This window comes from Protaetiibacter intestinalis (assembly GCF_003627075.1).
In the GTDB taxonomy this organism is placed as follows: domain Bacteria; phylum Actinomycetota; class Actinomycetes; order Actinomycetales; family Microbacteriaceae; genus Homoserinibacter; species Homoserinibacter intestinalis.
This window is the reverse complement of the sequence record NZ_CP032630.1, coordinates 1,527,486-1,583,351: the sequence shown is the minus strand read 5'-3', so window position 1 is coordinate 1,583,351 and position 55,866 is coordinate 1,527,486. Positions and strand designations below refer to the sequence as shown.

Below are 55,866 nucleotides of genomic sequence, written 5' to 3'. Positions count from 1 at the left end.
ATCGAGACGCCGTACCAGCGCAAGAAGAACCACCGGCGGGGGCTGCACTGGAAGGACTACTGGGTGCGGTTCGAGGGCCCCGTGGTGGCGGGCATCGACGCGATCTTCGTGACCGACTGGTACTCGGAGACCGACGAGCTGCTCGTGCGCGAGGCGGCACCGATCCGCGCGGGCGACGGACACCTCGACTGCCAGGTGGTGCCGAGCGGCCCGGGCTTCTCGGTCGAGAACAACCTGCGGCTGTTCAACTCGCTCGTCTACAACGCGCAGAAGCGCATCATCCTGGTGAGCCCGTACTTCGTGCCCGACGACTCGATGCTGTACGCCGTGACGACGGCCGCGCAGTCGGGGCTGCACGTGGAGCTCTTCGTCTCCGAGATGGGCGACCAGTTCATGGTGTACCACGCGCAGCGCAGCTACTACGAGGCGCTGCTCAAGGCGGGCGTCAAGATCTACCTGTTCCCGAAGCCCACCATCCTGCACGCCAAGCACATGACCTTCGACGACGAGGTCGCCATCATCGGCTCCTCCAACATGGACATGCGCAGCTTCACGCTCGACCTGGAGATCTCGGTGATGATCCACGGCGAGCCGTTCCTCACCCAGCTGCGCGAGGTGGAGGACAGCTACCGGGCGGTCAGCCGCGAGCTCACGCTCGAGGAGTGGCGGCAACGCTCCTTCGGCATCCAGACCGTCGACAACCTCATGCGCCTGACGGCGGGGCTGCAGTAGTTCAGGAGCCCGAGACGACGCCGTCGCCGACGACCGTCAGCCGCAGCGATGCCCACCGCTCGGAGGACCGCTCGGAGAGCAGCGTCACGACCTCCTCGCTCACCTCCTCGCCCCCGAGTCCCTGCACGGTGAGGGTCGCCTCCGTCGCCGAGACGGCAGCGCCGGAGAGCGGGTACTGCTCGCCCAGCGCGACGAGGTCGGTCGCGAGCGCGGCGATCTCGTCGCCCGACGCGGACGCGAAGGTGACGTCGTCGCCGCCGACCGCGAACTCACCCGGGAACGCGGTGGCGCCGACGGCGAGCGCGCGGAGCACGTCCATCGCGTCCGTGTCGTCGAAGCGGAGCCGGCCGTCGTCGTGCAGCGTCGCGTCGACGGATCCCACGGCGACGCCGGCGATGTCCCGCGCGGCGACGTCGATCGCGGCGAGTTCGGCGACGTCGGGGCACGAGCCCTCGATGTCGAGCTGCGCCACCCGCACCGTGTCGGAGACCGCGTAGAGGCTCAACTGCACATCGGGCGTCGCGGGGAAACCGCAGGCCGTCTCGACGAGCTGCGCGAGCACCCCGTCGTCCGGGGTGAAGGTCACGTCGACGCTCGCGTGCACGAGGGCGGGAAGCGGCGTCGAGATGGCCACCTCGACCCCCTGCACGCCGTCGACCGCGCGGAGCCCCTCGGCGTAGCGCTCGATCCCGTCACGGCCCACCGACGAGCAGGCCGTCAGCGAGACCGCCGCGAGCGCCGCGACGAGCGACGCGGACAGGGCGGCCACGACAGGAGAGCGAGGGATCGTCACCTCCACATCCTGGCATAGCCGGATGCCACGATCAGTCGCGCGAGATGCGCACCATCTCGTCGCGCGGCACGACCTTGATGCGGGCGCGGCCCTCCGGCTCGCCGAGCGCGATCTCGTGCTCGTCGAGGCGGTGCCAGCCGTCGAGGTCGGTCCACGCGACCTCGCGCTCCGCGAGCAGCGCCGTCACCGCGTCCTCCTCGGGTGCGGTCGGGTTCCACCAGCTCGCCTGGTCCTTGACGAGGTGCGAGATGGTCTCCATGGCATCCGACTTGGTGTGCCCGATGAGCCCCACCGGCCCGCGCTTGATCCAGCCGGTCGCGTAGACGCCCGGGACCAGCTCGTTGTGGTGGTCGAGCACCTGGCCCTCGTGGTTGGGGATCACGCCGCGCTCGGCGTCGAAGGGGATGCCGGGCAGCGGCGAACCGAAGTAGCCGACCGCGCGGTAGATCGCCTGGATCGGCACCTCGCGGATCTCGCCCGTACCGCGCACACCGCCCCCGCCGTCCGGCTCGGTGCGCTCGTAGCGGAAGGCGGTGACGCCGTCCTCGTCGCCGACGACCTCGAGCGGCTTGGCGTAGAAGTGCAGGTGCAGTCGGCGCGACGCCTGACCGACCTCGCGCTGCCGCCACTGGTTCAGCACCTTGTCGATGACGAAGACCTGCTTGTTCGACTCGATGGCGCGCTTGCTGGCCTCGTCGTAGTCGAAGTCCTCGTCGTAGACGATCATGTCGACGTCGCGCAGCTCGCCGAGCTCACGCAGCTCGAGGGGCGTGAACTTCACCTGCATCGGCCCGCGGCGGCCGAAGACGTGCACGTCGGTGACGGGCGAGGCCACGAGCCCCTCGTAGACGTTCGCGGGGATCTCGGTGGGCAGCAGGTCCTCGGGGTGCTTCGCGAGGATGCGCGCCACATCCAGCGCCACGTTGCCGACGCCGACGACCGCCACCGACTCCGCCTCGAGCGGCCAGGTGCGCGGGTAGTCGGGGTGCCCGTCGTACCAGCTGACGAAGTCGGCGGCGCCGTAGCTGCCGGGCAGGTCGATGCCGGGGATGGCGAGCTCGGCGTCGTGGACCGCGCCCGTCGCGAAGATGACCGCGTGGTAGTGCTTCTTGAGGTCGTCGAGGGTGATGTCGCGGCCGTAGAGCACGTTGCCGAAGATGCGGATGTCGCCGCGGTCGAGCACCTCGCGCAGGGCCGTGATGATGCCCTTGATGCGCGGGTGATCGGGGGCCACGCCGTAGCGCACGAGACCGTAGGGGGCGGGCAGCTGCTCGAACAGGTCGATCGACACGTCGAAGGAGCGCTCGTACTTGAGCAGGATGTCGGCGGCGTAGATGCCGGCGGGACCTGCGCCCACGATGGCGAGGCGGAGCTTCATGCGGGGGTTCCTTCCTGTGCGCCGGAGGCGCGGGGGTGCACGGGGTTCGGGGATGCGGCGGGCGGTCAGCCGGACCGCTCGACGATCGCCTGGGCGAACCGGGTGAGCGACATCTTGACGGGCCCCTCGGGCAGCACGTCGAGCGCGGCGACCGCCTCGCCCGACCAGCGGTGCGCCTCGGCGAGCGTCGCCCGGGTGACCTCGTGGTCGCGCAGCTCGGCGACGGCGGCGGCGAACGCGGCCGGGTCGGCATCCGGGGCGGCGCCCGCCTCGAGCCGGGCCACGAGCGCGGCGGATGCCGCATCCGTCTCCGCCTCGCGGCGCAGGTACAGCAGGGGCAGGGTCGGCACGCCCGCACGCAGGTCGGTGCCGGCCGCCTTGCCGGTCTGCTCGATCGCGGAGGACAGGTCGATGACGTCGTCGATGAGCTGGAAGGCGACGCCGATCTTCTCGCCGAACTCCTCCACCGCGGGCCGGTAGGCCTCGTCGGCGTTCGAGAACACGACGCCGACGACGGCCGCGCAGGCGATGAGCGAGCCGGTCTTGTCGGACAGCACCTGCAGGTAGTGCTCGATGGGGTCGTCGCCCGCCTTCGGCCCGACCGTCTCGTGCAACTGGCCGAGGCACAGCCGCTCGAAGACGTCGGCCTGCAGGGTGAGGGCGCGCTCGCCGAGGCTCGCGATGAGCTTCGACGCGCGCGCGAAGAGCAGGTCGCCGGTGAGGATCGCGACCGAGTTGCCCCACACGGTCTGCGCGCTCGGCACCCCGCGACGCACCTTCGCGTCGTCCATGACGTCGTCGTGGTACAGCGAGGCGACGTGGGTGATCTCGACCGCCTGGGCGCCGCGGATGACGTCGTCGTTGATGCCCTCGCCGAGCTGGGCGGTGAGCAGCGCGAGCACGGGCCGCACCCGCTTGCCGCCCGCATCCAGCAGGTAGCGGCTCGTGGCGTCCGCGATGTCGTCGGCGAAGGCGAGCTGGGCCTCGAGCCCCTCCTCGACCTTCTCGAGGCCCGCCTCGATGGCGCGGGCGAAGCTGCGCTCCTCGCTCGAGGCGAAGAGGGCGTCGCCGAGCCCGAGCGAGGCGCCGAGGGTGCGCCGACGGCGGCGGGCGAGCGAAGAGGTCGGGGTCACGAGGTGGCCGTTCTGTGGGACGTCAGGTGGTGGTCTTCCGCGGGGCGCGGCGGCGGGCGGCGGAGGCGCGCACCGCCTCGTCGACGGGCTTGCGCCCGCGGTGCAGGGCGACGACGCCCCCCGTGAGGTTGCGGTGGGCGACGCGCGTGAACCCGACCCCGCGGATGCGGTGGCTGAGCGCCTGCTGGTCGGGCCACTGCTGGATCGACTCCACGAGGTAGCTGTACGCGTCGGGGTTGGTGCTCGAGAGCTTCGCGACGAGCGGCAGCGCGAGCTTGAGGTAGGTCTCGTAGCCGAGCCGCATGACCGGGTTGGTGGGGTGCGAGAACTCGCACACCACGAGCCGGCCGCCGGGCTTCAGCACCCGGTACATCTCGCCGAGGGCGACGATCGGGTCGGCGATGTTGCGCAGCCCGAAGCTGATGGTGACGGCGTCGAACTCCTCGTCGCCGAACGGCAGGCGCATGGCATCCGCCTCGACGAACTCGATGCTCGGCTGGCGACGGCGGCCCTCGGCGATCATGCCGGGCGAGAAGTCGACCGCGACGACGGTCGCGCCCGACCTGGCGATCGCGGCGGAGGAGGTGCCGGTGCCGGCCGCGACGTCGAGGATGCGCTCGCCCGGCTGCGGGTCGATGGCCTTCACGGTGGCGATGCGCCACAGGATCGCGTTGCCGACGGAGAGCAGATCGTTGGTGCGGTCGTAGCCGCGGGCGACATCGCTGAACATGCCGGACACCTCGTCCGGCCGCTTCTCCATGTCCGCCCTGTTCACCATCGGCCATCCTAGCCAGGCCGTATGCCGGGCGTCTGGGCCCTTCGTCCCCGCCGGTGCCGCACGGGCGTCCTAGGGTGGAGGGGTGAGCGAACCCGACGGCCCGGTGCCGCACCTCACGGCCCGCACCCGGGCCGTCGACCCGGTGACCTCACTGCTCCCGCTGCTGGACGCCCGGTCGCCGCTGCTGTTCATGCGCCGCGGAGAGGGCGTCGCGGGACTCGGCGAGGCGCTGCGGCTGAGCTTCACGGGACCGGACCGCATCGCCCGGGCCGCCGAGACGTGGCGCCGGATCGCGGCCGCGGCGCGCGTGGACGACCCGGTGCGCACCTCGGGCTCCGGGCTCATCGCCTTCGGCGCGTTCACCTTCGCCGACGACTCCGCCTTCGAGAACGTGCTCATCGTGCCGCGCACGATCATCGGCCGCCGCGACGGCGTCAGCTGGGTCACCGAGGTCTCGGTCGACGGCGACGAGACGCCCGCACCCGAGCTCGCGGCGACGCCGCTCGGCTCCGAGTTCCGGCTGTCGCTGCAGCCGGGCGCCGTGAGCCCCGAGCGCTACCTCGAGCTCGTCGCGGATGCCGTCTCCCGCATCCGCTCGGGCGGGCTGCGCAAGGTGGTCCTGGCCCGCGACCTCGTGGGGCATCTGCCGGAGGGCGGCGACCTGCGGCGCGTGCTCGTCGACCTCGCCCTCGGCTACCCGGACACCTGGACCTTCGCGATCGACGGCCACATCGGCTCGAGCCCCGAGACGCTCGTGCGCGTGAACCACGGCAAGGTGACCGCCCGGGTGCTCGCCGGCTCGATCGCGCGCGGCGCCGACGCGGAGGCCGACCACGCGGCGGCGCTGCGGCTCGCCACCTCCACGAAGGACCTCGACGAGCACCGCTACGCCGTGCAGAGCGTGCTCGACGCGCTCGGGCCGCACGCGCGCTCCGGCATCTCGGCGAGCGAGATCCCCTTCGCGCTCAAACTGCCGAACCTGTGGCACCTCGCCACCAACATCGAGGGCGCGCTCTCCGACGGCTCCTCGGCGCTCGACCTGGCCGCGGCGCTGCACCCGACGGCGGCCGTCGCGGGAACGCCGACCGCGAAGGCGCTCGAGGTGATCCGCGAGCTGGAACCGCTCGACCGCGGCCGCTACGGCGGGCCGGTCGGCTGGGTGGACGCGGCGGGCGACGGCAAGTGGGCGGTGTCGCTGCGCTCGGCCGAGATCGACGCGACCGGCGGCATCCGCGCCTTCGCGGGCGGCGGCATCCTCGCAGCCTCCGAGCCGGAGGTCGAGCTCGCCGAGACGAAGCTCAAGTTCCGCCCGATCGTGGAGGCCTTCGGCTAGACGCCGAGCGCCTGTTTTTGCTCCTCGACGTCGAAGTCGGCGGGCGGCCAGTCCTGCCCGAGCGAGCGCAGCGCATCCGTGAGCAGCTGGGCGACGCTGAGCCGGGCGAACCACTTGTGGTTCGCCGGGACCACGTGCCACGGGGCGATCTCGGTGTCGGTGCGCTCGAAGACGAGCTGGTAGGCGTCCTGGTACTGGTCCCACAGGGCGCGCTCGGCGAGGTCGCCCGGGTTGAACTTCCAGTACTTGTCGGGGCGCTCGAGCCGCTCGGCCAGCCGGTCGCGCTGCTCGTCGGCCGAGATGTGCAGCATGACCTTCACGATGACGGTGCCGGATGCGGCCACGCGCTCTTCGAACTCGTTGATGGCGCCGTAGCGGCGCTCGATCTCGGCGGCATCCGCGAGCTGACGCACGCGGCCGATCAGCACGTCCTCGTAGTGCGAGCGGTCGAAGACGCCGATCCGGCCGGGGCCGGGCAGCTCGCGCTCGACCCGCCACAGGAAGTCGTGGGCGAGCTCCTCGGGGGTCGGCTTCTTGAAGGCGTGGATGTGCACGCCCTGCGGGTCGACGGACCCCACGACGTGCCGCACGATGCCGCCCTTGCCGGCCGTGTCCATCGCCTGCAGCACGAGCAGCACGCTCCGCGGGTCGTGCTCGGTGTTGGCGAACAGCAGCTCCTGCAGGCCGCCGAGCGCCGCGGCACCCTTCGCGAGCGCCTTCTCGCCGTCGTCGCGGTCGCCGGAGAAGCCGGGCGTCGAGTCCGGGTCCACCTCCGCCAGACGGAATCCGGCACCCACCCGCAGCTCGTCGACGAAGCTCATGCGCACACGTTACCGATTCGTTCGGGAGGACGACACGCCGGATGCGGGGCTCGGGGCTGGGCGGGCACGGCGCGTCGTCCTCCCGAACGGAATCAGCGGGCGAGGGCGACCTCGACGAGCACGCGGCCGGCGGAGGGGGTGAGGGCGCCGTCGAGCTGGCCGCGCTCGGTCACGAGGCGGTGCTCCCAGCCGTAGGCGGATGCCAGGGCCGCGAGGTCGACGTGCTGGGGCGTGAGCAGCACGCGGTCGGCGAGCGCGGGATCCGCGGAGCGCGCCACCTCGAGGCCGTCGAAGATGGTGCCGCCGTGGTCGTTGCCGACGATGACCTGCAGGCGCGGCCAGGCCTCCCCCGCGCCGCCGAGCAGCGAGCCGACGTCGTGCAGCAGGGCGAGGTCGCCGAGCAGCACGCGCGCGACGCCGGGGCGGGTCTCGTCGCGCTGGGCGGCGAGCGCCACACCGGTCGCGGTCGCGATCGTGCCGTCGATGCCCGCGAGGCCGCGGTTGGCGTGCACGCGGATGCGCTTGCCGGGGGCCACCCGGTCGAGCTCGCGGATGAGGCGCGAGGCCCCCACGACGAGCCGGTCGTGCGGCCAGGTGGCGTTCCACACGGCGAGCGCGAGCTCGCGGCGGGTGACGGGCGCCCGCATCCGGCCGAGCTGCTCGCGCGCGAACGCCGCGCGCTCCGCGTAGTCGGTGCCGATCGAGGCGACCGAGCCCTCGTCCTCCTCGAGCAGGCCGCGGGAGGCGTGCACCCAGCGCCGCGCCCACGCGGGGTCGGGCTCGACCGCGGTCTCGACGACGACCCGGTCGACGATGCGCGCCGCACGTCGGCCCGGGTTGTAGGCGTCGAGGCCCGCGCCGCGCACGACGATCGTCTCGACCCCGCGGCGCTCGATGAGGGCCGGCACCTCGCGGCTGAGCGTCGGGTGCCCGAACACCACGACCCGCTCGACGCGGTCGCCGAAGCCCGCGGCACCCAGCAACTCGCGGTAGGCGGCGACGAGGTTCGGGCCGAAGCGGGCGCCGCTCGACACCTCGGCGAGCAGCGGGGCGCCGAGCTCGCGCGCGACCCGCTCGGCGTCCTCGCCGGCATCCGCCCCCGCGACGACGACCGTTCCCGGGCGCGGGGCGAGCGTCAGCGTCTCGCCCTCGGGTCGCGCGGTCGGCGTCCAGTCGCCCGGCTCCAGCTCGGGCAGCCGCACGGCCGACGACAGCGGCTCGCGGAACGCGAGGTTCACGTGGCGGGGGCCGCGGATGCCGTCGAGCACCTCCGCGGCGAGCGCATCCGCCGCCTGCTCCTCGCCCGGGTCGCCGGCGGGCGCCGGCACGTCCCAGGAGTGCGGGGCGACGTCGCCGAAGATGCCCGCCTGCCGCGTGGTCTGGTTGGCGCCCACCCCGCGCAGCTCCTCCGGCCGGTCGGCGCTCACCACGAGCAGCGGCACGCCCGCGTGGGCGGCCTCGAGCACCGCGGGGTGCAGGTTGCCGACCGCCGTGCCCGAGGTGGTCACGACGACCGCGGGAACGCCCGACTCGACCGCGAGGCCGAGCGCGAGGAAGCCGGCCGAGCGCTCGTCGATGCGCACGTGCAGGTGCACGAGCCCTGCCTGCTCGAACCGCGCGGCCGCGAGCGCGAGCGCCTGCGAGCGCGAGCCCGGGCACACCACGACATCGCTCACCCCGCGCCGCACGAGTCCCGCGAGCAGGGCGGTGGCGTAGACGCTCGCCGGCGCCTCGGCCGCGGGCGGCGTCACCGCTGCGACTTCGGGGTGTCGTCGTCGGGCGTCTCGTGGTCGAGGTCCGACAGCCGCTGCTCGAGGTCGCGGATGCGCTGCTCCTGCTCCTTCTCGCGGGCGATGCGCCGCAGGAACTCGGGGTCGTCGTCGGGGGCCACCGGCTCGCGGTAGCGACCGTGGTTGCGCGGCTCGAGGCGCTCCCGGCCGAGCGCGAACCACAGGATCGGCCCGATGATGATGATCGCGATGATGATGACCGCCCACAGCCCCTTGGGCAGCGAGCGCACCCGCGAGGGGTCGATGCGGATCAGGTCGACGATCGCCGCCACCAGCAGCACCACCGTGAGGATGAGCGGCAGGTAGCGCAGCAGAGCGGCCATGCCCCGATTCTAGGCCGCCGCGGCCGGGTGCGGCCCGGGGGCGACCCGGCGGGGGCCCAGCCGCGCGCGCCTATGATGGCCGGGTGCCCGCCTGGATCCCGTACACGCTGCTGCGCATCGCCCTCTTCGGGGGCACCTTCGCACTGCTGTACCTGCTGAACGTCTGGTACTGGCTCGCCGCGATCGTGGCGGCCGTCGTCGGCCTCACGGTGTCGTACATCTTCTTCCCGACGCTGCGCACCCGCGTCGCGACGGAGCTCGCCGAGAGCCGCGCCCGGCGCGCCGAGGCGTCCCCGGCATCCGCCGACGACCGCGGGGTCGACGAGCGCGCCGAAGACGCCGACTGAGCCCGCGATCCGGGCAGCCCGCCGTCCGCGTCAGCTGACGAGCCCGGCGCCCGCGTCGACCCAGAAGGCGAGCGCCGCGGCGAGACCCACGCAGAAGGCGAGCGAGGTGAGCAGCGTGACCTTGAGGGCCGTGACGTACTCGGCCGCGCGGCGTGCCGTCGCCACGATGAGCACCGCGGGCACGGCCGCGAGCAGCGCGAAGTACACGTAGACGGCGAGGTCGTAGAAGATCACGTAGAAGGCGAGGATGCCGAAGGGCGCGAGCACGAACACCCCGAAGAGGATGCGCGAGCCGACGTCGCCGATGCGCACGGCGAGGGTGCGCTTGCCCACCAGGCGGTCCTGCTCGCGGTCGCGCAGGTTGTTGACGTGCAGCACCGCCATCGCGAAGAGGCCCGCGCACACGCCGCCGAGCCACGACTCGATGTTGACGGTGCCGATCTGCACGAAGGTGGTGCCGGCCGTCGCGACGACGCCGAAGAACACGAAGACGGCCAGCTCGCCGAGGCCCGCGTAGCCGTAGGGGCGCCTGCCGCCCGTGTAGAACCAGGCCGCCGCGATCGCGACGACGCCGACGGCGAGCAGCCACCAGTGCTGGGTGAGGATGACGAGCGCGAGGCCCGCGACCGCCGCGAGTCCGAAGAACACGAGGGCGGCGATGAGCACGTGGCGCGGCTTCGCACGGCCCGAGCCGACGAGGCGCGCCGGGCCCACGCGGTGGGCGTCGGTGCCGCGCACGCCGTCCGAGTAGTCGTTGGCGTAGTTGACGCCGAGCTGCAGCAGCCCCGCGACCGCGAGGCACAGCAGGGCGCGCACCCAGTGGTCGTACCAGACGTTCATGACGAGCGCGGCGGCGCCCGTGCCGAGGGCGACGGGGCCGATCGCGAGGGCGAGCGTCGCGGGACGCGCGGCGGCGATCCAGGTGCCGAGGGTGGCGGGGCGTGCCTCGGCCGGCGGCCGACCGCCCGGGCGACCGCTCCTGCCCTGCACCTTCTTGCCCTTGCCCCCGGGCTTCGCACCCGCGCCGCGGGCGGTGCCGGGAGCCGTGCCCTTGGCACGCTCGAGGGCCTTCGGATCGAACCGTTGCTGCTTCGCCACGAAGGGAAGCCTAGTCAGCGGCGGATGCGAGGATGCGCAGGGCGACGCGGTCGGGCTTGCCGCTCGGCAGCACGGGCAGCGCGGCGACGCGGACGACCCGCTCGGGTCGGGCGGCGGGCCCGAGTCCGGCGGCCACCGCGGCGAGCGCCGCCGCGTCGTCCGCCTCCGCCCCCGCGGCAACCGCGACCGGCCGCTCGCCCCAGCGCGCATCAGGCACCGCCACGACCACCACCTGCGCGAACCCGGGATGCGCGCGCAGCGCCTCCTCGATGCGCCCGAGCGCCACCTTCACGCCTCCCGAGACGATCACGTCGTCGCGGCGTCCGAGCACGCGCAGCGTCGCGCCGTCCCACTCCCCCGCATCCGCGGTGCGGAACCAGCGCACACCTTCCGCGACCACGAAGCGCTCCGCGGTGAGCGCCGCGTCGTCCAGGTAGCCGTCGGCGAGCGAGGGGCCGGCGAGCTGCACCTCGCCGTCCTCCACCCGCACGCGCGTCGCCCCGATCGGGCGGCCGTCGTAGACGCAGCCGCCGCTCGTCTCGCTCGAGCCGTAGCTGCGCACCACGCGGATGCTGCCCTCCGCCGCGCGCTCGAGGAGCGTCGCCGGGGTGGCCTGGCCGCCCACGAGCACCGCCTGGAAGCCGCGCAGCACGGCGCGCGCCTCGGCGTCGTCGAGCAGGGTCGCCAACTGGGCGGGCACGAGCGCCGTCGCGTGCGGCAGCTCGGGCGCGAGGCGGGCCGCCGCCGCGCGGAAGCCCGCCGCCGTGAAGGGGCCCGCGTCGACCGCCACCGGCGCCGTCTCGGCGCACAGCGAACGCGCCAGCACGTTGAGTCCCGCGATGTAGTGCACGGGCAGCGCGAGCACCCACTGCGCGGGGCCGCCGAGCGCCGACTCGCTCGCCGCGGCCGAGGCGAGCACGGCATCCGCGGGCAGCACGACGCGCTTGGGGCGGCCCGTCGTGCCGCTCGTCTCCACGACGAGACCCACGTGCCGGGCCACCTCCGCGGGCGGCGGGGCGGCGTCCGCACCCGGCGCGCCGGAGGAGACGAAGAGCGCCGGTCCGCCCGCGAACGCGGCGCGCAGCGCCTCGAGCACGGCGCCGGGCCCCGCGGCCGCGGGAAGCTGCGCGAGCGGCCTCATCGGCTCAGAAGTGCCAGGGGTAGGGGCCCCAGTCGGGGTCGCGCTTCTCGAGGAACGCGTCGCGCCCCTCGGCCGCCTCGTCGGTGCCGTAGGCGAGCCGGGTGGCCTCGCCTGCGAACACCTGCTGACCCACCATCCCGTCGTCGACCGCGTTCATGGCGAACTTGAGCATGCGGATCGCGGTGGGGCTCTTGCCGAGGATCGTCTCGGCCCACGCGAGCCCGGTCGTCTCGAGCTCCGCGTGCGGCACGACGGCGTTCACCGCGCCCATCTCGTGCGCACGCCGGGCGTCGTACTCCTCGGCGAGGAAGAACACCTCGCGCGCGAACTTCTGCCCCACCTGCCGGGCGAAGTAGGCCGAGCCGTAACCGGCGTCGAAGGAGCCGACGTCGGCATCCGTCTGCTTGAAGCGGGCGTGCTCCCGGCTCGCGATCGTCAGGTCGCACACGACGTGCAGCGAGTGGCCGCCGCCCGCCGCCCAGCCGGGCACGAGCGCGATGACGACCTTCGGCATGAAGCGGATGAGCCGCTGCACCTCGAGGATGTGCAGACGTCCGGATCTCGACACCCCGCCTTCGGCGGAGGGGGCGTACTCGTACCCGTTCCTCCCCCGGATGCGCTGGTCGCCTCCCGAGCTGAACGCCCAGCCGCCGTCCTTCGGGCTCGGGCCGTTGCCGGTGAGCAGCACGACCCCCACCTTCGGGTTCTGCCGCGCGTCGTCGAGGGCGCGGGCCAGCTCGTCGACCGTCTGGGGACGGAAGGCGTTGCGCACCTCCGGGCGGTCGAAGGCGACCCGCGCGATCCGACCGGATGCGTCGAGGTGGTAGGTGATGTCCTCGAGGTCGTCGAAGCCCGGGACCTCGCGCCACACCTCGGGGTCGAACAGCTCCGAGACGGTCACAGCACCCCCATGAGGCCGAGCAGGTAGGTGAGCACGACGGGGTTCAGCAGCACGCCGACCGCGATCGCCGCGACCCCCCAGCCGCGACCCCAGTTGAAGATCACCGCGACGGCACCCGCCACCACGGCGATGCCGCTCAGCAGCACCGCCGAGATGCTGAGCCCCACACCGAGCTCGAAGAGCCCGGTCGACAGCAGCACGAGGCCGAGCGCCCAGCTGAGCACCATGAGGATCGCGATGCCGCCCGCGAGCGCACCGGGCCAGCGGGGACGCCGCCGGTGCCGTTCGGGGGCGGGCCCGTCGTCGACGACCGCGTCCTGCGGCGCGTCGAAGATCTGCAGCCCATCGCTCACGGTCCCACCCTAGGGGCTCGGGCTGAGGTCCCGGCAGGGCAGACTGGTCGCATGATCCCCGAGCCGGACGAGCTGCTCGCGGGGGCGCACACGGTGCGGCTCCCCCTCGCGACCCGGTTCCGCGGCGTGACGGAGCGCGAGGCGCTGCTGCTGCACGGGCCGAACGGTTGGGCCGAGTTCTCGCCGTTCCTCGAGTACGACGACGCGGAGGCGGCGGCCTGGCTCGCGGCGGCGATCGAGGCCGGCTGGGGTGAGCCGCCCGCGGCGCGGCGCGACCGCATCCCGGTGAACGCGACCCTGCCGACGGTGCCGGTGGACCGCATCCGCGAGGTGCTCGAACGCTTCGGCGCGGTGCGCACCGTCAAGGTGAAGGTGGCGGATGCCGCCGAGGGCCTCGACGCGGATGTCGCCCGCGTGCGCGAGGTGCGTCGGCTGCTGGGGCCGGAGGCGCGCATCCGGGTGGACGCGAACGGGGCCTGGAACGTCGACCAGGCGGAACGTGCCGCGCACGCGCTCGCGCCGTTCGACCTCGAATACCTCGAGCAGCCCTGCGCGAGCGTCGGCGAGCTCGCCGAGCTGCGCGGGCGGCTGCACGACTGGCAGCTGCCGATCGCCGCCGACGAGTCGGTGCGCAAGGCCGACGACCCCCTCGCGGTGGCGCGGGCGGGCGCCGCCGACCTGCTCGTCGTGAAGGTGCAGCCGCTGGGCGGCGTCGCCCGGGCGCTGCGGATCGTCGCCGAGGCGGGCCTGCCGGCGGTCGTCTCGAGCGCCCTCGACACCTCGGTCGGGCTCGCGATGGGGGCCCGCCTCGCCGCCGCCCTCCCCGAGCTCGACTTCGACTGCGGCCTCGGCACGGCGGCCCTGCTCACCGCCGACGTCACCCGCGAGCCGCTCACCCCCGCCGACGGCGCGATCCCCGTGCGGCCGGTGGAACCGGATGCCGCGCTGCTCCGCGCGCACGCCGCACCCCCCGACCGCGCCACGTGGTGGCACGCCCGCCTCCGCCGGGCCCACGCCCTGCTCCCGGGTTCCGCGCCTCCGCGGGTTGAGTAGCCCACCCGCCCCCGCGGGTTGAGGAACCCACCCTCTCCCGCGGGTTGAGTAGCCGCGCAGCGGCGTATCGAAACCCATGCAGACGTGCAGGCAGAGGCCTCACCGAGCGAACGCGCCCCATCGAGGGGCGCCTTCGCTGGTTTCGATACACCGCGCTTCGCGCGGCACTCAACCAGCGGGAGGGGTGACGCCGTGCGGCGGCACCCCACCGGACACAGCGCGGCCGCAGGCCGCACCGCTACCGCGGGGTGACGCAGGCGGGGATCACAGCCCCGAGTACGCGTGCAGTCCCTTGAAGAAGAGGTTGACGACCGTGAAGTTGAACAGCACCGCGGCGAAGCCGATGATGGCGAGCCACGCGGAGCGCGACCCCCGCCATCCGCGCGTCGCCCGCGCGTGGATGTAGCCGGCGAACACGACCCAGATGATGAAGGTCCACACCTCTTTGGTGTCCCAGCCCCAGTAGCGGCCCCAAGCGTGCTCGGCCCAGATGGCGCCGGCGATGAGGGTGAAGGTCCAGAACGCGAAGCCGATGACGTTGACGCGGTAGGCGGTGTTCTCGAGCGTCTCGGCGGTGGGGAAGCTGCGCAGGAACCGCGGCCGGTCGGTCGCCCCGGCCTCGCGCCGCTCCTGCAGCAGCTGCGCGAGCGAGAGCCCGGCCCCGATGGCGAAGAACCCCGTGCCGAGGATGGCGACGAAGACGTGGATGATGAGCCACGCCGACTGCAGCGGCGGCGGCAGCGGCACGACATCGACGTAGACGTTGATGGCCGCGAGCATGAGCAGCAGCGACACGAGGCCGGTGATGTAGGCGCCGATGAAGCGCACGTCGCGCCACAGGTTGACGAGCAGGAAGACGCCCATCATGACGGCCGTGCCGGTGACGGCGAACTCGAACATGTTGGCCCACGGCGCCCGCGAGGCGGCGACGCCGCGCAGCACGATCGCGCCGACGTGGATGGCGAAGCCGAGCACGGTGAGGGCGTAGGCGACGCGCGCGGCGCGGCTGCGGGCGGGGGCCTCGGCGGTGACGGGGGCGGGCGGGGCGAGCACCGTGCCGCCGCCCGCGGATGCCGCGACGGTGGCGGATGCCGCGGGCCGCTGGGCGGCGATCGCCTCGGTGGAGCGGCGGGCCAGGTCGAGCACGTACGCGATGAACGCGATCACGTACACCGCGGCGGCCGAGTAGACGGCCAGCAGCGAGTAGGCGGCGAGGGTGTCGGTGCTCACGCGTTCATCCTACGTTCGAGCCTCTCGGCGTGTCTGCGGGCGATGTCGGCGACGGCCGCCTCCAGGGTGGGGTCCTCACCGCGGGCGAGGCCGGCGTATTCGAGGCGCACGCCGTCGCCGTCCCGCACGGCCTTGATCCACATCCGCCGTCGGGGGATGAAGAGGCTCAGCAGCAGTCCGCCGAGGATGAGCAGTGCGAACACGAGCACCCAGCCCTCGGTGGGGTCGTGGTGGAACTCGACCGAGACGAAGCGCTGGAGGCCCGTGAACTCGATCGTGCCGAGTCCGTCCGGCAGTTCGGCCGTCTCGCCCTGGGTGAGTTCGAGCGCAGGCACGTCGGCCTTCGGGCCGGCGATGGGGGTGAGGTCGTCGGTGTCGAGCGAGTAGGCGTTGACGGCGACGCCCTCGTCGAGCCCGAGGTCGCCCTCGTACACGGTGATGGTGAGCAGGCTCGAGTCGCCCGAGTACGGCGAGAGCGAGGTGTAGGTGCCGTCGGCGAGCTGGATGGGGTCGGGGTAGAAGAAGGCGAGCATGCCGAGCTGCTCGTCGAGTCCGTCGGGCACCTTGATGGTGCCGAGGCTGCGCAGGTTGCCGTCCTGCGGCAGGAAGGCGACAGGCCCCGAGTAGGCGACCTCGCCGTCCGGGTCGCGCACGGTGACGACGGGCGCGTAGCCGTTGCCGAGCAGGTACATCTTGGTGCCGCCGATCTCGAGCGGCGAGTTGACCTTGAGGTCGGCCTCGGTCCAGTCGCCGCCCGGCACCCGGGTGGAGAGGTGGGCGGTGTAGTCGATCGGCTGGTAGACGGTGGTCGACGGGTCGAGCTGGTACCTGCCGTCGAACTCGTCGAGCCGCACCGAGAACGGTTCGAGCGAGGACTCGCTGAAGAAGCGGCCGGAGGTGAAGGAGTCGTAGCCGGCGAGCGAGTTGGTGAAGGCGGTGTCCTGGATGATCACCTTCTGCCCGTTATAGCCGAAGCCGCCGCCGATGCCGACGGTCACGAGCACGCCGACGAGGGCGCTGTGGAAGATCAGGTTGCCGGTCTCGCGCAGGTAGCCGCGCTCGGCGGAGATCGAGTCGCCGTAGCGGTCGACGCGGTACCCGGCGCCCTTCAGCAGCGCGCGGGCCTCGGCGACGGCCGTCTCGGCATCCGCCGTGCTGTGCAGTTCGGTGTACCCGACGAGGCGCGACAGGCGCGCGGGGGTCTTCGGCGGGCGGGCCCGCAGCGCGTCGAGGTGGTGCTTGGTGCGCGGGATGATGCAGCCGACGAGCGAGATGAACAGCAGCAGGTAGATGGCCGAGAACCACGGCGAGGTGAAGGTGGAGAACACCCCGAGCTTGTCGAGCACCTCGTAGCCGTCGGGGTTGTCGAGCTTGTACTGGATGACGCCGTTCGGGTCGGAGCTGCGCTGGGGCACGAGCGAGCCGGGCACGGCGGCGAGCGCGAGCAGCAGCAGCAGCACGAGTGCCGTGCGCATGCTCGTGAGCTGGCGCCAGAAGAAGCGCAGGTAGCCGACGACGCCGAGCTTGGGCTGCGTGATGCCCGCCTCGGCCGGCTCCGCGTCGATGTGGTCGGCGGGCCGCAGCGGGTCGGTCTCAGAGCGGGTTCGTGAAGCCACCGATCACCGCCCCCAGCTGCGACATGAGCACGCCCCACAGCCCGGTGACCATGAGCACGCCGATGACGACGAGCAGCACGCCGCCCGCGATGTTGACGGCGCGGATGTGGCGACGCACCCAGCCGAGGCTCGTGCCGACCCAGCCGAAGCCGAGCGCGACGAGCAGGAAGGGGATGCCGAGCCCCGCGCAGTAGGCGAGCCCGATGAGCACGGCACGCCCCGGCTCGCCGCCGTAGCCGGCGAGGAAGCCGACGGCGGTGAGGGTGGGGCTGATGCACGGGGTCCAGCCGAGGGCGAAGAGGATGCCGAGCAGCGGCGCCCCGATGAGGCCCGTGCGGGGCCGCCAGACGGGCTTCACCTGGCGCTGCAGCACCGTGACCTGGCCGATGAAGACGAGGCCGAGCACGATGATGAGCGCCCCGCCGATGCGCATGATGAGGTCGCCGTACTGCAGCAGGAACCGGCCCGCGGTGCCGGCGAGCACGAACACCGCCATGAAGACGAGCGAGAACCCGGCGACGAAGAGGCCGGCGCCCAGCAGCATCCGCGAGCGCGTGCGGGCGGCGCCGCCCGTGACGCCCGAGACGTAGCCGAGGTAGCCGGGCACGAGCGGCAGCACGCACGGCGAGAGGAACGACAGCAGGCCCGCGGCGAGCGCGATCGGCACGGCGAGCCACAGCCCGCCGCTCACGACGATGTCGCCGGGGCCCACGCTCAGGCCGTCTCGGCGAGCAGGTCGTCCACGATGTCGGAGATCACGCTGGGGCTCGTGAGCAGGCCGCTGAAGCGTGCGGCGACGCGACCGTCGCGGTCGAGCACGAGCGTGGTCGGCACCGAGTTGGGGGCGTAGGCGCCGCCCGCGAAGGCGAGCTGCACCGCGTTGTCGTCGACGTCGACGATCGAGGGGTAGCCGACGCCGTGCTCCTTCTCGAACTGCTGCGCCGTCTCGGCGGAGTCGCTCACGTTGACGCCCAGCATGGTGACCTCGGCATCCGCGAACTGCTGGTTCAGCTTCTCGAGGTCGGCCGCCTCCTCGCGGCACGGCGGGCAGGCGGCGTACCAGAAGTTGACGACGACGACGCGGCCGGCGAGGTCGTCGGAGGAGATGGTGTCGCCGGTGTCGAGGGTTCCGGCGAACTCGACGGCGGCCTCGCGCTTCTCGGGCGAGAGGGTCACGAGGCGCCCGTCACCGGAGATGTAGTCGCCGTTGCCGGACTCGTAGACGCCGGCCAGGTGGTCGGCCTCGGGGGTGCACCCGGTCAGCAGGGCCGCGAGCACCACGAGGGGTGCGGCGGCGCGCACGCCGAAGCGGCGGGCGGCTGTGTCGCGGGTTCTCACACGGCTCCCAGATCGATGGACTGCGCAAGCAACTCTGCCGCAGGTTCCTGATAGTCCACCTCGATGAAGGCGCTGCCGTCCCAGGCGAGGGTCGTGATGCTCGAGAGCGAGCAGCGCCGCGCGCGCGGGTCGTGGGGCAGGGGCTTGCGCTGCACGGTGCGGGCGACCATCCAGATCGGCAGCTGGTGCGAGACGAGCACGACCTCGCCGCCGTCGACGCTCGCGTACGCCTCGGCGACGGCCGCCATCATCCGTCGCCGGATGCTCGTGAACGCCTCGCCCCAGGTGGGTCGCCAGGGTCCGATGAGGTACGGCCAGTTGCGCGGATCGCGCAGGCTCCTGCGCACGTTGCTGCCCTCGAAGCGGTTGTGCGGCTCGATGAGCCGTTCGTCGAGGCGCACCTCGAGGCCGAAGCGGGCGGCCCACGGCGCGGCCGACTCCTGGGTGCGCTGCAGCGGGCTCGCGACGAGCGAGGTGATGGGGCGCCCGTCGAGGGATGCCGCCGAGAGCGCCGCCATCTCGTGCCCGAGCTCGCTCAGCCCGAAGCCCGGCAGCCGGCCGTAGAGCACCCGGGTGGGGTTGAAGACCTCACCGTGGCGCACGAGGTGGACGAGGTCGGCCGGCATCCCCTCATCCTACGAGCGCGGCCCGAGAGGGAAGTTGTCGCGGAAGAGGGCGGTGGGGTCGACGCGGGCCTTGAGAGCGCGGAGGCGCGCGAGCGTCGCGGGCGGGAAGGCCCGCTCGACGCGGTCGCCGCGCGCATCCGCCTCGAAGCTCAGGTAGACCCCGAGGATGTGGTGCTCGAGCGCGTCCCACTGCACGTTCAGCCACTCCGCATCGCCCGCCATCGCGACGAGCGAGAAGTTCGCGGAACGGTGCGCGTAGGCGGTCGCCTCCTCGGGCACGTCGGCGACGGCCCCACCCACCGCGCGGATCTGGAAGAAGTGGATGCGGCCGCTGTGCAGCATCCGCTCCAGCTCCTCGGCGAGTTCGGGCGTCACGTGCTCGACGAGCCCGCCGCGCGCGCTCGGGGATCCGCTGCCGCCGTTCGAGTCGCCCGGCGCGTTCGCGATGACGGCCGCGTACGGCGCGAGCACGATGGACTGGTCGAGCAGCGGCGCGAGCGCGGCGAACGGCTGCAGCCGCTCGATGATCGTGTCGGGGTCGGCGGAGTCCACGAGCAGCAGCGCCATGGCCGTCATCCGGCCGCGCGGGGCGCCGAGGATGATCTCGCCCGACACGTCACGCGGGGACGCCTCCATGGCCGCCGCCCAGTCCGCGAGGAACGCGGCGGTGTCGGATGCGTCGAAGGCGAGCTGCGCCCAGCCCACCTCGCCCGCCTCCGCGGCCTCGAACTCGAACGCCGTCACGACGCCGAGGTTGGCCCCCGCGCCGCGCACGCCCCAGAACAGCTCCGGGTCGTGTTCGGCGTCGACCCGCACCCGCGTGCCGTCGGCCAGCACGAGCTCGGCCGCCCGCAGCGCGTCGATCGTGAGGCCGTGCTCGCGGGCGAAGAAGCCGACGCCGCCCGCCGTCGCGAGGCCGCCGACGCCCACCCCGCCGTAGTCGCCCGAGGTGATGACCCAGCCGTGCGGTTCGAGCGCCGCCGCGACCTCCTGCCAGCGGGCGCCCGGCCCGATCCGCACGAGGCGGCGCTCCGCATCGAGCACCTCGATCGCGTCGAGCGCCGAGACGTCGATCACGAGGCCGCCGTCGTTCGTGGAGCGCCCGCTGATGCCGTGGCTTCCCGAGCGGATGGCGAGCGGCAGCTCCCGATGCGCGCGGGCGACCCCGATCGCCTCGGCGACCTCAGCGGCATCCCGCGGCCGCAGCACGAGGCCGGGAGACCCGCCGCGCATGTAGGTCGACCGCACCTTGCGGTAGTCGCGGTCCCCCGGCTCGACGGCCGTCTCGGCGAGCGTCTCGGGAAGGCCCTCGTAGTCGATGCCCGCGCGGCGGGCGGCGAGCGCCACGGCGCCGCGCACCCGGGAGCTCTCGCGGATGCCGCTGCCGGCCCGCTCGGCCGCGAGCCGCTCGCGCAGGGCGGGTGCCACCTCCGCCGCGAAGGTGCGCAGGGTGTCCGGGTCGTCGCTCGCGACGATGAAGGTGGAGACGCCGTCCTCGGCAGCGAGCGGCAGCAGCTGCTCCACCCACTGCTCGGGCGGGCCCTGCAGGAAGCCGCTGCCCTCATCCTGGAACCGGCCGCCGATGTTGAGCAGGCGCCGGATCTCGCGGGGGTCGCGCCCGGCGGCGAGTGCCGCCTCGTCGATGATCGCGTTGCCCGCGGGGTAGCCGCCCTCCTCCAGGTACGCCCAGCTCGGCAGCCAACCGTCGCCGAGGCGGCCGATGAGGCGCAGCATCCGGGGCTTCAGCCCGCCGATGAGGATGGGGATGTCGTGCGCCGGGGCGGGGCCGCGCTTGGCGCCCTCGAGCCGGTAGTACTCGCCGTCGAGCCGCAGCCCACCTCGCTCGTCGGTGTCCCACAGCCCCCGGATGAGCGGGATCGCCTCGGCGAGCGCCGAGACGTTCTCGCCGGGGGTGCGGCGCGGGCCGCCCATCGCGACGATCGGGTCGACGAAGCCGCCCGCCCCGAGCCCCAGCTCGAAGCGGCCGCCCGAGAGCAGGTCGAGGCTCGCGGCGGCGCGCGCGAGCACGGGCGCGGGGCGCAGCGGCAGGTTGTGCACGTTGGCGGCCACGTGGATGCGCTCGGTCTGCGCGGCGACCCAGGCGAGCAGCGTCCAGGTGTCGAGGAAGGCGGGCTGGTAGGGGTGGTCCTGGAAGGTGGCGAGCTCGTAGCCGAGCTCCTCGGACAGCCGTGCGAGGGCGACGGGCGCCTCCGGGCGGGCGGCCTGGGGCGTGAGGAAGGTTCCGAAGCGCAGGGGGTGACCGTAGTCGGGCATGGTTTCAGCCTCGCGCCGGATGGGCGCCCCGGCAACCGCTACGGAAGTGGCTTACGCTAGGTAAGTGACTTCTCCCGCCCCCTTCGGCCACATCGACGACGAGCTCTGCCACCGTCTCATCACCTCCGCCGAGATGGCCGGCCGCCGCTGGAGCTCCGGCATCCTGCTCGCCCTCGCGCGCGGCGCCACCCGCTTCAGCGGGATCGTCGCCGCCGTCGACGGGCTCTCCGACCGGATGGCGGCGCAGCGCCTGCGCGAGCTCGAGGCCGCCGGGCTCGTCGAGCGCCACGTCATCCCCTCGACACCCGTGCAGGTGCGCTACCACCTCACCCAGGCCGGCCTCGAGCTGCTGCAGGCGCTGCAGCCGCTCGCCGCCTGGGGCCACCGCTGGGGCGAGGCCGCGGCCCCGGGAGCCACGACCGCCGCCTCCTGAAGACCGCGACTAGACTCGACCCCCGTGACCGCACGCACCCTCGTCAAGCAGCTCGCCGCCCAGCCCGACGGGCCGGTGTCCGTCTCCGGATGGGTCGAGACGGTGCGCGATCAGAAGAAGGTGCAGTTCGTGGTGCTGCGCGACGAGTCCGGCGCCGTGCAGCTCGTGCACCCGCGCACCGACGTCGAGGAGCCCGGCACCGACCCCCTCGCGACCGCCATCTCGGCACTCAGCGCCGGCACCTTCCTCACCGTCATCGGCGAGCTCAAGCACGACGAGCGCGTCAAGCTCGGCGGCCTCGAGGTGAAGATCGAGGAACTCGAGGTGGCCGCCGCCGCGCTCGACATCCCGATCGCCGACGACTCCTCGATCGACAAGCGCCTCGACTGGCGCTTCCTCGACCTGCGTCGCCCCGAGCAGAACCTCGTGTTCCGCGTGCAGACCACCTTCCTGCACGCCCTGCGCACCTGGTGGGTCGAGCACGACTTCATCGAGATCCACACCCCCAAGCTCATGGCATCCGCCTCCGAGAGCCGCGCCGAGCTGTTCGAGGTCGAGTACTTCGAGACGAAGGCCTACCTCGCGCAGAGCCCGCAGTTCTTCAAGCAGATGGCGCAGCCGGCCGGCTTCGGCAAGGTCTTCGAGGTCGCGCCCGCCTTCCGCGCCGACCCGAGCTTCACCAGCCGCCACGCGACCGAGTTCATCTCGGTGGATGCCGAGATCAGCTGGGTCGACTCGCACGAGGACGTCATGGCGATGCACGAGCAGCTGCTCGTCGCGGGCCTCACCGCCGTCAAGGAGAAGCACGGCGCCGAGATCGAGGCGACCTTCGGCATCGAGGTGACGGTGCCGTCGCTGCCGTTCCCGCGCATCCCGCTCGCCGAGGCGCACCGCATCCTCGAGTCCCGCGGCTACACGGTGCCGCGCGCCGACGGCGACCTCGACCCCGAGGGCGAGCGTCGCCTCGCGGAGTACGTGAAGGAGCAGTACGGCCACGAGTTCGTGTTCGTGACCGACTACGCCTCGAACATCCGGCCGTTCTACCACATGCGCCACGAGGGCGATGCGGGCCTCACCAACAGCTACGACCTGCTCTTCAACGGCGTCGAGATCTCCACCGGCGCCCAGCGCGAGCACCGCGTCGACGTGCTCGTCGAGCAGGCGAAGGAGAAGGGCCTCGACCCCGAGGAGCTCGGCTTCTACCTCGACTTCTTCCGCTACGGGGTCCCCCCGCACGGCGGCTTCGGCATGGGCCTCAACCGCGTCACGATGCTGCTGCTGCACCAGCCCTCGATCCGCGAGGTCACCTACCTCTTCCGCGGACCGAACCGCCTCACCCCGTAGGCGTCACGCGCTCTGCTGGTAGCGCGGCTCCTGCAGCACCGTGAGGTCTTCGAGGCTCGCCCGCGGGATCGAGCGCATGACCGCCTCCACCATCGCGACCGCGGAGGCCTTGGCGACGTAGTTGCCGCTCACCGCGACGGTCTGCCCGCTCTCCGAGACGATGCGCCAGAAGTACGGCTGGGTGGGGTTCTTGCTGCGCACGACCTGGAAACGCATCGACGGGCTCCTCGGACACCTGGGGGAAGGGATGGGCGAGAGACTAGACCGGATCGTCGCCCCCCGCTAGGGGGGTACGGCGTGGCGCGTGCGCGACCCGGCTCAGAGCCGGTAGTCGACGCAGCTGCGGGCCTCGACGACCGAGCGGATGAACGCCGCCGCCTCGAGGTGCGCCGGATGCGTCTGGTAGGCGGCGAGGTCGGCCGTCGTCGCGAAGTCGGAGTCGAGCACCACGTGCCAGTTGCCGTCCGTCTCGCCGAGGTCGACGCCCACGTCGATGCGCTCGGCCGTCACGACGCCGCGGAGGCCCTCCAGACGCTGCTTGATGCCCGCCGCGTCGGCGGCACGCTGCTCGGCATCCGCCGCCGCGAGCCGCCAGGTGACGATGTGCCGGATCATGCGGATTCCTCCCTCGCGTCGAGCGCGCGCCGCAGCCGCTCGGGGTCCACGCGCCAGATGGTGTGCACGCGGTCGTCGATCAGCAGCACGGGGATCTCCTCGGCGTACTGCGCGAGCAGCGCCTCGTCCTCGAGGATGTTCTTCTCCTCGAGCCCGAGCCCGCGCTCCCCCGCCACCTCGAGCACGATCGCCCGCGCGTCGTCGCACAGGTGGCATCCGGGCTTCCCGAGAAGGGTGAGGCGTGGCGCGGGCACGCACCTAGACTATGGGGGTCATGCCCGAGGCCCAGAACCCGACCCCGAGCGAACGCCCCGTCATCGCGTTCTTCGACGTCGACAACACGCTCATGCACGGCACGAGCATCTTCCACGTGGGCCGTGAGGCGTGGGCGCGAGGCATCATCCGGGCGCGCGACATCGCCCTCTTCGCCTGGCACCAGCGCCGCTTCATCAAGGTCGGCGAGAACCACGAGCACATGGGCACGGCGCGCGAGCGCGCCCTCGGCCTCGTCGCCGGACACACGGTCGACCAGATCGAGGAGCTCGCCGAGTCGATCTGGGAGCACCGCATCCGTCCGCGCCTGTGGCCCGAGTCGGTGGCCCTCGCCCACGAGCACCTCGAGAAGGGTCACCAGGTGTGGCTCGTCTCGGCCACGCCCGTCGAGGTGGGCGAGCTGATCGCCACCAACCTCGGGCTCACGGGCGCCCTCGGCACGCGCGTCGAGTCGGTCGACGGGGTCTACACGGGCCGGCTCGTCGGCGAGTTCCTGCACGCCGAGCACAAGGCCGTCGCGGCGCGCGAGCTCGCCGAGAGCATGGATGCCGACCTCGCCGCCTCGTGGGCGTACTCCGACAGCCGCAACGACATCCCCCTGCTCGAGCTCGTCGGCAACCGGGTGGCGGTGAATCCGGATGCGGGGCTCGCCCGCTACGCGGCGGAGCGGCACTGGCCGACGATGCAGCTGGACCCGGCCTCCATCAAGGCGCAGCAGCGCACGGTGCGGCGCGAGGCGAAGCAGGTGGGCAAGGCGGCCCGGGGAAAGACGAAGCCCCGGGGCTGAGCCCGGGGCCTTCGGTCACTTCTTGTTGCGACGCTGGTGACGCGTCTTGCGCAGCAGCTTGCGGTGCTTCTTCTTCGCCATGCGCTTGCGGCGCTTCTTGATGACGGAACCCATGTTCACCTCATTCGTTCGGTTCGTACGGACCCTGGTCCGTGACGAACCGCGGGAAGCCTAACCGGGAGAGTCTACCAAAGCCGCCGAGGGGCGGATTCAGCCGACCTGGGCGTCGGTGTCGGAGATGCCGACGACCCCCGCGACCGCCGACTCCGGGATGCGGAAGGAGCGCCCGAAGCGCACGGCCGGCAGCTCGCCCGAGTGCACGAGACGGTAGACGGTCATGTTGGAGACGCGCATCATGTCGGCGACCTCCTGAACCGTCAGGAAGCGCACGTCGGAGAGATCGCGTGCCATGGGTGCCTCGGTACCGTGCCTCTGTCGCCTGTGTGGGTGGTGTGACTCCTGTGACAGGAGTGCTCAGCCACAGGCTAGAGGTTCCCGTGAGGGCGTGTCTACCGCGCGGATGGGGGTCGCGGCTCCGGCGTGGGACGCTGGGGTCATGAGGGTGATCGAGACCTTCCGCGCGACGAGACGCCAACCGCTGCTGCAGGTCGCGAAGTCGGCCGTCGCGACGGCCGTCGCCTGGCTCCTCGCGGGGTGGCTGATCCCGGGCCCGCTGCCGGTGTTCGCCGCGATCGCCGCCCTGCTCGTCGTGCAGCCGAGCCTCAACCAGTCGGTCGCGAAGGGCGTCGAGCGCTCGGTGGGCGTCGTCGCGGGCGTCGTCATCGCCTCCGTGCTCGCCCTGCTGTTCGGGCAGGCGACCTGGGTCGTGCTGGTCGCGGTGGCGGCCGCGCTCGCGGTCGCCTGGCTGCTGCGGATGACGACCGGCACCTCGAACCAGGTCGCGATCAGTGCGCTGCTCGTGCTCTCGCTCGGGGCCGCGACGCCCGGCTACGCGGTCGATCGGGTGCTCGAGACCCTCATCGGCGCGCTCATCGGCTTCGTCGTGAACCTCGTGTTCGTGCCGCCCGTGGCGATCGCCCCCGCACAGCGCGCGGTCGACGCGCTGGGCGGCGAGGTCGCTGCCTCGCTCGACCGGCTGGCGGCCGCGCTCACCGCGCCGCAGTCGCCCGCACAGCTCGAGGAGCTCATGATCACGGCGCGGCTCATGCGCCCCATGGTGCAGTCGGCGACGGAGGCCATCGCCTCCGGTGCCGAGTCGCTCACCCTCAACCCGCGCGCCCGCCGGCGGCGCGAGGAACTGCAGCAGCTGGAGGGGACACTCGCGCGCCTCGCGCCGATCGTCACCCAGGTGATCGGCATGACGCGCGCCGTCTACGACCGCTACGAGCCGAGCCTCGGCGCCGAACCGACGACACGGGCGATCGCCGAGCAGCTCGGCCGCGCCGCGCACGACGTGCGCCGCGTCGTGCGGCGCACCAACCCCGACCCCGCGGATCCGCCGACCGAGAGCCTGCCGGCGCTCACCGCGCCGCTCGTCATCGCGGCGCCGTCATCCGGCCACTGGATCCTGGTCGGATCGCTGCTGGAGGACCTGCGCCGCATCCACGAGACCCTCGCCGAGCGGTGAGGGCGGACGCCGCGACTACTTGCGGCGCTTCGGGAGCTTCTCGGTGACCACCTTGCGGGCGCCCTCGAGCTTCTCCTGTGCGGTCTCGAAGGCGACGCGCGCGACGTTCGCCGTCTCGGCGGCGGTGCGGCCCAGACGGCCGCCGAACTCGGCACCCGCCCACGCGGCGTAGACGGTCGTCGCGCCGTTCTCGTCGGTGCCCACCGTGAAGTCGGTGAACGGCTCGAGCCACACCTCGATCTCCTCGAGCGGGCTCGCGTCGAGGTGGTAGTAGCGGTGCTGGCCCTCCTCGCGCACCCCCACCAGCCCGTGCTCGCGCAGCACCTTCAGGTGCTTCGAGACGGTCGGCTGGGCGATCCCCAACTCGGTGACGAGATCGCCGACGGCGAGCTCGCCCCGGCTCTCGAGCAGCTGTCGGAGGATCTCGCGGCGGGTCCCATCCGCGAGGACGTCGAAGATGTCGGCCATTCCGACAGACTAGCCAGGCAGCCCCGGGAGTACCATGACCCGGTCCGACGAGGAACAGCGGAGGGGGACGGATGCGCACCAAGCCGGTGCAGCGCGATCCGCTCGCGGCGCGCGTCCTCGACAAGCTGGGCGACTTCGCCACCGTCACGCCCGCGCGCTTCGCGATCGCCGTGTTCGCGACGCTCGTCGCCCTGTTCACGGTGCTGTTCTCGCTGCCCGTCGCGACCAGCTCCGGCATGCGCGCCCCGTTCGTCGACGCCCTGTTCACGGCGATCTCGGTCATCTGCGTGACGGGTCTGTCGACGGTCGACATGGCCACCTACTGGTCGCCGTTCGGCCACGTGCTGGTGTTCGTGGGCGTCGAGATCGGCGGCATCGGCGTGCTGACGGTCGCCTCGATCCTCGGCCTCGTCATCAGCCGCAAACTGGGACTGCGGCAGAAGCTCCTCGCCGCGAGCGACGCCAACCCGCTGCGCATCCGCCGCGGTCCGGTCTCCGAGGGGCAGGCGGTGCGGCTCGGCGAGACGGGCAACCTGCTCGCCACCGTCGCCGTGAGCGTGCTCGTCATCGAGCTCGCCGTCGCGGCGCTCATCTTCCCGCGGCTGCTCATCGCCGGCACCCCGTGGCCGACGGCGCTCTGGGAGTCGATCTACTTCTCGGCGATGGCCTTCACCAACACGGGCTTCTCGCCCGCGCCGGAGGGCATCCTGCCCTTCGCGAACGACTGGTGGTTCCTCGGGGCGCTCATGATCGGCGTCACCTTCGGCGCCATCGGCTTCCCCGTCATCTACGTGCTCAAGAAGAACCTGCGGCATCCGCACCGCTGGTCGCTGCACGTGAAGCTCACCCTCATCACCTTCGCGCTGCTGCTGCTCGGCGGGACGATCGCGTACTTCACGCTCGAGTGGAACAACCCCGACACGATGGCCGGGATGGGGCTCGGCGACCGCATCCTGAACAGCCTGTTCCTGTCGTCGATGACGCGCTCCGGCGGCTTCTCGACGGTCGACATGGGCCACCTCGACGGCTCGAGCCTGCTCGTGACCGACATGCTCATGTTCGTGGGCGGCGGCTCCGCCTCCACGGCCGGCGGCATCAAGGTCACGACCCTCGCGATCCTCTTCCTCGCGGCGTTCGCGGAGGCGCGCGGCAACGACGACATGGAGGCCTACGGGCGCCGGATCCCGGCGGACGTGCTGCGCCTGGCCGTCTCGGTCGTGCTGTGGGGCGCGACGATCGTCGCCGCCGCGACCATCACGATCATGTTCATCAACGACGACGCGCCGCTTGACTACGTGCTGTTCGACGTCATCAGCGCGTTCGCCACCTGCGGGCTCTCCACCGGGTTCACCCAGTCCGCGAGCGAGCCGACCCAGTACATCCTGGCCGCGACCATGTTCTTCGGCCGCATCGGTACAGTGACACTCGCCGCGGCCCTCGCGGCGTCGATCCGGCGGCAGCTGTTCCGTCGCCCCGAGGAGAGGCCCATCGTTGGTTGAGAAGATCGCCCACGACGCCCCCGTGCTCGTGATCGGCCTCGGCCGCTTCGGCGCCGCGACCGCGGGCCAGCTGCAGCGGCTCGACCGCGACGTGCTCGCCGTCGACGAGGACATGGTGCTCGTGCAGAAGTGGTCGGAGCGCGTCACGCACGCCGTGCAGGCGGATGCGCGCTCGATCGACGCGCTGCGGCAGATCGGCGCCGAGGACTTCCAGATCGCGGTCGTCGCGGTCGGCTCCTCGGTCGAGTCGAGCGTGCTCATCACGGCGAACCTCGTCGACCTCAAGATCCCGCAGATCTGGGCGAAGGCGGTCAGCCAGTCGCACGGCAAGATCCTCAGCCGCATCGGCGCGAACCACGTCATCTACCCGGAGGCGGAGGCGGGCGAGCGCGTCGCGCACCTCGTCTCGGGCCGGATGATCGACTTCATCGAGTTCGACGACGGCTTCGCGATCGTGAAGATGTACCCGCCGAAGCCCATCCGGGGCCTCAGCCTCGCCGACTCGCACGTGCGGCAGAAGTACGGCATCACCGTGGTGGGCGTGAAGAGCCCGGGCAAGGACTTCACCTACGCGACGCCCGAGACGGTGATCTCGAACCACGACCTCATCATCGCCTCGGGTTCGACGCCCGACCTGGAGAAGTTCGCCGCCCTGCAGTCGTAGCGCGTCGCGAGACGGCGAACCTGCCGTCTCCGTTCCGCTACCCGTCCCCGTTCCGCTACCCGTCCCTCCGGTTTCGCAACTCAGGAACATCCGCCGGTTCCGCATCCCATGACGGCGCTGCGACGCATTCCTCCTGAGTTGCGAACCCGGCGGCGTTCGCAACTCAGGAGAAACCGCCGTAACGAGGCGGGAGACCACGGATTCCGCGGGTGTTCCTGAGTTGCGAAAAGCGGAGGGACGAGTTGGCGGGTCCGTGCCGTCAGGCGCCCGCGGCGAGCTCCCTCGCGCGGGCGATCGCGGCCTCGGCGGCGCGCTCGAAGACGTCGGTCAGCTGCGCCTCGTCGAGCACGGCGATGATGCGCTCGGTGGTGCCCTTCGGGCTCGTCACGCGGCGGCGCAGCTCGGCGGGCTCCTCGCCCGTCGACTCGAGCAGGTACGCGGAGCCGATGAGCGTCTGCTCGGCCAGCAGGCGCGCGTCGTCGTGGTCGAACCCGAGCCGCTCGGCGGTCTCGGTGAGCTTCTCGACGAGGAAGTAGATCGTCGCGGGACCCGAGCCCGAGATCGCCGAGAGCGCGTCGATCTGCTCCTCGGGCAGCTCGACGACCGCGCCGACCGCCGAGAACAGGGCGCGGGCGAGGGCGAGCTCGGCCTCCCCCGCGCGCGAGCCGGCGGCCACCCCGGTGACGGCGCGGCGCACGAGCGCGGGCGTGTTCGGCATCGAGCGGATGACGGGGTTCGGCACGAGCGACTCCATCGTCGCGGTCGTCACGCCCGCCGCGACGCTCACCACCACGGCATCCGGGGCGAGCGCGCCCGCCACCTCGCGCAGGGTGTCGGGCACCATGGCGGGCTTGACGCCGAGCAGCACGAGGCCGGCGCCCGCGACGACCGCGGCGTTGGCATCCGGGTCGTCCTCGAGGGCGACCGCACGCACGCCCTCCGCCCGCCACGCCTCGGCCGAGGCGGTGCTGCGGGTCGACACGGCCACGGATGCCGGGTCGACGCCGGAGGCGATCAGGCCGCGCACGATGGCCCCGGCCATCGAACCGGCGCCCAGCACGGCGAGGGACGGAAGGGTCGTCATACGCCACATCCTAGAATCGAGGCATGAGCTCCTCCGGCGGTACGAAGGCGATCATCGCGGCGTTCCTGGCGAACCTGGGCATCGCGATCACGAAGTTCGTGGCCTGGTTCTTCTCCGGCTCGAGCTCGATGCTCGCCGAGGGCGTGCACTCGGTCGCCGACTCGGGCAACCAGCTGCTGCTGCTGCTCGGCGGACGCAAGGCGAAGAAGGCGGCGGATGCGGAGCATCCCTTCGGCTACGGCCGCGAGCGCTACGTCTACGCCTTCGTCGTGTCGATCATCCTGTTCTCGGTCGGCGGCGTGTTCTCCATCTACGAGGGCATCGACAAGCTGACCCACCCGCACCCGCTCGAGAACGCGTGGCTGCCGATCCTCGTGCTCGGCATCGCGATCCTGCTCGAGGGCTTCTCGCTGCGCACCGCGGTGAAGGAGTCGAACCCCGCCCGCGGGCGTCAGAGCTGGGTGCAGTTCGTGCGCCGGGCGAAGCAGCCGGAGCTCCCCGTCGTGCTGCTCGAGGACGTCGCGGCGCTCACCGGCCTCGTGTTCGCGCTCGCCGGCGTGACGCTCACGATCGTCACGGGCGACAACGTGTGGGACGGCGTCGGCACGATCGCGATCGGCGTGCTGCTCGTGCTCGTCGCGATCATCCTCGGCGTCGAGACGAAGAGCCTGCTGGTCGGCGAGGGCGCCGAGCCCGACGTCGTCGCCAAGATCCTGGCGGCGTTCAACGGCCACCCGCAGGTGGAGGCCGTCATCCACATGAAGACCCTCTACCTCGGCCCCGACGAGCTCATGGTGGCGGCCAAGATCGCGGTACCGAAGGCGACCCGCGCCGCCGAGATCGCCACCGCGATCGACGCGATCGAGAAGGACGTGCGCGCGGCGGTGCCCGCGGCGCGCGTGATCTACCTCGAACCCGACATCTACGTGGCGCGCGACGAGCACCCCTCGACCGACGCGATCGTCATCAAGAGCGCGGACTGAGCCCGCGCGGAACGGACCCGGATCATGGACATCCTGCACGGCATCCTGCTCGCCCTGCACATCTTCGGCCTCGCCCTCATCATCGGCACCTTCTTCGTGCAGCTGCGGGCGAACGAGGGAATCCGCACCGACCTCGTGCTGGCCGGCGCGATCACCCAGGTGGTGACGGGGGTCGCGCTCGTGGGCGTCGCCGAGGGCGCCGGGCACGACGTGAACATGGTCAAGATCGCGGTCAAGCTGGGCATCGCGCTCGTGGTGCTGATCGCCGCGATCGGCGCGTTCGTCGCGCAGCGGCGCGGCGGCAAGGTGAAGCCGTTCTTCCACGCCGCGGGCGGCATGGCCGTCATCAACGTGCTCGTCGCCGTCCTCTGGCGCTGACGCCTCAGAGTTCGGAGGCGCGGGCGTTCTCGAAGAACGCGCGCAACGGGGCGGCGCACTCGGCCTCGAGCACGCCCGGCACCACCTCGGCACGCACCGGCAGCGCGCGGTCGCGCAGCAGGTCGTGCACGCTGCCGGCGGCGCCCGCCTTCTCGTCCCAGGCGCCGAACACGACGCGCGGGATCCGGGCGGCGAGGATCGCGCCCGCGCACATGACGCACGGCTCGAGCGTCACGACGAGCGTCGTGCCGTCCAGGTGCCAGTCGCCGCGCACCTGGGCCGCCCGCCGGATCGCCACCACCTCGGCGTGCGCGGTCGGGTCGCCGTGCGCCTCGCGCTCGTTGCGTCCCACCGCGAGCACCGTGCCGTCGCGGTCGAGCACGACCGCCCCGACCGGCACATCCCCCGAGCCGAGCGCGAGCTCCGCCTCCGCGAGGGCGAGGCGCATCGCCTCCTCATCGGCTCCCGAGGGCATAGATTGAAGCCTATGCGAGTGCATGTGGCCGACCATCCGCTGATCACCCACAAGCTGACGGTGCTGCGCGACGAGCGCACCCCGTCGCCCGTCTTCCGGGCCCTCGCCGAAGAGCTCGTGACGCTGCTCGCCTACGAGGCGACCCGCAACGTGCGCACCACCCCCGTCACCGTGCAGACGCCCGTCGCCGAGACCACGGGCCTCGCGATCGCCGAGCCGAAGCCGCTCGTCGTGCCGATCCTGCGCGCCGGCCTCGGGATGCTGGAGGGCATGGTCAAGCTCGTCCCGACCGCGGAGGTCGGCTTCCTCGGCATGGTGCGCGACGAGGAGACCCTGCAGCCCACGACCTACGCCGAGCGGCTGCCCGACGACCTCTCGAACCGCCAGTGCTTCATCCTCGACCCCATGCTCGCCACGGGCGGCTCGCTCGGCGCGGCGATCGAGTTCCTGTTCCAGCGCGGCGCGGTCGACGTGACCGCCGTGTGCCTCATCGCGGCCCCCGAGGGCATCGAGGCCGTGCGCAAGGCGACCGAGGGCCGCGAGGTGACCGTCGTGGTCGGCGCACTCGACGAGCGGCTCAACGAGAAGGGCTACATCGTGCCCGGCCTCGGCGACGCGGGCGACCGCCTCTACGGGCTGGTGTGAGTCTTTCCTTCTGTTACGACACGTTCCGTCGCGGTTGACACGCGGCGTAACGCTGGCACACACTGGCAGGCATGACCGTTCACGCGCGCCCCACGACCTCCTTCGAGGCCCTCGGGAACGCCGGCATGATGATGCCGGTGCGCTCGGTCATGTGTTGTCGAATGTGCGCCTAGGCCGCCCCTCGCCCGAGTGAACCCCGCATGGTGAACTCCCCGACGTCCGGTTCCGATCCGGATGGCGTCTCCCGCTTCGACAACTCCCGGCCCGCCGCCTCCGATGCGGCCGCCGACACCTCGCAAGGATTCGACGACATGTCTCTCGCCACCCTCGACACCCTCCGTCCCCAGACCCGCTCCTACCCCGCCCCGCGCATCGCGCCCCGCCCGGCACCCGTGGCGGAGCCCGAGCGTCCGCGCATCCGCGCCGTGCCCGAGGGCACCGAGGCGCGCGGCTTCGCCCTCTACGTGGGCGTCGACGAGCTGAAGGCGCTCGGCGCCGGCGTCTCGCTGCCGCAGCTCGTGGAGGCCCTCAAGCGCACCGTGGCCGACCTCGTGCCGGATGCCGAGACCTACGCCGCCGTGGCGCTCGCCCCGCAGGGTGCGGGCGGCCGCGACGTCGAGGTCGTGCGCCTCGCCCTGCAGGACCCGGCCGCGCTCGCCAAGCACCGCCAGACGGTCGCCCCCGCCGAGCCGCCGGAGCCGAAGGGCGGTGTCGTGATCGACATCTCCCGCAAGCGCGTACAGCTCGACGGCGAGATCGCGCCGCTCACCTACAAGGAGTTCGAGCTGCTGCAGTTCCTCGTGCTGCGCGAGGGGCGCACGATCGACCGCGCCGAGATCATCTCGACCCTGTGGTCGGACGGCGGCGACGAGGAGACCCCGAACGAGCGCACGATCGACGTGCACGTGCGGCGGCTGCGCTCCAAGCTCGGCGCCTACGAGGACATCGTGCGCACCGTGCGCGGCTCCGGGTACCGCTTCGACCGCCACGCGGATGTCACCATCCGCTGGGCGTCGACGCCGTCGCCCGACGTCTTCTGAGGCGCGGCACCGAGAGGTCGACTCGCGTCGCCTGACCGCGCCTTCGCGCGCGTCGCACCGCCTCCGATCGGGCGCTGGGCGAACTCGCAGAAAAATAACGGTCTGATAACTAGACAGCGTTACCTTCTCGTTATACATTCATAGAGCTTGATTCGTTTGCTGTGGCGAACCAAGCGGAATGTGATTGCAGGACACTCTTGGTGCAAGGGAGAGGGTCGGCCGCTTGCCTCTGCGGCCGACCCTCAATCACGTTAACCGGCCGTTCACCGACGGCCCCTACGCTCGGCCGCGACAGCGCCTAGGGTTCCGGAGGCTCGCCTCGACTGGTCCGAGCGGCGCCACGGCGACCACCCTCGTGGACGCCGTCATCTGACAGGACAAAAGCCCGGAGGACCCGTCCGTCGCGCCCGCGGCGGGCCGAAGGGTCCCGCATGTCCGTCGAAGCCGTCCTCCTCGTGCTCGGCGCCGCCGTCTCGCACGCCGCCTGGAACGTGCTCGCGCACCGCTCCAGCGGCGGCGGGATGCTGTTCCTCTGGGGCGCCGCCGTCTCGGCGACCGTGCTGTGGGCCCCGCTCATCCCGCTCACCGGCGGCATCCCCACCGAGCAGCTCGGCGGCTTCCTGCTCGGCATCGGAGTCTCGGGCGTGCTGCACGTCGCCTACATGCTCGTGCTGCAGCGCGGCTACGCCCTCGGCAACCTCTCGACCGTCTACGCGACGGCGCGCGGCACCGGCCCCCTGCTCACCGTCATCGTCGCGATCGCGGTGCTCGGCGAGCGGCCCGCCCCCTTCGCGCTCGCGGGGGTGCTCGCGATCGTCGTGGGGGTCGTGGCGCTCGGCATCGTCGACCGTCCGCCCGCCCTGCCGGGCTCCCGTCGCCGGATCGACCCCGCCCTCGTCGCGGGCGCCCTCACGGGCGTCTCCATCGCCGCCTACACGCTGTGGGACGCGCACGCGATCCGCAGCTGGCAGATCCCCCCGGTCGCCTTCATGGTCGGCTGCACCTTCCTCGAGATCCCCCTGTACACGCTCGCGCTGCGCAGCCGCACGCGCGAGGCGGTGCGGCTGCTGCGCGAGCGCTGGCGCACGATGCTCGCCTTCGGCATCCTCTCGCCGCTGTCGTACATCCTCGTGCTGACGGCCGTGACCATCGCGCCGGTCTCGCTCGTGGCGCCGATGCGCGAGGTGAGCGTCGTGCTCGTGAGCCTGTTCGGGGCGCTCGTGCTGCGCGAGGGCAACGCGATGTGGCGCGTCGCCTCCGCCGGCGTCGTCGTCACGGGCGTGCTGCTCATCGCGCTCTGACCGTGGCGGTTGCCTAGAGTGTCATCGTGACCGATCGCGCGGATGCCGTCGACGCCTGGGAGTCGCTGTACCGCGCCCAGGTCGCGGTGCTCCGCCAGCTGCTGGCCGAGTTCCCCGACGACGAGATCTCGTTCACCGAGTACGACGTGCTCTTCAACCTGTACCGGCAGCCGGGGCAGGCGCTGCGCATCCGCGACCTCAACAAGCACCTGCTGCTCACCCAGCCGAGCGTGAGCAGGCTGCTCGACCGGCTCGTCGCGCGCCACCTCGTCGAGAAGAGCCCCGACCCGGCGGATGCGCGCGGCACGATCGTCACGCTCACCGACCGCGGGGTCGAGGTGTTCCGGCGGATCGGGGCGCAGCACGGCCGCTCGATCATCGCCCGGATGTCGGTGCTGAGCCGCGCGGAGCAGCGCCAGCTCGCCGAGCTCACCGACAAGCTGCGCGCCGGCGCGATCCCCGGCTGACGCGTTTCCGTTCGGGAGGATGACACGCCGCCGCGCGCGCAGCCCAGCGGCGCGATGCGGCGCGTCGTCCTCCCGAACGGAGAGGTTCAGATCGGGGGGCGGCCGCCGATCGCCATCACGGCGCGAGCGGCGGTGAAGACGCCCGCCTCGGCGGCGGCCACGGCATCCGGGGCCTGCGTCCAGGAGGCGAGGAAGCCGCCGATGAAGGCGTCGCCCGCACCGGTCGGGTCGATCGCCCGCACGCTTCGTGCGGGGATCGCGACGGGCTCGCCGCCGTCGACCACCAGGAGGACGCCCTCGGCACCGCGGGTGAGGGCCACGATCGGGAAGTCGCGCGCGAGGGCGCGCGCCTGGCGCTCCGCGCCGTCGAGTCCCGTCAGCAGCCGCGCCTCGTCGCCGCTCAGGAACAGCAGAGACGCCCCCGCGATCGCCTCGAGGAACGCCTCCACCCCGAAGTCGGCGATGAAGCCGATCGAGCCGGGGTTCACCGACACGGGCACGCCCGCCGCCGCCGCGCGGTCGAGCAGCGCCCGGGTGCCCGCCACCCGGAACCCGTCGACGATGCTGTAGCCGCTCACGTGCAGCAGCGCCGCGTCGGCGAGCAGCGCATCCGTCACCGCGGCCGAGGTGAGCAGCGAGTTCGCGCCGCGCTCGGTGAGCATGGTGCGCTCGGAGCCCTGCACGATGATGATGATCGTGCCGGTCGGGGCGGCCACCTCGACCTGCAGGTGCGGGGTGACGCCCGCCTCGGCGAGCTCCTCCTCGTGCAGGTGGGCGTCGTGGGCGCCGACCGCGGCGACGAAGTCGACGGCGGCACCGGCCCGGGCGAGCCACACCGCCGTGTTGGCGGCCGAGCCGCCCGAGCTCGGGCGGATGGTGGCGGTCGTGTCGGTGTCGGGGCGCAGCGGTTCGCGGGTGACGGCGACGATGTCGTTGATGAGGTCGCCGACGATGACGATCCGCGACCCGGTCACGGCCGGGGTGCGATCCGCGCCCAGGCGGTCGCGACCTCCGCCGCGACGCGCACGTTGTTGCGGGCGAGATCGAGGTTCACCTCGAGGCTCCTGCCGCCCGAGGCCTCGACGATGTAGCCGAGCAGGAACGGCGTGACGGCCTTGCCGTGCACCTCGGCGGCATCCGCGGCCGCGAAGGCGGTCGCGAGCACGCGGTCGTGCTCGACCGGATCCCACTGCTGCTCGAGCGGCACCGGGTTCGCGAGCACGATGCCGCTCGTCGAGCCGAGCCCGTCGCGGGCGGCCATGACGGCCGCCACCTCGTCGGCCGAGTCGACCTTCCAGTCGAGCTCGTATCCGGATTCGCGCAGCCAGAACGCGGGGAACGCGGTCGTGCGGTAGCCGATCACCGGCACGCTGAGCGTCTCGAGCCGCTCGAGCGTGGCGGGGATGTCGAGCACGCTCTTGACGCCTGCCGACACGACCGTGATCGGGTTCTCGGCGAGCGTCGGCAGGTCGGCCGACTCGTCGAAGGTCGAGGATGCGCCGCGGTGCACGCCGCCGAGCCCGCCGGTCGCGAACACCCGCACCCCCGCGAGCGCGGCGAGGTACGCGGTCGCGGCGACCGTGGTGGCACCCGAACGCCCGAGCGCGGCGAGGATCGGCAGGTCGCGCACCGAGGCCTTCGCGAGCTCCTCCTCCGCGATGCGGCGGACGCCCTCCGCATCCAGGCCGATCTGCGGCACGCCGTCGAGCACCGCGATCGTCGCGGGGGTCACGCCCTTCTCGCGCAGGATCTCCTCGAACTCGATCGCCGCCTCGTGGTTGCGGGGCCGCGGGAGGCCGTGGCTGATGATGGTCGACTCGAGCGCGACGACGGGGCGGCCGTCGGCGAGCGCGTCGGCGACCTCTGCGGAGACGTGGAAAGCGGTCATCCCTCCACGGTAACGCGCCTAGCGCGGGGTGTGGACGAGGGTCAGGGTGCCGGTCTCGTGCACTCGATCGCCCGTCGCGGTCCACTCGCGGGTGGCGATCGTGGCGTTGCCCGGGGCGCCCGGCTCCCAGCCGGTGAACTCGATACCGCCCTGGCTCTGGTCGGCGATGAGATCGTCCGCGTGGGCGCCGAGGAAGGTCACGTACCAGATGCCCGAGATCGCGGGCGGCTGGAACGGGTAGTCCGGGCAGGTGACCTGCCAGTCCCCTCCGGCGACCGTCGTGCCGAACCGGAGGCGGACGTCGTCGAGCCGCCCGACCCGCTGCGGCCCGCTCTCCACGGCCATCGCGTCGTAGCCGCTCGCAAGCAGCTCCATGCCGTAGAAGAAGAACTCGCCGTCGCTCGGCGTCGCCGTCGCGGTGCAGCCGCTCCAGCCGGCCTGTTCCGCCGAGACCGAGGTGTTGACGAGCTCCGTGGACGCCTCGCGGAACTGCGGCTTCCAGCTGCCCGTCTTCGCGTCGATTCCGTCGAGGTCGAAGGTGAGGTCGACGCTCGCCTCGACAGCCGAGGCCCAGCCGGAGTCGCCCTCCACCACGGCCTCCGAGGTGAAGTCGAGGCGGAAGCTCAGACAGTCGACGACCTTGGCCCGCAGCTCCTCATCGACCGACGGATCGACGTCGCCGGCCACCGCGACGGCACGGATCATGGCCACGTACAGCGGCAGGATCCGGTAGGTGAGGTGCTCGTCCCTGCAGTAGCTGTACTCCTGGTCGATGCAGGTCTTCGCCATCGTCGTCACGAGGCCCGGCAGGCGGCCGTCCGGCTGCGGGCTCATCCCCAGCAGTGCCAGGTGCCGCTGGAACTCGCCGTAGGTGCGCGCCGCGAGCACCCCTGCGGCGCAGCTGTCGGTGGCGTGCGCGATCCGCGGCTCGAGCACGTAGTCACGGAAGAGGTCGAGGAAGGGCTGCAGATCGTCCGGGTCGATCGGGGGGCGGCTGCCGTCGGCGCGAGGCTGGGTGTGGGTCTGGATGCGGTGGGCGAGCTCGCTCATGATCGCGCGCGCCGCATCCCCGCCCAGCCGGTACTCCTCCTGCACGACATTCGGGGCGGTCGCCGCCGTGCCGTAACCGCTGAAGTGGTCTGTCGAGATGGAGATCCCGGTGGCGTCAGGGGTGGGGAGGGCGAACGCGAGGTCGTCTCCGGAGCCCCGGTATTGGTAGAGCACCTGCTGGTCGCCGGGGATGGGCGTCGCCGGCACGATCTGGATCGTGGCGAACGCGTCGAGCTCCGTCCCGTCGGGACCGATGTCCACCCCGTAGCTCGCCGTCTCGCCGAACGGCAGCCCGGTGGTCGACGCCACCGGGGTCAGCGTCACCTCCGTCGCCACCCGGAGCGCATCCGCCGGGATGGTGAGCGTGTAGCTCGTGCCGTCGGCCCCGGTCGCGGTCAGGGTGCCGCCGGAGACCGGGATCACGGCGCTCACCGCGCCGGCCGCGTCGAGTTGCGTCGTGACGTCGGTGGGCGTCGACTGCTCGATCGTCCAGGCGAGCTCCTCGGGAACGGGGGCCGGCTGACGCGTCGTCGGGAAGCATCCGACGAGCACGGGCGCCGCGAGCGCCAGGCAGGCCACGCCCGCGACGAGGCGCACCGTGGAGGGGGAAGGACTCGGGATCATCGGGATTCCCTTCGAGCCGTGGTGGGTGGTGCGGGCTAGACCCGTTCGCTGACGGAGGGCACGACCTTGCCGGGGTTGAAGTGGTCGCCCGGGTCGACCGCGCCGAACAGGCCGCGCACGACCGCGACACCCTCCGGCGAGATGTCCTGCTCGATCCACGGGGAGTGCTCGACACCCACGCCGTGGTGGTGCGAGATGGTGGCGCCGTTGTCGACGAAGGCCTGCTGGATGGCGCTCTTCACCACGTCGTACTCGCCGAGCGGGTCGTCGCCGAACACGAACGCGAAGGTGAAGTAGAGGCACGCGCCCGAGTGGTACGAGTGCGAGAGGTGGCACATGATCCAGCCCTTGGTGCCGATCTCGGCGTAGGCGCCCTCCGCCGCGGCGATCACCGCGTCGTAGACGCCCGCGAGCTTCGACCACGGCGCCGCCGTCTCCGACACGTCGCCCGCGGCGCCCCGGTCGAGCAGGAAGTCGCGCAGGTAGGGGGTGTCGAACTTCTTCTGGTCGTAGAGCACGCCGGGGCCGGTGCCGACCCCCATGCCGCCGTGCTGCTTGACGATCGCGCCGACGAGCTTCTTCTGCCGCTTCACGTGTTCGGCCGAGCCCTCGAAGCCGATGAACGAGAGGCAGATGTCCTCGAGGGTCCACCCCTTCGAGCGCATGATGCCGGGCAGCACCTTCTCGGCGAGGATCGCGTCCATGCCGTGGCGTTCCTTGCTCGTCGCGAGCGAGAAGCCCGTCTCGCGGGCGTCGGAGACGCGCGTGATGATGGGCGTCGCATCCGACACGGAGATCGCCTGCATGGCCTTCAGGCCGGCCGCCCAGTTGGGGAAGAAGTAGGCCTGGATCTCGCGCACCTCGGCCACCCGGTGCACCTGCGCGGTCACCTCGGTGATGACGCCGAGGCGCCCCTCCGAGCCGACGATCATCTCGCGCACGCTCGGCCCGGTCGAGGCGGACGGGATCGCGGGGATCACGAGCACGCCGTCGCGGTCCGGATGCGAGGGGCGCACGACGCGCAGCCCGCGCACGATCTGCGCGATGTCGCCGTACTTGTCCGACTGCATTCCGGAGGAGCGGGTGGCCGCCCAGCCGCCGATCGTGGAGTGGGTGAAGCTGTCGGGGAAGTGGCCGATCGTCCAGCCCTGTGCGGCGAGCTGCGCCTCCAGGTGCGGGCCGAGAGCGCCGGCCTGGATGCGGGCGAGGCCCGAGTCGGCGTCGATGTCGATGACGGCGCTCATGCGCCCCATGTCGACCGACACGACCGGGCGCTGCTCGCCGGCCTGCGGCTCGAGGCTGCCCGCGATGTTGCTGCCGCCGCCGAACGGGATGAGCACGGCATCCGCCGCGACGACCGCGTCGACGATGCGCTGCACGTCGTCCTCGTCGGCCGGGTACACGACCACGTCGACGGCACGCGCGATGTCGCCCGTGCGGATGCGGACGAGGTCGCGCAGGCTCTTGCCGTAGGTGTGCACGACGCGCTCCATGGCGTCCGTGCGCACGAAGTCCTCGCCGACGATCGCGGCGAGCGCCGCGACGAGTTCGGCGGGGGCGACCGGGTCGGCGAGGTCGAGCTCCTCGAAGGAGGGCTGCTCGGCCTTCTGCGCGGTCGCGAGGTCGAGTCCCACGGCCTGCAGCACGAACGGCGCGAACCCGGGCTTGTCCTCGTGATGGAAGCCGACGCCCTCGACGCCCCAGCCCCACCACTTCATGTGCTCGACGTCGGTCACGGTCTCTCTCCTTCGGGCGACGGGTCGTCGGTGCCGGGCACGGCCTCGGGCGACGGGCCCAGGATACGGGGTGCATGGGCGTCGTGCAGTTTCACGATCTCGGCGCGGATGCGGGCGGTGAACTCGGCGGCCGTCTCGCCCTCCTCGGGCAGCATGGGCGCACCGAACACCACGCCGACGGGCAGGCGGCCGGGCTTCGGCCAGCTGCTGCCGCGCGGGTGCGCGATCCCCGCACCCACGAGCGCGACCGGCACGCAGGGGACCCCGGAGGCGATGGCGAGGGAGGCCGCCCCGGGCTTGAAGTGCCCCATCCGTCCGTCCTTCGAGCGGGTGCCCTCCGGGAACACGAGCAGCGGCACGCCGCGCTCGAGCAGCGAACGCGCCGAGATGCTGCGGGGATTGACGCCCGAGCGGTCGACGGGGAAGGCGTTGAAGAACAGCGCGGTGAGCCCGCGGCGCCACCACACGTCGAAGAAGTAGTCGGCGGCGGCCCCCGCGGCGAGGTAGCGCGCCTGCTTGCGCGGGAGGGAGCCCATGATGAGCGGCGCGTCGAGGTGGCTGGAGTGGTTGGCGATCACCACGAAAGACTTCGGCAGGCTCCGCAGCTGCCGGGCCCCCACGATCGTCACCTTGACCGTCGACCAGGCGACGGGCTTCAGGATGCCGCGCTGCGCCACATACCGCGCGGCCGCCTGCGACTTGGAGGTGAAACGGTCGCGGCGCGGGTTCTGCTGAGCGCCGGCGTCCACCATGGTGCCAGGCTAGTCCCCCACGCATTCCGCGCGCCTAAGGAGGGTCCTTAGGCGGCGACGGGCGGGATGCGGCGGCCGGATCCTGGGCGATCGTCCGATCCCGCCCGCCCACCTCAGCGAGGAGTCTCTGGTCATCGGCACCCGCCGATCCGTCCAGAAGGAGCCCCTCATGTCCCTCGTCACCGCCGACTTCGCCCTCCGCAGCTACGCCTCGGACGCCCGCGTCGCCACCACCGTCATCGACACGCTGCGCACCGCCCGCGATCGCCTCACCGCGGCCACGCCCGTGCGCCCCCACCCCCTCAAGAGCCTCGTCGGCCGCCTCTCGGAGCTGCGCGCCCGCCGCCGCTGGGCGACGACGCTCGACATCCAGTTCTGGTGAGCGGCGTCGCCGTCACGCCAGAATCAGGTGTGACCTCTCCCGCGGGCCGCGCCGCCGTGCAGCGCACCGACGAGCTGGACCAGCTCGCCGCGGCGCTCGGTGCGGTCGAGGCCGGCGGGCAGCGCGCGGTCGTCGTGAGCGGCGAGGCGGGCATCGGCAAGACCCGCCTCATCGCCGAGTTCGTCGACTCCCTCGCCGAGCGCGCGGATGTCGTGGTCGGCAACTGCTACGAGGCCCAGGAGCTGGCCGCCTACCTTCCGGTGCGGCAGATCCTGCGGAACCTGCCCGCGGTCGTGGGGCAGGAGCGCTTCGACGCCGCCCTCGCACCCGTCGCCCGCACCCTCGCCGGTCTGCTCCCCGGGGGCACCACCTCCGGCGACGCCCTCTCGCCGGTGCGCGTGCACGAGGCGCTCGACCTGCTGCTCGAGAACCTCTCGGCCGAGCGTCCCCTCGTGGTCGTGTTCGAGGACCTGCACTGGGTCGACCCGTCGACCATCGGGTTCCTCGGCGCCGTGCTGCGCTACCGCTCCACGGGCAGGCGTCTGCTCGTGATGTCGTACCGCTCCGACGACGTCGGCCGCGGACACCCGCTCCGGCCCTTCCTCGCCGACCTCGACCGCGGGCGCCTCGCGACCCGCATCGAGCCCGCACGGCTCGCGCGCGAGGCCATCGCGGAGATCGGCTCGGCGCAGCTCGGCCGCGCCCTGCACGGCATCGAGCTCGACCGCATCACGGAACGCAGCGACGGCATCCCCTTCTTCGTCGAGGAGCTGCTCGGGCTGAGCGAACAGCAACTGCCCGCCAACCTCCGCGAGCTCGTGCTGGCCCGCTACGACCGCATGAGCGACCCCACCCGACGGGTGCTGCGGATGATCGCGGCGAGCGTCGACGTCGACCACCGGCTGCTGCGCGGGGTCGCGGCGGAGCTCGGGCTCGACGACGCGGAGCTGGACGCGTCGATCGACGAGGCGGTCGCGGGCGGCATCCTCGTGATCCGCGGCGACACCTACGCCTTCCGCCACGCCCTCAGCCAGGAGGCCGTCGCCCAGGAGCTGCTGCCCGGCGAGCGCGACCGCGTGCACCGCGCCTACGCGCGCACCCTCGAGGCCGCCCACGATCCCGCGCGCGCCGGCGACCTGGCACGGCACTGGCTCGACGCGCACGAGCCCTCGCTCGCCTTCGACGCCTACCTCCTCGCGCTCGGCGACGCGCAGGCCACCTACGCCACCGAGACCGAGGCGGCGATCCTCGAGCAGCTCGTCGAGCTGTGGCCCTCGGTTCCGGATGCGGCGGAGCGCTCCGGCGTCACCCGCGCGCTGCTGCTGGTCAATGCCGCGACCGCCTGGACGGAGGCCGGCCGCACCTCCCGCGCCGACACCCTGCTCGACGTCGCCGAGACCCTGCTCACCCCCGACGACCGACGCGGCAGGGGCGAGCTGCTGGTGCGACGCGTGTCCCACGCGATCAACGGCCGCCGGGCACGCGACGCGATCGAGTATGGCCTCGAGGCGGCCGCCTGCCTTGCCGACGTCGACGATCTGCGCACGCTCGAGCACCGCGCCACCCTGCACGCCAACGTGGTCGACGCCGCCGAGCAGCTGGGGGATGTCGAGCTCGCCGCCGAGCATCGCGCCGAGGCGCTGCGCCTCGCCTCCCTGACGGGCGACGCCGGGGTGGAGGGCTACGTACGCCACCTCATCAACATGAGCGCCATGGAGCGCGGCGACGTCGACGCGGCGCTCGAGCACCTCGGCTGGGTGCGCACCCACACGATCGCCTCGCCCGAGCTGGAACTGCGGCTCGCGCTCAACACCGCCGACACCCTGCACCGCCTGGGGCTGTTCGCGGAGGCCGCCGAGTTGGGGCGCGACGCCCTCGCCCGCGCCGACGCCTACGGGCAGCGGGGGTGGGCGGCGCTCATCGCCGCGAACCTCGCCGACGACGCCGCGGCGCTCGGCTTCCTGGAGGAGGCGGCGGAGATGGCTGAGCGGTCTGCGACCCAGGGCACCGATTCGACGTTTGTCAGCTATTCGGTGCGCCAGCTCGCGCGCCTCGACGTGCTGCGCGACGACCCGGCATCCGCCCGCGCGCGTCTCTGGAACCACCGCGAGCTGTTGGACGACGTGGCGGTCGACCAGGCCGAGGAGCGCTGGGGGCAGCGCGCGATCACCGCCGCGATCGCCGCCGCCGAGGGCGAGATCGCCCAGGCCGAGACGGCCCTCACCAGCCTGCACGGCGAGCTCGCCGAGATCATCGTGTCCGAGTTGCCGGCGCACGTGCTCGCCGCCGCCGAGACCCTCGACGCGGCCCGCCGCACGGGCACGCCCGCGGATGCCGCGGCCGCGTTCCTCGCCGGGGCCCGCACGGCGCTGCGCGCGATCCCGCACTTCGAGGCGTGGGCGGTGCTCGCCGACGCCGCGCTCTCGCCCGACGAGGTCGAGGCGTGGGATGCGGCGGTCGTCGCGCTCGACCAACCGCGCGTGCACCGCTGGGTGCTGCCCCACGTGCTGCGGCGGCGGGCCGAGGCGCACGCGTCGGCCGGCGACCGCGAGGCCGCGCGCGCCGACGCGGAGCGTTCGCTCGAGCTCGCGCGCGGGTTCGGGGCGAGCAGGGACGTGCGCCTCGCCCGGGAGCTCGCGTCGCGGCTCGGAGGGGGCGGGGGGTCGGCTGCGGGTGCGGCCGGAGGCCTGACCGCCCGCGAGCGCGAGGTGCTCGCCCTCGTCGCCGAGGGGCTCAGCAACCGGCAGATCGGCGAACGGCTCTACCTCAGCCCCAAGACGGTGAGCGTGCACGTCACGGCGATCCTGCGCAAGCTCGGGGCATCGACCCGCACGGATGCCGCGGTGCGCGGGGCGCGCCTGCTCGGCGACGCCTGAGGGGGGACCTGCGCGGGACGCACTACCCACCACAGCCGTCATAGGCTGCCGGGGTGATCACCGGTGAGCTGAAAAGCAGAGTCGACCGCGTCTGGGACGCCTTCTGGTCGGGCGGCATCAGCAACCCGCTGGAGGTGATCGAGCAGATCACCTACCTGCTGTTCATCCGCCGTCTCGACGACCTCACCACCCGGGCCGAGCAGAAGGCACGCGTGACCGGCAAGCCCGAGCCGCTGTACTTCGACGCCGCTCAGCAGGAACTGCGGTGGAGCGTGTTCAAGAACACCGAACCGGAGGCGATGTTCCGCACGGTCGGCGAGCGGGTGTTCCCGTTGCTGCGTGAGCTCGGTGGCGACGGCTCCACGTATTCGCAGCAGATGAAGGATGCGCGCTTCACCATCCCGACGCCCGCCCTGCTTTCGCGCGTAGTCGACATGGTCGACGCCTTGCCGATGAACGACCGCGACACCAACGGCGACCTCTACGAGTACCTGCTCGGGAAGATCGCCTCGGCGGGCGTGAACGGGCAGTTCCGCACCCCGCGCCACATCATCCAGTTCATGGTGGAGCTGATGGCGCCGACGCCGGCTGACGAGATCGTCGACCCTGCCTGCGGCACGGCCGGGTTCCTGGTGGCGGCGAGCGAGTTCCTGCGGGAGCGGCATCCGGAGGCGCTGCTGGATGCGACCCAGCGTGAGCACTTCCACCGCAGCATGTTCCACGGCTACGACTTCGATTCGACGATGCTGCGCATCGGCAGCATGAACATGCTCATGCACGGGGTGGAGGCGCCCGACATCCGCTACCAGGATTCGCTGTCGGAGTCGGCGTCGGGCGACGCCGCAAAGTACACGCTGATCCTGGCGAACCCGCCGTTCGCGGGCTCGCTGGATGCGGACGGCATCGCGAAGGATCTCACCCGGGTGGTGAAGACGAAGAAGACGGAGCTGCTGTTTCTGGCACTGTTCCTCAAGCTGCTGAAGCCGGGTGGGCGTGCCGCGGTGATCGTGCCGGATGGCGTGCTGTTCGGTTCGTCGACCGCCCACAAGGCGCTACGCAGGGCGCTCGTGGAGGAGCAGAAGCTGGATGCAGTGGTGAAGCTGCCGTCGGGTGTCTTCCGACCGTATGCGGGGGTGTCGACGGCGGTCCTGTTCTTCCAGCGCACCGATTCGGGTGGTACCGACGAGGTGTGGTTCTACGACGTGCGCGCCGACGGCTTCAGCCTCGACGACAAGCGGATGCCGGTCGACGCGAACGACCTGCCGGATGCGCTCGCCCGCTGGCCGGAGCGCGTCGGCGCCGAGCGCGACCGCGCCCGCACCGAGCAGTCGTTCACCGTGCCGAAGGCGGAGATCGCCGCCCAGGGCTACGACCTCTCGCTCAACCGCTACCGCGAGATCGTGCACGAGGAGGTCGAGCACCGCAACCCGCTCGACATCCTCGCCGACATCGAGACACTGAACGCCGAGATCGAGGCGGGCGTCGCTGAGCTGAAGGCGATGCTCGGGTGACGGTCGTCACGCTTGGCGAGGTTGCCGAGATAAACCCGCCAGCGCGTCCCGTGCCGCCCGAGCAACAAGTCTCGTTCGTCGGCCTCGCTGAGTTGGACGCGATCAGCGCTTGTGCGATTCCGCTGCGCTCACGTCGGTTCGCTGATGTGTCCAAGGGCTACACCGTGTTCGAGAATGCGGACCTCCTAGCAGCAAGAATCACGCCGTCCTGGGAGAACGGAAAAGTTGGCATCGCCGAACTCGATCATGCGATAGGGGTCGGCTCGACCGAGTTCCATGTGATTCGCCCGGGTGAACGGCTGGACCGACGCTTCGCCCTGCATCTCCTTCGGCAGCCTGGAGTGCGTATGACCGGCGCAGCACGGATGACCGGGAGCGCGGGACAACGTCGTGTCCCGGCCGCCTTCCTGCGCGATCTTCAGTTCGTGATGCCGCCGCTCGACGAGCAGCGGCGGATCGCCGCGATCCTCGACGCCGCCGACTCGATTCGCGCCAAGCGCCGGGCGCTGCTCACCCAGCTCGGCTCGCTGACCTTGGCAACCTTCCGCGACCTTTTCGGAGGGTCCTCATCGCCGACACAGCATCTCGGCGACCTCGCTGAGATCACCTCAGGGGTGACAAAGGGGAGGAAAACCACCGGCCCCACTATCGAGGTTCCGTACTTGGCCGTGGCGAACGTTCAGGCCGGAGCGCTGGCGCTGGACACGGTCAAGACGATCCCCGCTACCACTGATGAGATCGAACGGTTCCGTCTTGTGGATGGAGATCTGGTGCTCACTGAGGGTGGCGACCCGGACAAGCTCGGCCGCGGCACCGTCTGGCGAAACGAGATCCCGCTTGCGATTCACCAGAACCACATATTCAGGGTTCGGATCACAACCGACCTGCGCTCGGATTTCGCGGCCGCTTACATCAGCTCCCCCTCAGGCCGGAGCTACTTCCTCAAGGTCGCAAAGCAGACCACCGGCATAGCGACGATCAACAAGGGCCAGCTGTCCCGATTCCCGATGCTCGTTCCTCCACTCGCCGAGCAGGACGCATTCGCCGCACGCGCCGCCGCGATCGACGCCGAGCGCGCCCGCGTCGAGCGGGCGCTCGCGGCCGACGACGAGCTGTTCGCGTCGCTGCAGTCGCGCGCGTTCTCGGGCGGACTCTAGGCACACGGTCGCGGCATCCGTATATTCATATACATGACCGAGATTCGGGCGATGCGGCTCGCGGCGGGGCTCACCCAGGCCGAGCTGGCGGCGCGCGCCGGCACCGCGCGACCCAACATCGCGGCATACGAGTCGGGCGCCAAAGTGCCCTCCCCCGAGGTACGCGAGCGGCTGATCGCCGCCATGCGCCCCACACCCTCCGAGGCGCTGCGCGGGCACGAGGCCGAGGTGCTGCAGATCGCCGAACGCAACGGCGCCACCCGCGTGCGGGTGATCGGCTCCGTCGCCAAAGGGCGCGACACCGTCGACTCCGACCTCGACCTGCTCGTCGACCCCGCCCCCACCACCTCGCTCTTCGACCTGTTCCACCTGGAAGACGAAGTCGCGCAGCTGCTCGGCGTCGAGGTCGAGGTGCTGTCGGCACGCACCGCATCCGCCGAGATGCTCGCCACCGCCGTCGAGCTGCGCCCCACGAGCGCCGCATGAGCGTCGACCCGAAAGCGGCCGACCGCGACGGCCGAATCGACGCGAACCTCGGCGCCATCGAACGCCACCTCGCCGAATGCGTCGACCTCGCCGGGCGCGGCCGCGACGCCTTCCTCGGCACCGACTTCGTCAACCGCTACGCCGCGCTCGCCGCGCTCATCCAGATCGGCAACGCCGCGAAAGACCTGCCCGACACCTTCCGTGCGGCGCACCCCGCGGTGCGCTGGCGCGCCCTCATGGGAACCCGCGACAAGATCGGCCACATCTACGGCGACAGCATCGACTGGCACACCCTCTGGAACACGGTCGAGAACGACGTGCCCGTCGACCTCGCCGCCGTGCAACGCATTCTCACCGAGAGAGGCTGACATGAACATCACGGGCGCAAGGGCAGGGTCATGACGGACATCAACCTCACCGACGCCGGTATCCCCCAGCATGGCCAACTCGCGCTTCCGCTCTTGCAAGTGATCGCAGATGGCAACGAATGGACCCGGCAGGACCTCGTCGTGGCGACCCTCGACGCGGCAGGAGTCAGCCAAGAGCTGCGAGAACTCCAGTACGGTACCTCGGGTCACTATGCGGCGGAGAACAGGGTCGGCTGGGCGAAGTCGGAGCTGACCCGCGCTCGCTTGATCGAGTCGATCCGCCGCGGGGTGTTTCGCATCACCGATGCAGGCCGTACGTTCCTGGCCGATCACCCTGCTGGGTTCACCAAGGCTGACCTCGAGGCCCTCCCGGCGTGGGACGAGTATGTGCCAAGACGTCGAATACGGTCGGGCGACATTCGCATTGCAACCACAGGCGAGATCGACGATCACACGACTGACGCGCAGACACCCGACGAGCGGATCGACGACGCGATTAGTGAGGTCGAGGAGGACATCAAGACACAGCTCCTCACCCGCCTCAAGGAAGGTGACCCGAGGTTCTTCGAGCGCGTGGTGCGTCAACTCCTCGTCAAAATGGGTTACGGGCGGGAAGGTCAGCTTTCCAAGCTGAGGGGGCCCGGAGACAGCGGAATCGACGGCGTCGTTGACCGCGACGAGCTCGGCCTCAGCCGTATCTACATCCAGGCCAAGCGGTACGCCGACGCTACAGTCGGGCGGCCCGCAGTCCAGGAGTTCGTCGGAGCACTCGCGACGAGAGGCGCAGCAACAGGCGTCTTCTTCACAACCAGCCGATTCGCCGATGGCGCCATCGAAGCCGCCGAGCGCGTCTCCCATGACATCGCGCTCGTTGATGGGCTCCGCCTTGCGGAACTCATGATCAAGCATCGAGTCGGGGTCGAAGTCGATCGCGCCGTCGAGATCGTCCGCCTCAACGAGGACTTCTTCGAGTAGGCCGCGACCTCAGATGGGCAATTTCGAGTTCGTGCGGCAGAGCATCCCGCACCTCCACGAAGACTGCGCACGCGCCGAGTCGTACCTCACGAGTGACCCGCGGGCCGCCTGCATCTACGGTCGCCGGGCCGTCGAACTGCTCGTCGACTACCTCTACAAGGTGCTCAGCCTCCCGCTGCCCTACAAAGACGACCTCGCGGCCAAGACGAACGCCCCCGCCCTCACGGCCCGCACCGGCCCCGCCGTCACCGCGAAACTCAACTACGTGCGCAAGCTCGGCAACGACGCCGTGCACAAGACGATCGCCCCGACCCCGCGCGACGCGCTCGGCCTCGTGCGCGAGGTGTACCTGCTGATGCTGTGGGCGAGCGCCCACCACTCGCCGCATCCGGCCGCCGCACCCACCGCAACCCCGTTCGACCCGGCCCTCGCCGCGAAAGCAGCGCCGCTCACCCCGAACGAGGTGCGGCAACTGCTCGCCCGCTTCCAGCAACAGGATGCGGCCGCCACCGCACTGCGGGAACAGAACGCCCAGCTCACGGCCGAGATCGACGAACTCAAAGCACAGATCGCCACCGCACAGGCCGCGGCAGCACCCGCACCCCTCGACGTGCGCGAAGACGACACGCGCGACCTCTTCATCGACTTGCTGCTGCGGGAAGCCGGATGGACGATCCGCGACGCCGGCACCCCCGGGCCGCACGCGGGCGTCGCAACCGTCGAGCACGAGGTGACCGGGATGCCGAACGCACTCGGCACCGGCTATGCCGACTACGTGCTGTGGGGCGCCGACGGCCTGCCGCTCGCCGTCGTCGAAGCCAAACGCACCCGCCGCAGCCCCCAAGACGGCCAACGCCAGGCCGAACTGTACGCCGAACGACTCCAGGCGACGACCGGGCGGCGGCCCGTCATCTACACCACCAACGGCTACCAGCACTGGCTGTGGGATGACGCCGCCGGCTACCCCCCGCGCCAGGTCGCCGGGTTCATGACGGCGGACGAACTCGAACTCACCATTCAACGCCGCACCACCCGACTGCCCCTCGCATCCGCCGCCATCGACGCGGCGATCGTCGAACGGCCCTACCAGCGGCGCGCCATCGCGGCTGTCGGCGACGCGTTCGACCGCAAACAGCGCGAAGCCCTGCTCGTGATGGCCACCGGCTCCGGCAAGACCCGCACCGTCATCGCGCTCGTCAAACAGCTGCAGGAACGCGGATGGGTCAAGCGCGTACTGTTCCTCGCCGACCGCGCCGCGCTCGTCACGCAGGCCGCCAACGCCTTCACCGCGCACCTTCCGGGCACCACCACCGTCAACCTCGTCACCGAGAAGCAGACCGAAGGCCGCGTCTACGTCTCCACCTACCCGACGATGATGAACCTCATCGACGAGACCGACGATGCGGGGCGGCGGTTCGGGCCGGGCCACTTCGACCTCATCGTCATCGACGAAGCCCACCGCTCCGTCTACGCCAAATACGCGGCCATCTTCGACTACTTCGACGCGATGCTCGTCGGCCTCACTGCCACCCCGAAAGACGAGGTCGACCACAACACCTACCGGCTGTTCCACCTCGAAGACGGCGTGCCCACCGACGCGTACACGCTCGAAGAGGCCGTGCGCGACGGCTACCTCGTTCCCCCGCGCGGGGTCGCGGTACCCCTCAGCTTCGTGCGCGACGGCATCCGCTACGACGAGCTGAGCGACGACGAGAAAGACCAGTGGGACCAGCTCGACTGGGGCGACGACGGCGCAATCCCCACCGAGATCGGCGCCGGCGAACTGAACCGCTTCCTGTTCAACGAAGACACCGTCGACAAGGTGCTCGAAACGCTCGTCACCCGCGGCCACCACGTGGCAGGCGGCGACCGCATCGGCAAGACGATCATCTTCGCCGCCAACCAGCGCCACGCCGAATTCATCCAGCAGCGCTTCGACCACGCCTACCCGGAGCTCGCCGGCAAGACCGCGCGCGTCATCACCCACCAGACCGCGTACGCCCAAACCCTCATCGACGACTTCTCGCAGCCCGCCAAACAACCCGACATCGCCATCAGCGTCGACATGCTCGACACCGGCATCGACGTGCCCGAGGTGCTCAACCTGGTGTTCTTCAAAGCCGTGCGCTCGAAGTCGAAGTTCTGGCAGATGATCGGGCGCGGCACCCGCCTCTCCCCCGACGTGTTCGGGCCAGGGCGCGACAAACGCGACTTCCTGGTGTTCGACTTCTGCGGCAACCTCGAATACTTCAGCCAGGACCTGCCGAGCTCCGAAGGCCGCGTGCAACCCTCGCTCACCCAGCGGATCTTCGCGGCCCGCGTCGCGCTCCTCGTCGGCATCGACGACCACGACCCGCAACTGCGCGACGCGACCGCCACAACGCTGCACGACGCCGTCGCCGGCATGAACCTCGACAACTTCCTCGTGCGCCCGCACCGGATGGCGCTCGAACGCTTCGCGGCCCGCAGCGCCTGGGATGCGCTCACCCCGGACGACGCAGAACTCGCCAGCACCCTCGCCGGGCTGCCCACGGCGGTGCGCGACGAAGACGACGACGCCAAACGCTTCGACCTGCTCATCCTGCGCCGCCAACTCGCCCAGCTCGACGGCGACCACGCGCACGCGGAACGACTGCGCGCCACCATCCAAGACATCGCGCACTGGCTGCTCGCGAACACCGCGATCCCCGCCATCGCCGCGCACGCCCCCCTGCTCGAACAGCTCGCCGACGACGGCTGGTGGCAGCACGTCGCCCTCGCCGAGCTCGAACTGGTGCGCATCCGACTGCGGGGGCTCATCCGCATCCCCGCCAAAACCCGCCGCGACCCCGTATACGCCGACCTCGAAGACGTGCTCGGCGAAGCGGAAGAGATCGCCCTGCCCGGCCTCACCCCCGGCGTCGACTTCGAACGCTTCCGCGCGAAAGCCCGCGCGTACCTGCGCGAACACGACGACGACCTCGCCCTCCAGCGCCTCCGGCGCGGGCGCGCGCTCACCCGCAGCGACATCGAGGCGCTCGAACGGATGCTCGTCGCCGCGGGCGCCGACGCCGGCGCGCTTGCTCGCGCGGAATCGGAGGGGCTGGGCGCGTTCATCCGCTCGCTGGTCGGGCTCGACCGCGCCACCGTGCAGGACGCGTTTGCGCAGTACCTCGACGACACCCGATTCACACTCGACCAGATCCGGTTCGTCACCCTCATCGTCGACGAACTGACCCGCAACGGGGTCATGGAACCCGGTCGGCTCTTCGAGTCACCCTTCACCGACCACGCACCCGCCGGGCCCGCGTCGCTCTTCCCGGAGGCGGAGGTCGACGGGCTCGTCGCGATCGTGCGGGCGTTGAACGCGAGCGCAGACCCCGAGGTGGCGTAGTCCGCGCACGAGCGCTGGCCCTGGGTTCTCCGAGGCCTTTCGCTTACCCGGGGTAGACCTTCATCCCCTGGCCGTTCATCTCCCCCTCAGGCGAGGTGACGATCTTGTCGCGCAGGATCGCCCTAGCGCGATTCAGCTGTTCGGGACGGAGACCCTGGACTCCGACGTCGATACGCGCGCCGACCTACGCCGTGTCGCGGTGGCGAGAGCCCGAGATCTTCCGCGAGACCCAGCGCACGGTGCGCGGCGGCAGGTGCCGCAGCAGCCACGCGAGGAAGCGGTAGCGCAGGGTGGGCATCGACAGCACCCGGCCGCGCTCCGCATCCCGCAGGCACGTCGCGACCAGGGCATCCGCCTCGAGCCACAGCCACGAGGGGATCGACGACTTGCGGATCGCGGCGCGGTCGTGGAACTCGGTGCGCACCCAGCCGGGCATGAGCGCGGTGACGGTGACGCCCGTGCCGTGCAACTCGTTCGCGAGGCTCTCGCTGTAGACGCGGAACCACGCCTTGATCGCCGAGTAGAGGCCCATGTTGAGGTAGCCGGCGATGCTCGCGACGTTGATGACCGAGCCGCGCCCGCGGTCGCGCATGCCGGGCACCGCCGCCGCCGAGAGCACGAGCGGGGTGTGCATCATGACGCTCATCGCATCCGACGCCTCGACCAGGTCGGGGTTGCCGAGCCGCGACTTCATGCCGTAACCGGCATTGTTCACGAGCAGGTCGACGGGACGCTCGCGGTCGTCGAGGCGGCGCGCCACCCGGTGCACGTCGATGTCGCGGCCGAGGTCGGCCACGAGCACCTCCACCTGGCGGCCCGTCGCGCGCAGCTGCTCGGCCGACTCCTCGAGGCGCGACTGGGTGCGCGCGACGAGCACGAGATCGTAGCCGCGGGCGGCGAGGGCGCGGGCGAACGCGGCGCCGATGCCGGCGGTGGCGCCGGTCACGAGAGCGATGGGCATATGGCTTACGATACGGTCATTCCGAGGCGTGCCCCTCCCGTGCGCGCCCGTCAGGAAGGCCCACCACCCGCATGACCCCCCGAGCAACGACGGTGACCGAACCGTTCGACGTGCGGGAGTTCGCGGCGACCGCACGCGGAAGCCACCGCGCCGAGATCGACGGCGACGAGATCGCCCGCGAAGGGCTCGCCCCCGACGTCGTGCGCCTCATCCGGGTGCTGCGCGACCTCGAGCGCGGGACCCTCGAGCGGATGCGGAACCTGCTCGTGACCGCGACCCACAAGGACGCCCGGGTCACCGCGTTCCTCGCGACCTGGGCGTTCGAGAAGTACTGGATCGCCGACGCCCTCGACACGGTGCTCGCCGCGGTCGGCGTCGAGACGACCCCGCTCAGCGGCCCGCTCCGACGCACCTCTTCCGAACGGGCCGAACGGCGCGGGCCGATCCGGCGGGCCATCGCCGGGAACATCGCGGGAGCCGACATCGTCGCCGGGCACGTCAGCACGGGGCTCGTCGACGAGCTCATCTCGGAGGTCGCCTACCGGCGGCTCGGCGAGGCGGCATCCGTGCTCTCCTCGATCGCCACCACCCTGCTCGCGGTGAAGGACCGCCACGTGCGCTTCCTCGCCGAGGAGGCCGAGCACAAGCTCGCCGCCTCGAGGCGCGCCGTGCGGCTCGCCAAGAAGGCCATCGCACAGGCGGCCTGGCCGATCGGCGCCACCGAGATCCCCGCGGCCGACCGCAGCTTCTTCGAGGCCTTCGTGTTCGGCGACGCCGAGGGACGGGATGCCACCGCGCGGATCGGCGAACGGCTCGCCGCGCTGCCCGGCCTCGGCGCGGCGGAGGGCCGCACCGTCGTCGCGAGGCTCGTGCCGTGACGCCGAAGCGCGCGAAGACCGAGCTCGGCGACGCCCACGTCTTCCTCACGGGCGGCACCGGCTTCGTCGGGCAGGCCGTGCTCGAGCGGCTGCTGTCGACGCATCCGGGCACCACGATCTCGCTGCTCGTGCGCACCAAGGGCTCGGCGGGCGGCGACGACCGGCTGCGCACCCTGCTGCGGAAGCCCGTCTTCAAGGCCTGGCGCGCGGCCGTCGGCGAGGCGGGTGTCGAGGATGCCGTGGCCCGCCGCATCCGCATCGTCGAGGGCGGCCTCGGCTCGGTGCCCGAGCTGCCCGGCGACATCGACGTGGTCATCCACTCCGCCTCCACCGTGTCGTTCGACCCGCCCATCGACCAGGCCTTCGACACCAACGTCGGCGGCGCCATCGGGCTGTACGAGGCGCTGCGGGCATCCGGTTCCACCCCGCACGTCGTGCACGTCTCCACCTGCTACGTCGGGGGTCTGCGGAAGGGCGTCGTGCCGGAAGCGCGGCTCGGCCACGACGTCGACTGGCGCGCCGAGTACGCGGCCGCCCGTTCGGCCCGCGAGCGCGTCGAACTGCTCTCGCGCCACCCCGACCAGCTGCGCGAGTTCATGGACCGCGCCCGCGCCGAGCACGGCAAGGAGGGCCCGCAGGCGGTCGCCCGCGCGAGCGAGGAGGCCCGCGTCGCGTGGGTCACCGCGCGCCTCGTGGACGCCGGGCGCACGCGCGCCGAGTCGCTCGGCTGGACCGACGTCTACACGCTCACCAAGGCGTTCGCCGAGCGCGCCGCCGAGGAGCTGTGGGCGGGAACCGGCGGCTCGCTCTCCGTCGTGCGGCCCGCGATCATCGAGTCGGCGCTCGCGCACCCCTTCCCCGGCTGGATCGACGGCTTCAAGGTCGCCGACCCGCTCATCCTCGCCTACGGCCGCGGGCTGCTGCCCGAGTTCCCGGGGCTGCCCGACAGCGTGCTCGACCTCATCCCCGTCGACCACGTCGTGAACGCCATCCTCGCCGCCGCCGCCAACCCGCCCGGCGGCGAGCCCGAGTACTTCCACGTGAGCTCGGGCGCCACCAACCCGCTGCCGTTCCACCAGATGTACGAGAACGTGCGCGAGTACTTCACGGCGAACCCCATGCCGTCCCCGCGCGGCGGCGACATCCCGGTGCCCACCTGGCGCTTCCCGGGCGGACGCACGGTCGAGCGCGCGCTGCGCCGCTCGCGCGCGCGGCTCGAACGGCGCGAACGGCAGCTCTCACGGGGGCGCTCCACCGCCCGCACGCGCGCCCAGCTCGCCGAGCTCGCCACCCGGCGCAGCGACCTCGAGACCCTCGAGAACTTCGCCGAGCTGTACCGCGCCTACGTGCAGACCGAGATCATCTTCGACGACACCAACACGCGCGCCCTGCACGCCGCCATCCCGAAGAAGCTGCAGGCCGACCGCGGCTTCGACGTGGCCGCGATCGACTGGCAGGACTACCTGCAGCGCGTGCACTTCCCCGCCATCACGACCCTCACGCGGGCCTTCTCGCGCCGCCCCGAGGCGAGCTCCACCGAGGGCCGGCCCGCCAAGGAGCTGCCGGAGCGCACCGACGTCGTGGCCGTCTTCGACCTCGAGGGCACCGTCGTCGACACCAACCTCGTCGAGCAGTACCTGTGGGTGCGCTCCGCCGGATGGGGCTGGGCGGCCTGGCCGGCATCCGTCGCCTCGATCCTCGCCCGGCTGCCCGTCTACCTGCGGGCCGAGCGACGCGACCGCGGCGA

The 55,866-nt window shown here is 71.9% G+C and carries 57 protein-coding genes (2 of these 57 running past the window's edge); 26 read left to right on the top strand and 31 right to left on the bottom strand.

The window, feature by feature from the left end:
* Window positions 1-732, top strand: the final stretch of a protein-coding gene (gene cls / locus D7I47_RS07475) for a cardiolipin synthase (protein ID WP_120762455.1). It extends 735 nt beyond the left edge of the window; only the last 732 of its 1,467 coding nucleotides appear in the window; its start codon lies beyond the left edge, outside the window; the stop codon is at window positions 730-732.
* Window position 733: 1 nt separating this feature from the next.
* On the opposite strand, the gene D7I47_RS07470 is transcribed toward cls, so the two are convergent.
* The 4 genes from D7I47_RS07470 to D7I47_RS07455 all read right to left on the bottom strand — a co-directional run bounded on the left by D7I47_RS07470 (window position 734) and on the right by D7I47_RS07455 (window position 4,814).
* Window positions 734-1,525 (bottom strand): hypothetical protein, encoded by a 792-nt coding sequence (locus D7I47_RS07470; protein ID WP_157981664.1) that lies wholly within the window; start codon window positions 1,523-1,525, stop codon window positions 734-736.
* Window positions 1,526-1,556: 31 nt separating this feature from the next.
* Window positions 1,557-2,903: an FAD-dependent oxidoreductase gene (locus D7I47_RS07465; protein ID WP_120762453.1), complete on the bottom strand. Its 1,347-nt coding sequence runs from the start codon at window positions 2,901-2,903 to the stop codon at window positions 1,557-1,559.
* Window positions 2,904-2,968: 65 nt separating this feature from the next.
* Window positions 2,969-4,036 (bottom strand): polyprenyl synthetase family protein, encoded by a 1,068-nt coding sequence (locus D7I47_RS07460; protein ID WP_120762452.1) that lies wholly within the window; start codon window positions 4,034-4,036, stop codon window positions 2,969-2,971.
* Between the two features lie 22 nt (window positions 4,037-4,058).
* Entirely contained in the window at window positions 4,059-4,814 is a 756-nt protein-coding gene (locus D7I47_RS07455; RefSeq protein WP_227000515.1) for a class I SAM-dependent methyltransferase, read from the bottom strand.
* Between the two features lie 82 nt (window positions 4,815-4,896).
* Here D7I47_RS07455 and D7I47_RS07450 point away from each other — a divergent pair, with 82 nt between their 5' ends.
* Window positions 4,897-6,147, top strand: a complete 1,251-nt coding sequence (locus tag D7I47_RS07450) for an isochorismate synthase (protein ID WP_227000513.1) — start codon at window positions 4,897-4,899, stop codon at window positions 6,145-6,147.
* Here the strand turns inward: D7I47_RS07450 and D7I47_RS07445 are convergent.
* From D7I47_RS07445 to D7I47_RS07435, 3 genes are all read right to left on the bottom strand, one after another.
* Entirely contained in the window at window positions 6,144-6,968 is an 825-nt protein-coding gene (locus D7I47_RS07445; RefSeq protein ID WP_120762450.1) for a PPK2 family polyphosphate kinase, read from the bottom strand. The two genes, D7I47_RS07450 and D7I47_RS07445, sit on opposite strands and share 4 nt — an antisense overlap.
* Before the next feature lie 92 nt (window positions 6,969-7,060).
* Complete coding sequence (gene menD, locus D7I47_RS07440) at window positions 7,061-8,719, bottom strand: 2-succinyl-5-enolpyruvyl-6-hydroxy-3-cyclohexene-1-carboxylic-acid synthase (protein WP_120762449.1); 1,659 nt, start codon at window positions 8,717-8,719, stop codon at window positions 7,061-7,063.
* Complete coding sequence (locus D7I47_RS07435) at window positions 8,716-9,081, bottom strand: PLDc N-terminal domain-containing protein (protein WP_120762448.1); 366 nt, start codon at window positions 9,079-9,081, stop codon at window positions 8,716-8,718. Before D7I47_RS07435 ends, menD begins: the two co-directional genes overlap by 4 nt.
* 83 nt (window positions 9,082-9,164) lie before the next feature.
* Here D7I47_RS07435 and D7I47_RS07430 point away from each other — a divergent pair, with 83 nt between their 5' ends.
* Window positions 9,165-9,428 carry a DUF4229 domain-containing protein gene (locus tag D7I47_RS07430; RefSeq protein ID WP_120762447.1) on the top strand — a complete coding sequence of 88 codons (264 nt, stop codon included), beginning with the start codon at window positions 9,165-9,167 and terminating at the stop codon, window positions 9,426-9,428.
* 30 nt (window positions 9,429-9,458) lie between these two features.
* Here D7I47_RS07430 and D7I47_RS07425 read toward each other — a convergent pair whose 3' ends face one another.
* The 4 genes from D7I47_RS07425 to D7I47_RS07410 form a co-directional block, all read right to left on the bottom strand.
* On the bottom strand, window positions 9,459-10,418 hold the full coding sequence (locus tag D7I47_RS07425) for a 1,4-dihydroxy-2-naphthoate polyprenyltransferase (RefSeq protein ID WP_120763865.1): 960 nt from the start codon (window positions 10,416-10,418) through the stop codon (window positions 9,459-9,461).
* 118 nt (window positions 10,419-10,536) lie between these two features.
* A complete protein-coding gene (locus D7I47_RS07420) occupies window positions 10,537-11,667 on the bottom strand; it encodes an AMP-binding protein (protein ID WP_193726421.1) in 1,131 nt (376 codons plus the stop codon).
* 4 nt (window positions 11,668-11,671) lie between these two features.
* Window positions 11,672-12,568, bottom strand: coding sequence for a 1,4-dihydroxy-2-naphthoyl-CoA synthase (locus D7I47_RS07415; RefSeq protein WP_120762446.1), 897 nt, complete (start codon window positions 12,566-12,568; stop codon window positions 11,672-11,674).
* Window positions 12,565-12,921: a hypothetical protein gene (locus tag D7I47_RS07410; RefSeq protein ID WP_120762445.1), complete on the bottom strand. Its 357-nt coding sequence runs from the start codon at window positions 12,919-12,921 to the stop codon at window positions 12,565-12,567. Before D7I47_RS07410 ends, D7I47_RS07415 begins: the two co-directional genes overlap by 4 nt.
* Before the next feature lie 51 nt (window positions 12,922-12,972).
* Here D7I47_RS07410 and D7I47_RS07405 point away from each other — a divergent pair, with 51 nt between their 5' ends.
* Complete coding sequence (locus D7I47_RS07405) at window positions 12,973-13,974, top strand: o-succinylbenzoate synthase (RefSeq protein ID WP_120762444.1); 1,002 nt, start codon at window positions 12,973-12,975, stop codon at window positions 13,972-13,974.
* Window positions 13,975-14,238: 264 nt separating this feature from the next.
* Here D7I47_RS07405 and ccsB read toward each other — a convergent pair whose 3' ends face one another.
* From ccsB to D7I47_RS07375, 6 genes are read right to left on the bottom strand one after another with little or no spacing between them, the layout of a single operon-like run.
* The gene (gene ccsB, locus D7I47_RS07400) at window positions 14,239-15,204 is read right to left on the bottom strand and encodes a c-type cytochrome biogenesis protein CcsB (protein WP_120762443.1); all 966 of its coding nucleotides are present in this window, start codon (window positions 15,202-15,204) and stop codon (window positions 14,239-14,241) included.
* Window positions 15,201-16,820, bottom strand: a complete 1,620-nt coding sequence (resB, locus tag D7I47_RS07395) for a cytochrome c biogenesis protein ResB (protein ID WP_227000511.1) — start codon at window positions 16,818-16,820, stop codon at window positions 15,201-15,203. The genes ccsB and resB overlap by 4 nt, the downstream gene beginning before the upstream one ends.
* Window positions 16,798-17,532 (bottom strand): cytochrome c biogenesis CcdA family protein, encoded by a 735-nt coding sequence (locus D7I47_RS07390; protein WP_120762442.1) that lies wholly within the window; start codon window positions 17,530-17,532, stop codon window positions 16,798-16,800. Before D7I47_RS07390 ends, resB begins: the two co-directional genes overlap by 23 nt.
* Before the next feature lie 2 nt (window positions 17,533-17,534).
* Window positions 17,535-18,158 carry a TlpA family protein disulfide reductase gene (locus D7I47_RS07385; protein WP_227000509.1) on the bottom strand — a complete coding sequence of 208 codons (624 nt, stop codon included), beginning with the start codon at window positions 18,156-18,158 and terminating at the stop codon, window positions 17,535-17,537.
* Complete coding sequence (locus tag D7I47_RS07380) at window positions 18,155-18,784, bottom strand: histidine phosphatase family protein (RefSeq protein ID WP_120762441.1); 630 nt, start codon at window positions 18,782-18,784, stop codon at window positions 18,155-18,157. Before D7I47_RS07380 ends, D7I47_RS07385 begins: the two co-directional genes overlap by 4 nt.
* A gap of 9 nt (window positions 18,785-18,793) precedes the next feature.
* Window positions 18,794-21,058, bottom strand: a complete 2,265-nt coding sequence (locus D7I47_RS07375) for an LLM class flavin-dependent oxidoreductase (protein WP_120762440.1) — start codon at window positions 21,056-21,058, stop codon at window positions 18,794-18,796.
* Window positions 21,059-21,122: 64 nt separating this feature from the next.
* Between D7I47_RS07375 and D7I47_RS07370 the strand changes: the two genes are divergently transcribed.
* Both D7I47_RS07370 and aspS read left to right on the top strand, forming a co-directional pair.
* Window positions 21,123-21,491: a winged helix-turn-helix transcriptional regulator gene (locus D7I47_RS07370; RefSeq protein ID WP_120762439.1), complete on the top strand. Its 369-nt coding sequence runs from the start codon at window positions 21,123-21,125 to the stop codon at window positions 21,489-21,491.
* Window positions 21,492-21,515: 24 nt separating this feature from the next.
* On the top strand, window positions 21,516-22,835 hold the full coding sequence (gene aspS / locus D7I47_RS07365) for an aspartate--tRNA(Asn) ligase (protein WP_120762438.1): 1,320 nt from the start codon (window positions 21,516-21,518) through the stop codon (window positions 22,833-22,835).
* Between the two features lie 3 nt (window positions 22,836-22,838).
* On the opposite strand, the gene D7I47_RS07360 is transcribed toward aspS, so the two are convergent.
* From D7I47_RS07360 to D7I47_RS07350, 3 genes are all read right to left on the bottom strand, one after another.
* Window positions 22,839-23,051 (bottom strand): YegP family protein, encoded by a 213-nt coding sequence (locus tag D7I47_RS07360; RefSeq protein WP_120762437.1) that lies wholly within the window; start codon window positions 23,049-23,051, stop codon window positions 22,839-22,841.
* Between the two features lie 102 nt (window positions 23,052-23,153).
* Entirely contained in the window at window positions 23,154-23,450 is a 297-nt protein-coding gene (locus D7I47_RS07355) for a Dabb family protein (protein ID WP_120762436.1), read from the bottom strand.
* Window positions 23,447-23,704, bottom strand: coding sequence for a glutaredoxin family protein (locus tag D7I47_RS07350; protein ID WP_120762435.1), 258 nt, complete (start codon window positions 23,702-23,704; stop codon window positions 23,447-23,449). The genes D7I47_RS07355 and D7I47_RS07350 overlap by 4 nt, the downstream gene beginning before the upstream one ends.
* A gap of 20 nt (window positions 23,705-23,724) precedes the next feature.
* On the opposite strand from D7I47_RS07350, the gene D7I47_RS07345 reads away from it, so the two are divergent.
* Entirely contained in the window at window positions 23,725-24,510 is a 786-nt protein-coding gene (locus D7I47_RS07345; RefSeq protein ID WP_120762434.1) for an HAD family hydrolase, read from the top strand.
* A gap of 15 nt (window positions 24,511-24,525) precedes the next feature.
* On the opposite strand, the gene D7I47_RS07340 is transcribed toward D7I47_RS07345, so the two are convergent.
* Entirely contained in the window at window positions 24,526-24,624 is a 99-nt protein-coding gene (locus D7I47_RS07340) for a 30S ribosomal protein bS22 (RefSeq protein WP_003792170.1), read from the bottom strand.
* Between the two features lie 96 nt (window positions 24,625-24,720).
* Window positions 24,721-24,921, bottom strand: a complete 201-nt coding sequence (locus D7I47_RS07335) for a helix-turn-helix domain-containing protein (protein WP_120762433.1) — start codon at window positions 24,919-24,921, stop codon at window positions 24,721-24,723.
* A 145-nt stretch (window positions 24,922-25,066) separates the two neighbouring features.
* Between D7I47_RS07335 and D7I47_RS07330 the strand changes: the two genes are divergently transcribed.
* Window positions 25,067-26,098 (top strand): FUSC family protein, encoded by a 1,032-nt coding sequence (locus tag D7I47_RS07330; protein WP_120762432.1) that lies wholly within the window; start codon window positions 25,067-25,069, stop codon window positions 26,096-26,098.
* Between the two features lie 15 nt (window positions 26,099-26,113).
* Here the strand turns inward: D7I47_RS07330 and D7I47_RS07325 are convergent, their stop codons facing one another.
* Window positions 26,114-26,566 carry an ArsR/SmtB family transcription factor gene (locus D7I47_RS07325; RefSeq protein ID WP_120762431.1) on the bottom strand — a complete coding sequence of 151 codons (453 nt, stop codon included), beginning with the start codon at window positions 26,564-26,566 and terminating at the stop codon, window positions 26,114-26,116.
* 71 nt (window positions 26,567-26,637) lie between these two features.
* Here D7I47_RS07325 and D7I47_RS07320 point away from each other — a divergent pair, with 71 nt between their 5' ends.
* Window positions 26,638-28,065: a TrkH family potassium uptake protein gene (locus D7I47_RS07320; protein ID WP_120762430.1), complete on the top strand. Its 1,428-nt coding sequence runs from the start codon at window positions 26,638-26,640 to the stop codon at window positions 28,063-28,065.
* A complete protein-coding gene (locus tag D7I47_RS07315; RefSeq protein WP_120762429.1) occupies window positions 28,058-28,729 on the top strand; it encodes a potassium channel family protein in 672 nt (223 codons plus the stop codon). Before D7I47_RS07320 ends, D7I47_RS07315 begins: the two co-directional genes overlap by 8 nt.
* Before the next feature lie 259 nt (window positions 28,730-28,988).
* On the opposite strand, the gene proC is transcribed toward D7I47_RS07315, so the two are convergent.
* Window positions 28,989-29,822 (bottom strand): pyrroline-5-carboxylate reductase, encoded by an 834-nt coding sequence (proC, locus tag D7I47_RS07310; protein ID WP_405083421.1) that lies wholly within the window; start codon window positions 29,820-29,822, stop codon window positions 28,989-28,991.
* Between the two features lie 14 nt (window positions 29,823-29,836).
* Between proC and D7I47_RS07305 the strand changes: the two genes are divergently transcribed.
* Both D7I47_RS07305 and D7I47_RS07300 read left to right on the top strand, forming a co-directional pair.
* Window positions 29,837-30,796, top strand: coding sequence for a cation diffusion facilitator family transporter (locus tag D7I47_RS07305; protein WP_120762427.1), 960 nt, complete (start codon window positions 29,837-29,839; stop codon window positions 30,794-30,796).
* Window positions 30,797-30,820: 24 nt separating this feature from the next.
* Complete coding sequence (locus D7I47_RS07300; RefSeq protein ID WP_120762426.1) at window positions 30,821-31,174, top strand: hypothetical protein; 354 nt, start codon at window positions 30,821-30,823, stop codon at window positions 31,172-31,174.
* Window positions 31,175-31,178: 4 nt separating this feature from the next.
* Here the strand turns inward: D7I47_RS07300 and D7I47_RS07295 are convergent, their stop codons facing one another.
* Window positions 31,179-31,649 (bottom strand): nucleoside deaminase, encoded by a 471-nt coding sequence (locus D7I47_RS07295; RefSeq protein ID WP_227000507.1) that lies wholly within the window; start codon window positions 31,647-31,649, stop codon window positions 31,179-31,181.
* Between the two features lie 12 nt (window positions 31,650-31,661).
* On the opposite strand from D7I47_RS07295, the gene upp reads away from it, so the two are divergent.
* The 4 genes from upp to D7I47_RS07275 all read left to right on the top strand — a co-directional run bounded on the left by upp (window position 31,662) and on the right by D7I47_RS07275 (window position 35,102).
* Window positions 31,662-32,294 carry a uracil phosphoribosyltransferase gene (gene upp / locus D7I47_RS07290; protein ID WP_120762425.1) on the top strand — a complete coding sequence of 211 codons (633 nt, stop codon included), beginning with the start codon at window positions 31,662-31,664 and terminating at the stop codon, window positions 32,292-32,294.
* A 311-nt stretch (window positions 32,295-32,605) separates the two neighbouring features.
* The gene (locus D7I47_RS07285) at window positions 32,606-33,334 is read left to right on the top strand and encodes a winged helix-turn-helix domain-containing protein (RefSeq protein ID WP_120763860.1); all 729 of its coding nucleotides are present in this window, start codon (window positions 32,606-32,608) and stop codon (window positions 33,332-33,334) included.
* A gap of 431 nt (window positions 33,335-33,765) precedes the next feature.
* Window positions 33,766-34,635, top strand: a complete 870-nt coding sequence (locus tag D7I47_RS07280; RefSeq protein ID WP_120762424.1) for an EamA family transporter — start codon at window positions 33,766-33,768, stop codon at window positions 34,633-34,635.
* Window positions 34,636-34,661: 26 nt separating this feature from the next.
* Window positions 34,662-35,102 (top strand): MarR family winged helix-turn-helix transcriptional regulator, encoded by a 441-nt coding sequence (locus tag D7I47_RS07275; protein WP_120762423.1) that lies wholly within the window; start codon window positions 34,662-34,664, stop codon window positions 35,100-35,102.
* 86 nt (window positions 35,103-35,188) lie between these two features.
* Here the strand turns inward: D7I47_RS07275 and D7I47_RS07270 are convergent, their stop codons facing one another.
* From D7I47_RS07270 to D7I47_RS07250, 5 genes are read right to left on the bottom strand one after another with little or no spacing between them, the layout of a single operon-like run.
* Window positions 35,189-36,076, bottom strand: a complete 888-nt coding sequence (locus tag D7I47_RS07270) for a carbohydrate kinase family protein (RefSeq protein ID WP_157981663.1) — start codon at window positions 36,074-36,076, stop codon at window positions 35,189-35,191.
* On the bottom strand, window positions 36,073-36,990 hold the full coding sequence (locus tag D7I47_RS07265) for a pseudouridine-5'-phosphate glycosidase (protein ID WP_120762421.1): 918 nt from the start codon (window positions 36,988-36,990) through the stop codon (window positions 36,073-36,075). The genes D7I47_RS07270 and D7I47_RS07265 overlap by 4 nt, the downstream gene beginning before the upstream one ends.
* Window positions 36,991-37,008: 18 nt before the next feature.
* The gene (locus tag D7I47_RS07260) at window positions 37,009-38,664 is read right to left on the bottom strand and encodes a hypothetical protein (RefSeq protein WP_157981662.1); all 1,656 of its coding nucleotides are present in this window, start codon (window positions 38,662-38,664) and stop codon (window positions 37,009-37,011) included.
* A 35-nt stretch (window positions 38,665-38,699) separates the two neighbouring features.
* Window positions 38,700-40,400 carry an FAD-binding oxidoreductase gene (locus D7I47_RS07255; protein WP_120762419.1) on the bottom strand — a complete coding sequence of 567 codons (1,701 nt, stop codon included), beginning with the start codon at window positions 40,398-40,400 and terminating at the stop codon, window positions 38,700-38,702.
* A complete protein-coding gene (locus D7I47_RS07250; protein ID WP_120762418.1) occupies window positions 40,397-41,152 on the bottom strand; it encodes a lysophospholipid acyltransferase family protein in 756 nt (251 codons plus the stop codon). Before D7I47_RS07250 ends, D7I47_RS07255 begins: the two co-directional genes overlap by 4 nt.
* A gap of 169 nt (window positions 41,153-41,321) precedes the next feature.
* Here D7I47_RS07250 and D7I47_RS14875 point away from each other — a divergent pair, with 169 nt between their 5' ends.
* Genes D7I47_RS14875 through D7I47_RS07215 form a run of 8 tightly spaced genes read left to right on the top strand, consistent with a single transcriptional unit; the run spans window position 41,322 to window position 52,280 of the window.
* Complete coding sequence (locus D7I47_RS14875) at window positions 41,322-41,534, top strand: hypothetical protein (RefSeq protein ID WP_170154369.1); 213 nt, start codon at window positions 41,322-41,324, stop codon at window positions 41,532-41,534.
* 29 nt (window positions 41,535-41,563) lie between these two features.
* Window positions 41,564-44,410 carry a helix-turn-helix transcriptional regulator gene (locus D7I47_RS07245; RefSeq protein ID WP_170154368.1) on the top strand — a complete coding sequence of 949 codons (2,847 nt, stop codon included), beginning with the start codon at window positions 41,564-41,566 and terminating at the stop codon, window positions 44,408-44,410.
* 53 nt (window positions 44,411-44,463) lie between these two features.
* Window positions 44,464-45,921 carry a type I restriction-modification system subunit M gene (locus tag D7I47_RS07240; RefSeq protein ID WP_120762416.1) on the top strand — a complete coding sequence of 486 codons (1,458 nt, stop codon included), beginning with the start codon at window positions 44,464-44,466 and terminating at the stop codon, window positions 45,919-45,921.
* A complete protein-coding gene (locus D7I47_RS07235; protein ID WP_120762415.1) occupies window positions 45,918-47,078 on the top strand; it encodes a restriction endonuclease subunit S in 1,161 nt (386 codons plus the stop codon). Before D7I47_RS07240 ends, D7I47_RS07235 begins: the two co-directional genes overlap by 4 nt.
* A gap of 33 nt (window positions 47,079-47,111) precedes the next feature.
* Window positions 47,112-47,564, top strand: coding sequence for an XRE family transcriptional regulator (locus D7I47_RS07230; protein ID WP_120762414.1), 453 nt, complete (start codon window positions 47,112-47,114; stop codon window positions 47,562-47,564).
* Window positions 47,561-47,932, top strand: coding sequence for a HepT-like ribonuclease domain-containing protein (locus tag D7I47_RS07225; protein ID WP_120762413.1), 372 nt, complete (start codon window positions 47,561-47,563; stop codon window positions 47,930-47,932). Before D7I47_RS07230 ends, D7I47_RS07225 begins: the two co-directional genes overlap by 4 nt.
* 30 nt (window positions 47,933-47,962) lie before the next feature.
* Window positions 47,963-48,907 carry a restriction endonuclease gene (locus tag D7I47_RS07220; RefSeq protein WP_120762412.1) on the top strand — a complete coding sequence of 315 codons (945 nt, stop codon included), beginning with the start codon at window positions 47,963-47,965 and terminating at the stop codon, window positions 48,905-48,907.
* A 13-nt stretch (window positions 48,908-48,920) separates the two neighbouring features.
* Window positions 48,921-52,280, top strand: coding sequence for a DEAD/DEAH box helicase family protein (locus tag D7I47_RS07215; protein ID WP_120762411.1), 3,360 nt, complete (start codon window positions 48,921-48,923; stop codon window positions 52,278-52,280).
* Between the two features lie 184 nt (window positions 52,281-52,464).
* On the opposite strand, the gene D7I47_RS07210 is transcribed toward D7I47_RS07215, so the two are convergent.
* Window positions 52,465-53,241, bottom strand: coding sequence for an SDR family NAD(P)-dependent oxidoreductase (locus D7I47_RS07210; protein WP_120762410.1), 777 nt, complete (start codon window positions 53,239-53,241; stop codon window positions 52,465-52,467).
* Window positions 53,242-53,333: 92 nt separating this feature from the next.
* Between D7I47_RS07210 and D7I47_RS15035 the strand changes: the two genes are divergently transcribed.
* Together D7I47_RS15035 and D7I47_RS07200 are read left to right on the top strand one after the other, a co-directional pair.
* Window positions 53,334-54,119 carry a hypothetical protein gene (locus tag D7I47_RS15035; protein ID WP_120762409.1) on the top strand — a complete coding sequence of 262 codons (786 nt, stop codon included), beginning with the start codon at window positions 53,334-53,336 and terminating at the stop codon, window positions 54,117-54,119.
* Window positions 54,116-55,866, top strand: partial view of an SDR family oxidoreductase gene (locus D7I47_RS07200; RefSeq protein ID WP_120762408.1) — the 5' portion only. It continues 565 nt past the right edge of the window; the window shows 1,751 of its 2,316 coding nt (coding positions 1-1,751); the start codon lies at window positions 54,116-54,118; its stop codon lies off the right edge, out of view. The genes D7I47_RS15035 and D7I47_RS07200 overlap by 4 nt, the downstream gene beginning before the upstream one ends.

Bases quoted from the DNA above. Each gene is read 5' to 3' on its own strand.
- D7I47_RS07420 (WP_193726421.1), bottom strand. From the start codon at position 11,667: ATGAGGCCGCTCGCGCAGCTTCCCGCGGCCGCGGGGCCCGGCGCCGTG.
- D7I47_RS07220 (WP_120762412.1), top strand. From the start codon at position 47,963: ATGACGGACATCAACCTCACCGACGCCGGTATCCCCCAGCATGGCCAA.
- D7I47_RS07455 (WP_227000515.1), bottom strand. From the start codon at position 4,814: ATGGTGAACAGGGCGGACATGGAGAAGCGGCCGGACGAGGTGTCCGGC.
- D7I47_RS07330 (WP_120762432.1), top strand. From the start codon at position 25,067: ATGAGGGTGATCGAGACCTTCCGCGCGACGAGACGCCAACCGCTGCTG.
- D7I47_RS07295 (WP_227000507.1), bottom strand. From the start codon at position 31,649: ATGCCCTCGGGAGCCGATGAGGAGGCGATGCGCCTCGCCCTCGCGGAG.
- D7I47_RS07260 (WP_157981662.1), bottom strand. From the start codon at position 38,664: ATGATCCCGAGTCCTTCCCCCTCCACGGTGCGCCTCGTCGCGGGCGTG.
- D7I47_RS07355 (WP_120762436.1), bottom strand. From the start codon at position 23,450: ATGATCCGGCACATCGTCACCTGGCGGCTCGCGGCGGCGGATGCCGAG.
- D7I47_RS07225 (WP_120762413.1), top strand. From the start codon at position 47,561: ATGAGCGTCGACCCGAAAGCGGCCGACCGCGACGGCCGAATCGACGCG.
- D7I47_RS07230 (WP_120762414.1), top strand. From the start codon at position 47,112: ATGACCGAGATTCGGGCGATGCGGCTCGCGGCGGGGCTCACCCAGGCC.
- D7I47_RS07265 (WP_120762421.1), bottom strand. From the start codon at position 36,990: ATGACCGCTTTCCACGTCTCCGCAGAGGTCGCCGACGCGCTCGCCGAC.
- D7I47_RS07215 (WP_120762411.1), top strand. From the start codon at position 48,921: ATGGGCAATTTCGAGTTCGTGCGGCAGAGCATCCCGCACCTCCACGAA.
- D7I47_RS07360 (WP_120762437.1), bottom strand. From the start codon at position 23,051: ATGCGTTTCCAGGTCGTGCGCAGCAAGAACCCCACCCAGCCGTACTTC.
- D7I47_RS07375 (WP_120762440.1), bottom strand. From the start codon at position 21,058: ATGCCCGACTACGGTCACCCCCTGCGCTTCGGAACCTTCCTCACGCCC.
- D7I47_RS07320 (WP_120762430.1), top strand. From the start codon at position 26,638: ATGCGCACCAAGCCGGTGCAGCGCGATCCGCTCGCGGCGCGCGTCCTC.
- D7I47_RS07325 (WP_120762431.1), bottom strand. From the start codon at position 26,566: ATGGCCGACATCTTCGACGTCCTCGCGGATGGGACCCGCCGCGAGATC.
- D7I47_RS07285 (WP_120763860.1), top strand. From the start codon at position 32,606: ATGTCTCTCGCCACCCTCGACACCCTCCGTCCCCAGACCCGCTCCTAC.
- D7I47_RS07345 (WP_120762434.1), top strand. From the start codon at position 23,725: ATGCCCGAGGCCCAGAACCCGACCCCGAGCGAACGCCCCGTCATCGCG.
- D7I47_RS14875 (WP_170154369.1), top strand. From the start codon at position 41,322: ATGTCCCTCGTCACCGCCGACTTCGCCCTCCGCAGCTACGCCTCGGAC.
- D7I47_RS07300 (WP_120762426.1), top strand. From the start codon at position 30,821: ATGGACATCCTGCACGGCATCCTGCTCGCCCTGCACATCTTCGGCCTC.
- D7I47_RS07280 (WP_120762424.1), top strand. From the start codon at position 33,766: ATGTCCGTCGAAGCCGTCCTCCTCGTGCTCGGCGCCGCCGTCTCGCAC.
- D7I47_RS07305 (WP_120762427.1), top strand. From the start codon at position 29,837: ATGAGCTCCTCCGGCGGTACGAAGGCGATCATCGCGGCGTTCCTGGCG.
- D7I47_RS07380 (WP_120762441.1), bottom strand. From the start codon at position 18,784: ATGCCGGCCGACCTCGTCCACCTCGTGCGCCACGGTGAGGTCTTCAAC.
- upp (WP_120762425.1), top strand. From the start codon at position 31,662: ATGCGAGTGCATGTGGCCGACCATCCGCTGATCACCCACAAGCTGACG.
- D7I47_RS07445 (WP_120762450.1), bottom strand. From the start codon at position 6,968: ATGAGCTTCGTCGACGAGCTGCGGGTGGGTGCCGGATTCCGTCTGGCG.
- D7I47_RS07340 (WP_003792170.1), bottom strand. From the start codon at position 24,624: ATGGGTTCCGTCATCAAGAAGCGCCGCAAGCGCATGGCGAAGAAGAAG.
- proC (WP_405083421.1), bottom strand. From the start codon at position 29,822: ATGTGGCGTATGACGACCCTTCCGTCCCTCGCCGTGCTGGGCGCCGGT.
- D7I47_RS07335 (WP_120762433.1), bottom strand. From the start codon at position 24,921: ATGGCACGCGATCTCTCCGACGTGCGCTTCCTGACGGTTCAGGAGGTC.
- D7I47_RS07465 (WP_120762453.1), bottom strand. From the start codon at position 2,903: ATGAAGCTCCGCCTCGCCATCGTGGGCGCAGGTCCCGCCGGCATCTAC.
- D7I47_RS07210 (WP_120762410.1), bottom strand. From the start codon at position 53,241: ATGCCCATCGCTCTCGTGACCGGCGCCACCGCCGGCATCGGCGCCGCG.
- D7I47_RS07405 (WP_120762444.1), top strand. From the start codon at position 12,973: ATGATCCCCGAGCCGGACGAGCTGCTCGCGGGGGCGCACACGGTGCGG.
- D7I47_RS07435 (WP_120762448.1), bottom strand. From the start codon at position 9,081: ATGGCCGCTCTGCTGCGCTACCTGCCGCTCATCCTCACGGTGGTGCTG.
- D7I47_RS07250 (WP_120762418.1), bottom strand. From the start codon at position 41,152: ATGGTGGACGCCGGCGCTCAGCAGAACCCGCGCCGCGACCGTTTCACC.